General features: G+C 59.2%; 48 protein-coding genes, 2 tRNA genes and 1 pseudogene (1 of these 51 only partly in view). 29 read left to right on the top strand and 22 right to left on the bottom strand.

Annotation, left to right across the window (positions count from 1 at the left end; all coding sequences use genetic code 11):
* Positions 1-24 precede the first annotated feature (24 nt).
* Both E3W21_RS13225 and E3W21_RS13220 read right to left on the bottom strand, forming a co-directional pair.
* Positions 25-213: a protein DnrP gene (locus E3W21_RS13225; protein WP_134420402.1), complete on the bottom strand. Its 189-nt coding sequence runs from the start codon at positions 211-213 to the stop codon at positions 25-27.
* Positions 214-218: 5 nt separating this feature from the next.
* Positions 219-902: a Crp/Fnr family transcriptional regulator gene (locus tag E3W21_RS13220; RefSeq protein ID WP_134420262.1), complete on the bottom strand. Its 684-nt coding sequence runs from the start codon at positions 900-902 to the stop codon at positions 219-221.
* 564 nt (positions 903-1466) lie between these two features.
* Here E3W21_RS13220 and E3W21_RS13210 point away from each other — a divergent pair.
* Both E3W21_RS13210 and E3W21_RS13205 read left to right on the top strand, forming a co-directional pair.
* The gene (locus E3W21_RS13210; protein WP_134420258.1) at positions 1467-2657 is read left to right on the top strand and encodes an NnrS family protein; all 1191 of its coding nucleotides are present in this window, start codon (positions 1467-1469) and stop codon (positions 2655-2657) included.
* 25 nt (positions 2658-2682) lie between these two features.
* Positions 2683-3123 (top strand): CopD family copper resistance protein, encoded by a 441-nt coding sequence (locus tag E3W21_RS13205; RefSeq protein WP_134420256.1) that lies wholly within the window; start codon positions 2683-2685, stop codon positions 3121-3123.
* Positions 3124-3198: 75 nt separating this feature from the next.
* Here the strand turns inward: E3W21_RS13205 and ytfE are convergent, their stop codons facing one another.
* Positions 3199-3873, bottom strand: a complete 675-nt coding sequence (gene ytfE / locus E3W21_RS13200) for an iron-sulfur cluster repair protein YtfE (protein WP_134420254.1) — start codon at positions 3871-3873, stop codon at positions 3199-3201.
* 155 nt (positions 3874-4028) lie between these two features.
* Here ytfE and norR point away from each other — a divergent pair, with 155 nt between their 5' ends.
* The 7 genes from norR to E3W21_RS13165 all read left to right on the top strand — a co-directional run bounded on the left by norR (position 4029) and on the right by E3W21_RS13165 (position 10744).
* Complete coding sequence (gene norR, locus E3W21_RS13195; RefSeq protein ID WP_134420252.1) at positions 4029-5558, top strand: nitric oxide reductase transcriptional regulator NorR; 1530 nt, start codon at positions 4029-4031, stop codon at positions 5556-5558.
* An 88-nt stretch (positions 5559-5646) separates the two neighbouring features.
* On the top strand, positions 5647-6294 hold the full coding sequence (gene pdxH, locus E3W21_RS13190) for a pyridoxamine 5'-phosphate oxidase (RefSeq protein WP_134420250.1): 648 nt from the start codon (positions 5647-5649) through the stop codon (positions 6292-6294).
* Between the two features lie 226 nt (positions 6295-6520).
* Positions 6521-7075, top strand: coding sequence for a molybdenum cofactor biosynthesis protein B (gene moaB, locus E3W21_RS13185; RefSeq protein ID WP_134420248.1), 555 nt, complete (start codon positions 6521-6523; stop codon positions 7073-7075).
* Positions 7072-8307: a gephyrin-like molybdotransferase Glp gene (gene glp / locus E3W21_RS13180; protein ID WP_134420246.1), complete on the top strand. Its 1236-nt coding sequence runs from the start codon at positions 7072-7074 to the stop codon at positions 8305-8307. Before moaB ends, glp begins: the two co-directional genes overlap by 4 nt.
* A 76-nt stretch (positions 8308-8383) precedes the next feature.
* Positions 8384-9379 carry a peptidase U32 family protein gene (locus E3W21_RS13175; RefSeq protein ID WP_134420244.1) on the top strand — a complete coding sequence of 332 codons (996 nt, stop codon included), beginning with the start codon at positions 8384-8386 and terminating at the stop codon, positions 9377-9379.
* 10 nt (positions 9380-9389) lie between these two features.
* A complete protein-coding gene (locus tag E3W21_RS13170) occupies positions 9390-10280 on the top strand; it encodes a U32 family peptidase (RefSeq protein WP_095133606.1) in 891 nt (296 codons plus the stop codon).
* Positions 10274-10744 (top strand): SCP2 domain-containing protein, encoded by a 471-nt coding sequence (locus E3W21_RS13165; RefSeq protein WP_134420242.1) that lies wholly within the window; start codon positions 10274-10276, stop codon positions 10742-10744. Before E3W21_RS13170 ends, E3W21_RS13165 begins: the two co-directional genes overlap by 7 nt.
* Positions 10745-11223: 479 nt before the next feature.
* Here E3W21_RS13165 and E3W21_RS13160 read toward each other — a convergent pair whose 3' ends face one another.
* The 4 genes from E3W21_RS13160 to E3W21_RS13145 form a co-directional block, all read right to left on the bottom strand.
* Positions 11224-11622, bottom strand: a complete 399-nt coding sequence (locus E3W21_RS13160; protein WP_134420240.1) for a putative zinc-binding protein — start codon at positions 11620-11622, stop codon at positions 11224-11226.
* 74 nt (positions 11623-11696) lie between these two features.
* Positions 11697-12371 carry a Crp/Fnr family transcriptional regulator gene (locus E3W21_RS13155; protein WP_134420238.1) on the bottom strand — a complete coding sequence of 225 codons (675 nt, stop codon included), beginning with the start codon at positions 12369-12371 and terminating at the stop codon, positions 11697-11699.
* An 86-nt stretch (positions 12372-12457) separates the two neighbouring features.
* The gene (narL, locus tag E3W21_RS13150; protein ID WP_129444700.1) at positions 12458-13105 is read right to left on the bottom strand and encodes a two-component system response regulator NarL; all 648 of its coding nucleotides are present in this window, start codon (positions 13103-13105) and stop codon (positions 12458-12460) included.
* A complete protein-coding gene (locus tag E3W21_RS13145; protein WP_129444699.1) occupies positions 13102-14904 on the bottom strand; it encodes a HAMP domain-containing protein in 1803 nt (600 codons plus the stop codon). The genes narL and E3W21_RS13145 overlap by 4 nt, the downstream gene beginning before the upstream one ends.
* A 304-nt stretch (positions 14905-15208) precedes the next feature.
* Here E3W21_RS13145 and E3W21_RS13140 point away from each other — a divergent pair, with 304 nt between their 5' ends.
* The 12 genes and pseudogenes from E3W21_RS13140 to E3W21_RS13085 all read left to right on the top strand — a co-directional run.
* Positions 15209-16513: a nitrate/nitrite transporter gene (locus tag E3W21_RS13140; protein ID WP_134420236.1), complete on the top strand. Its 1305-nt coding sequence runs from the start codon at positions 15209-15211 to the stop codon at positions 16511-16513.
* Entirely contained in the window at positions 16491-17888 is a 1398-nt protein-coding gene (locus E3W21_RS13135) for a NarK family nitrate/nitrite MFS transporter (RefSeq protein WP_134420234.1), read from the top strand. The genes E3W21_RS13140 and E3W21_RS13135 overlap by 23 nt, the downstream gene beginning before the upstream one ends.
* A gap of 69 nt (positions 17889-17957) precedes the next feature.
* Positions 17958-21731, top strand: a complete 3774-nt coding sequence (locus E3W21_RS13130) for a nitrate reductase subunit alpha (protein ID WP_134420232.1) — start codon at positions 17958-17960, stop codon at positions 21729-21731.
* A gap of 1 nt (position 21732) precedes the next feature.
* Positions 21733-23271 (top strand): nitrate reductase subunit beta, encoded by a 1539-nt coding sequence (gene narH, locus E3W21_RS13125; RefSeq protein ID WP_134420230.1) that lies wholly within the window; start codon positions 21733-21735, stop codon positions 23269-23271.
* Between the two features lie 2 nt (positions 23272-23273).
* Positions 23274-24029, top strand: a complete 756-nt coding sequence (narJ, locus tag E3W21_RS13120) for a nitrate reductase molybdenum cofactor assembly chaperone (RefSeq protein ID WP_134420228.1) — start codon at positions 23274-23276, stop codon at positions 24027-24029.
* On the top strand, positions 24022-24702 hold the full coding sequence (gene narI, locus E3W21_RS13115) for a respiratory nitrate reductase subunit gamma (RefSeq protein ID WP_128871529.1): 681 nt from the start codon (positions 24022-24024) through the stop codon (positions 24700-24702). Before narJ ends, narI begins: the two co-directional genes overlap by 8 nt.
* Before the next feature lie 10 nt (positions 24703-24712).
* On the top strand, positions 24713-25672 hold the full coding sequence (locus tag E3W21_RS13110) for a peptidylprolyl isomerase (protein ID WP_134420226.1): 960 nt from the start codon (positions 24713-24715) through the stop codon (positions 25670-25672).
* Between the two features lie 24 nt (positions 25673-25696).
* Positions 25697-26689, top strand: a complete 993-nt coding sequence (gene moaA, locus E3W21_RS13105; RefSeq protein ID WP_134420224.1) for a GTP 3',8-cyclase MoaA — start codon at positions 25697-25699, stop codon at positions 26687-26689.
* A gap of 291 nt (positions 26690-26980) precedes the next feature.
* Positions 26981-28996, top strand: coding sequence for a ribonucleoside triphosphate reductase (locus E3W21_RS13100; protein WP_134420222.1), 2016 nt, complete (start codon positions 26981-26983; stop codon positions 28994-28996).
* Between the two features lie 32 nt (positions 28997-29028).
* On the top strand, positions 29029-29196 hold the full coding sequence (nrdD, locus tag E3W21_RS13095) for an anaerobic ribonucleoside-triphosphate reductase (protein WP_017338867.1): 168 nt from the start codon (positions 29029-29031) through the stop codon (positions 29194-29196).
* A complete protein-coding gene (locus E3W21_RS13090) occupies positions 29193-29888 on the top strand; it encodes an anaerobic ribonucleoside-triphosphate reductase activating protein (protein WP_046052648.1) in 696 nt (231 codons plus the stop codon). Before nrdD ends, E3W21_RS13090 begins: the two co-directional genes overlap by 4 nt.
* A gap of 93 nt (positions 29889-29981) precedes the next feature.
* Positions 29982-30884, top strand: a pseudogene (locus E3W21_RS13085) (MCP four helix bundle domain-containing protein); the annotation flags it as partial.
* Between the two features lie 51 nt (positions 30885-30935).
* On the opposite strand, the gene E3W21_RS13080 reads toward E3W21_RS13085, so the two are convergent.
* The 4 genes from E3W21_RS13080 to E3W21_RS13065 are packed head-to-tail and all read right to left on the bottom strand — an operon-like array spanning position 30936 to position 34043.
* On the bottom strand, positions 30936-32315 hold the full coding sequence (locus E3W21_RS13080; RefSeq protein WP_134420220.1) for a 4Fe-4S binding protein: 1380 nt from the start codon (positions 32313-32315) through the stop codon (positions 30936-30938).
* Positions 32303-33157: an FTR1 family protein gene (locus E3W21_RS13075; protein WP_134420218.1), complete on the bottom strand. Its 855-nt coding sequence runs from the start codon at positions 33155-33157 to the stop codon at positions 32303-32305. The genes E3W21_RS13080 and E3W21_RS13075 overlap by 13 nt, the downstream gene beginning before the upstream one ends.
* 22 nt (positions 33158-33179) lie before the next feature.
* Positions 33180-33512: a cupredoxin domain-containing protein gene (locus E3W21_RS13070; protein WP_129444687.1), complete on the bottom strand. Its 333-nt coding sequence runs from the start codon at positions 33510-33512 to the stop codon at positions 33180-33182.
* A complete protein-coding gene (locus E3W21_RS13065; protein WP_008153602.1) occupies positions 33513-34043 on the bottom strand; it encodes an iron transporter in 531 nt (176 codons plus the stop codon).
* Between the two features lie 185 nt (positions 34044-34228).
* Between E3W21_RS13065 and E3W21_RS13060 the strand changes: the two genes are divergently transcribed.
* From E3W21_RS13060 to E3W21_RS13050, 3 genes are all read left to right on the top strand, one after another.
* Positions 34229-34450 (top strand): DUF3079 domain-containing protein, encoded by a 222-nt coding sequence (locus tag E3W21_RS13060; RefSeq protein WP_129444685.1) that lies wholly within the window; start codon positions 34229-34231, stop codon positions 34448-34450.
* 204 nt (positions 34451-34654) lie between these two features.
* A tRNA-Cys gene (locus E3W21_RS13055) sits at positions 34655-34728 on the top strand.
* Positions 34729-34922: 194 nt separating this feature from the next.
* Positions 34923-35009: transfer RNA gene (locus E3W21_RS13050), tRNA-Leu, on the top strand.
* 82 nt (positions 35010-35091) lie between these two features.
* Here E3W21_RS13050 and xerC read toward each other — a convergent pair.
* Genes xerC through E3W21_RS13020 form a run of 6 tightly spaced genes read right to left on the bottom strand, consistent with a single transcriptional unit; the run spans position 35092 to position 37753 of the window.
* A complete protein-coding gene (gene xerC, locus E3W21_RS13045) occupies positions 35092-36123 on the bottom strand; it encodes a tyrosine recombinase XerC (protein WP_134420216.1) in 1032 nt (343 codons plus the stop codon).
* Position 36124: 1 nt separating this feature from the next.
* Entirely contained in the window at positions 36125-36331 is a 207-nt protein-coding gene (locus tag E3W21_RS13040; RefSeq protein WP_134420214.1) for a DUF4224 domain-containing protein, read from the bottom strand.
* A gap of 36 nt (positions 36332-36367) precedes the next feature.
* Positions 36368-36835: a hypothetical protein gene (locus E3W21_RS13035; RefSeq protein WP_134420212.1), complete on the bottom strand. Its 468-nt coding sequence runs from the start codon at positions 36833-36835 to the stop codon at positions 36368-36370.
* Between the two features lie 49 nt (positions 36836-36884).
* Entirely contained in the window at positions 36885-37112 is a 228-nt protein-coding gene (locus E3W21_RS13030) for a site-specific DNA-methyltransferase (protein ID WP_178084135.1), read from the bottom strand.
* Positions 37113-37158: 46 nt separating this feature from the next.
* Complete coding sequence (locus E3W21_RS13025; RefSeq protein ID WP_134420210.1) at positions 37159-37482, bottom strand: hypothetical protein; 324 nt, start codon at positions 37480-37482, stop codon at positions 37159-37161.
* 4 nt (positions 37483-37486) lie between these two features.
* Entirely contained in the window at positions 37487-37753 is a 267-nt protein-coding gene (locus E3W21_RS13020) for a hypothetical protein (protein ID WP_134420208.1), read from the bottom strand.
* A 117-nt stretch (positions 37754-37870) separates the two neighbouring features.
* Between E3W21_RS13020 and E3W21_RS13015 the strand changes: the two genes are divergently transcribed.
* A complete protein-coding gene (locus tag E3W21_RS13015) occupies positions 37871-38593 on the top strand; it encodes a hypothetical protein (RefSeq protein WP_134420206.1) in 723 nt (240 codons plus the stop codon).
* A gap of 44 nt (positions 38594-38637) precedes the next feature.
* Here E3W21_RS13015 and E3W21_RS13010 read toward each other — a convergent pair whose 3' ends face one another.
* Positions 38638-39069 (bottom strand): hypothetical protein, encoded by a 432-nt coding sequence (locus E3W21_RS13010; RefSeq protein WP_134420204.1) that lies wholly within the window; start codon positions 39067-39069, stop codon positions 38638-38640.
* Positions 39070-39158: 89 nt separating this feature from the next.
* On the opposite strand from E3W21_RS13010, the gene E3W21_RS13005 reads away from it, so the two are divergent.
* Complete coding sequence (locus E3W21_RS13005) at positions 39159-39758, top strand: hypothetical protein (RefSeq protein WP_134420202.1); 600 nt, start codon at positions 39159-39161, stop codon at positions 39756-39758.
* Between the two features lie 12 nt (positions 39759-39770).
* On the opposite strand, the gene E3W21_RS13000 is transcribed toward E3W21_RS13005, so the two are convergent.
* Positions 39771-40634: a hypothetical protein gene (locus E3W21_RS13000; RefSeq protein ID WP_134420200.1), complete on the bottom strand. Its 864-nt coding sequence runs from the start codon at positions 40632-40634 to the stop codon at positions 39771-39773.
* A 98-nt stretch (positions 40635-40732) separates the two neighbouring features.
* On the opposite strand from E3W21_RS13000, the gene E3W21_RS12995 reads away from it, so the two are divergent.
* The 3 genes from E3W21_RS12995 (at position 40733) to E3W21_RS12985 (ending at position 41664) form a co-directional block, all read left to right on the top strand.
* On the top strand, positions 40733-41002 hold the full coding sequence (locus tag E3W21_RS12995) for a hypothetical protein (RefSeq protein ID WP_134420198.1): 270 nt from the start codon (positions 40733-40735) through the stop codon (positions 41000-41002).
* A gap of 51 nt (positions 41003-41053) precedes the next feature.
* Positions 41054-41302, top strand: a complete 249-nt coding sequence (locus E3W21_RS12990) for a hypothetical protein (protein WP_134420196.1) — start codon at positions 41054-41056, stop codon at positions 41300-41302.
* Positions 41303-41409: 107 nt separating this feature from the next.
* Entirely contained in the window at positions 41410-41664 is a 255-nt protein-coding gene (locus E3W21_RS12985; protein WP_134420194.1) for a hypothetical protein, read from the top strand.
* A gap of 32 nt (positions 41665-41696) precedes the next feature.
* On the opposite strand, the gene E3W21_RS12980 is transcribed toward E3W21_RS12985, so the two are convergent.
* From E3W21_RS12980 to E3W21_RS12970, 3 genes are all read right to left on the bottom strand, one after another.
* Entirely contained in the window at positions 41697-42047 is a 351-nt protein-coding gene (locus tag E3W21_RS12980; protein ID WP_134420192.1) for a hypothetical protein, read from the bottom strand.
* A gap of 266 nt (positions 42048-42313) precedes the next feature.
* On the bottom strand, positions 42314-42655 hold the full coding sequence (locus E3W21_RS12975) for a hypothetical protein (protein ID WP_134420400.1): 342 nt from the start codon (positions 42653-42655) through the stop codon (positions 42314-42316).
* 75 nt (positions 42656-42730) lie between these two features.
* Positions 42731-42748, bottom strand: the final stretch of a protein-coding gene (locus E3W21_RS12970) for a hypothetical protein (RefSeq protein WP_134420190.1). It continues 444 nt past the right edge of the window; the window shows 18 of its 462 coding nt (coding positions 445-462); its start codon lies beyond the right edge, outside the window; it ends in the stop codon at positions 42731-42733.

Below are 42748 nucleotides of genomic sequence, written 5' to 3'. Positions count from 1 at the left end.
GCTGCTACAGGGGATGTGTGGGGATCAGGCGCTGCGTGGCAGCCAGAAAAACATCGTCACGCAGAAGAGTGTCAGGCCGATGCAGAACCACATGAATCGGCGCAGCCGACGTTGCGCCGCGTGTGCAGCCAATGCCGGCAGGGGCATGCCGCATTGGCGGCACTCGGTTTCTTGCGCAGGGTTTACGTGTTGGCAATACAAACAGACGGGCATGGCACTCACTCGAACTGTTCCAGGCGCAGACGATCGAGAATGGCGATCTGGCGGCCGTCCTGGGTGATGATGTTTTCATCGATCAGGCGACGGATGATCCGCGAAAAGGTTTCCGGCTGGATCGACAGATGCCCGGCAATCAGTTGCTTGGCCATCGGCAGTTCGAATTGGCTGTCAATGGTTTGCTGGCGCACCAGTTGCGTCAGCAAATAGCGCACGACCCGGTGGGTTGCGTTTTTCAGGGACAGGGTTTCGATTTCGTTGACCCGTTGATGCAGGCGAACGCAGAGCTTGCCGAGCAGCGCAAAGGTCAGTCGGCTATTGCTCTGCAGCAGGCGCATGTAGGTGTTGTTGGATAACCGGTAGAGCTGAGTCGGGCAGATCGCTTCGGCCGAGGCCACATAGTTCGGGGTGTCCATCAGCATCATCGCCTCGGCGAAGGTTTGCCGATCACCAATGACCTCAAACACTTTCTCCTGCCCATCCGGTGTCAGGCGGTAGATTTTTACCGCCCCGGCAATGATGAAATAAAACGAGTCTGCCGGCTCACCCTGACGGAACAGCGGTTCGCCTTTGTCGATGCTCAGCAAGTGGCTGGTACTCATCAATTCACCTAGCTGTTCTTCGTTCAACGGCTCGAACAAGTGATGACTGCGCAGAATCTGGTGATGGACGCGATGAAGCACCATAAGAATTCATCCTGAGGATTGAGGAGGGGATGGCGAACAAGTCAAACGAGGCCTAGCGAGACGCCGCTGGCCAACGCCAGAACCGAGGTCAACACCACAAACCAGGCCAGTGGCTGGATGACTTTTTTCATGACGACTCCTGGGGATCGAGAGGGATCAAGGTTGCTGAAAGCTTGAGCAAGACGCGGGCCATACCCGGAGGGCCTTGTTTATTGGGGTTGTCAGATAAGAGGGTAAAAACAACCATGAGGTTTAGGGTTTAAAAGACCATTAAAGGGTCATTTGTACCCTGAATCGATCACCCCTGTGGGAGCGAGCTTGCTCGCGATAGCGGCGGGTCAGCCGACATTGATGCTGAATGTACCGCTGTCATCGCGAGCAAGCTCGCTCCCACAAGGGCAAACTCCCTCGCCACTGGAAAACGAGAAAGCTGCGGGGCACGTCCCTTGCACACTTGATCTGCGACAAAGGCAATTGATCGTCAATACACGATCATTGCCCCCGGACTTACCTCGACGCCTGCGGGTTAGCGTCAGGTCAGCAGCAAGGTAAAGGAGTGGCTTTATGCAAGTGCTCGACCGCCGTAAAGCGATGGCCATCGCACCGCTGTTACGTTTGGCCTTTCGGCCATTTTTCCTCGCCGGCTGCCTGCTGGCCGTGCTGGTCATTCCACTCTGGCTGGCCGCCTTCAGTGGTGCGCTTTCCGGCTGGCAGCCGGCGGGTGGCTGGCTGGGCTGGCATCGACACGAATTGTTGTTCGGGTTCGGCTTGGCGATCATCGCGGGTTTTCTGCTGACGGCCGTGCAAACCTGGACCGGTCGTCCCGGCATCAGCGGGCGACCCCTGGCCGCGCTGGCATTGCTGTGGTTGTTGGCGCGCGTGGCCTGGCTGGTCAATGCTCCGTGGCCGGTGCTTGCGGTACTGGAATTGGCGTTCCCGCTGGCGGTGGCCGCGCTCATGGGTTTCACCCTGTGGAAGGTGCGGCAGACACGTAACTACCCGATTGCGGTGGTGCTGCTGCTGTTAGCGGCGGCCGACGGGTTGTCCCTGTACGGCCTGGTCGAAGGTCATGAAGGCTGGCAGCGTCAAGGCGTGCTGACCGGCCTCTGGCTGGTGGCGGCGATGATGGGCTTGATCGGCGGGCGGGTCATTCCGTTCTTCATCCAGCGCGGCCTCGGCAAGGTCGAGGGCGTTACCCCTTGGCCCTGGCTGGATTGGCTGCTGCTGATTGGCTCACCGCTGGTGGCGTTGTTATATGCCGCCGGACCTGCGCTTGACCCCAATCTAGGGGTGGGCCTGTTGTTCGCCGTGCTGGCCGCCGGGCATCTGGTGCGTCTGATTCGCTGGCATGATAGCGCCCTCTGGCGCGTGCCGTTGCTGTGGTCGTTGTACCTGGCGTATGGCTGGTTGGCGGTGGCTTGTCTCGCAATGGCGCTGTGGCATTTCGGCGTGCCGATCAATCCGAGTCTGGCGGTGCATTGCCTGACGATCGGCGCCATGGGCGGCCTGGTGTTGGCGATGATTGCGCGAGTCAGCCTGGGGCATACCGGCCGTGCGCTGGAGCCACCGTCGGGCATGACTTTGGCGTTCATTTTGCTCAACCTGGCGTGCTTGAGCCGGGTCGTGTTGATCCTGTTCTTTCCCCTGCCTGCGTTGTGGCTGGCCGGTCTGTGTTGGGCGCTGGCGTTTGCGCTGTACGCCTGGCGCTATGGGCCGATGCTGCTGCGGGCCCGGGTGGACGGTCATCCGGGCTAACCACGTGAACTGATGGAGGCTGCCGGTGTTATATCCCTTTTTGCTGGTCACCCACTTGCTGGCAGCGATTGCCTTCATCGGCACGCTGTTTTTCGAGGTGGTCATCTGGCACCGCGCCCGCCAGGAGTTGGCGGATACCGCGCAAACGACGGCGGATCAGGCAATTGCAGTGCGTTCGCGCAAGGTGCTGCATGGCGTGGTGTTGCTGTTGTATGGCGCCGGCATCAGCCTGGCGTGGCAACACCGTGGCGTATTGAGTCAGCCGCTGGCGAGCAGTTTTGGCACGTTGCTGAGCCTGAAAATCGTTCTGGCCCTGAGCATCATCGGCCATTACTTCCTGCTGGCGTATTGGCTGAAAAGCGCACGACTGACCGCGACCCGCGCCAGCTGGATTCGCCGCAGCATCCTCGGGCACATGGTGTTGATCGTGATCCTGGCCAAGGCCATGTTCTATTGGCACGGTTGATCGCCCGCCGTCCCTGACAGACAAAACCCGCGTCAACCGGTGGGCTGGCGCGGGTTGGGTGTGAGCGGCAATCGATCAGTGACGACGGTTCAAGGCGTTAACAAACAACACGTTGTTTTCCAGATGGATGTGTTGCATCAGGTCATCACGAAACTCCAGCAGCCCACGATAAAGGGCTCGCCAGGTGTTACAGGCATCGGGCGGCGGGGTGATGTTGTTGGTCAGCGCGAGCAGCTTTTCGAGGGCTTCGCCATGTTGATCATGTTCAAAGCGCAGCACCTGGATCGGCGGCGCGGCCTGAGGGCCGATGCCCTGTTGCAGCATCGGGAAGAGCACTTGTTCTTCCTTGAGCATGTGGCCTTCGAGTTCTTGTTGCATGTCGGTCAGCAGATCGGCCAGGCCGTTGGGGCAGCTGCTGCGCGGACCGTGGACCTGCTCAACGCGACGGGCCAGGCGGATCAGTTCCGGCAGTTGCTCGCGATGGCGAGCGTGGTAGCGCGCCAGAAGGTGGGCGATCAACAGCTCCGACGGTTCGTTGCGCCAGTCGTGTTGGGTTTCGCCGGTGTCTTGCAGCCGGTGCAGCGCATCGGCAATCAGGACCGGATCGAGGTCTTTGCCAGCGGCTGCTTCGCGCAGGCTTTTATGCCCGCCACAACAGAAGTCCAGTTTGAAGGTGTGAAAAATCCGCGTGGCGCCGGGAATGTCGCAAGCCAGTTGGCCGAGGCTTTGTTCCAGTAGGGTCAGGCTCATCAGGGGTTCCTTGTTTGGATTTCAACGGTTCCCCAGGCTCATTGCATCCGGCATGCCATATTTAACGTGTTGAAAAATAACGCTTATTTATTAGTTGTGGTGATAGGCACCCGGACGCTTTAGGGTGAATCCAACCATAGAGGGTAATAACTACCATGCTGCGTGAAAGCCTGGCGGCCGACCTGATTGTCGAGTTGCCCAATGCCGTGCGGTTGCAACGATTGGTCCAGACCCTGCGCGAGTTCTTCAACAGTGGCGCCGTGGGATTGCTGCGTCTGGATGACGACAGTCTGAGGCCGGTCGCGACGGTGGGGCTGGTGCATGAAGCGTTGGGACGTCGGTTTGTCATCGCCCAGCATCCGCGGCTGGCGGCGATCATGGCGTCGCGCGAACCCACCTGGTTCGAGCCCGACAGTCGCCTGCCGGACCCCTATGACGGCTTGCTCGACAATCACGCCGGCGAACCGATGCCAGTGCACGACTGCATGGGCGTGAGTCTGTATGTGGAGGGGCGGATCTGGGGCGCGATCACCCTCGATGCGCTGCACGCCGGGACCTTCGACAGCCGTGCGCGGGAAGAACTCAAGCGCTGTACCTTGCAGATCGAAGCTGCCGTGCGAGTCACCCGGCTTGAGCAGGAAAACCGCAGCCTGCGCCTGTCCCGCAGCGATATTCAAGACGTGCGGCGGCCGGCGGATGAAGGCGAAATCCTCGGGCAGAGTGAGGTGCTGCACCAGTTGCTCAATGAACTGGACGTACTCGCCGATTCCGAGCTGCCGGTGTTGCTGCTTGGCGAGACCGGCGTTGGCAAAGAGCTGTTCGCCCGGCGCTTGCATCGTCTGTCGCGCCGCAGTCATAAGCCTCTGGTGCAGGTCAACTGCGCTGCGTTGCCGGAGTCTCTGGCAGAGAGTGAATTGTTCGGCCATGTCAAAGGCGCGTTTTCCGGCGCCACCAGTGACCGGGCCGGACGATTCGACGCGGCCAACGGTGGCACGCTGTTTCTCGACGAAGTCGGTGAATTGCCATTGGCCGTGCAAGCGAAGCTGCTGCGCACCCTGCAGAACGGCGAGATCCAGCGCCTCGGCGCCGACAAGCCGTTGCATGTCGATGTGCGCATCATCGCCGCGACCAACCGGCACCTGCCGGACAGCATCCGCGACGGCTTGTTTCGGGCCGATCTGTATCACCGGCTGTCGGTGTACCCGGTGCCGATTCCTCCGCTGCGCGAGCGGGGTAACGATGTGTTGATGCTGGCCGGGCATTTTCTTGAACTCAATCGGACGCGGCTCGGTCTGCGCGGTTTGCGTCTGTCGCCGGCGGCCGAGCGAGCGCTGCTGACGTACAGCTGGCCGGGCAACGTGCGGGAGCTGGAACATGTGATCAGCCGAGCCGCATTGAAGCAGCTCAGTCGCGGCACGAGTCGCACCCTGATCATGACGCTGGAACCCGAGATTCTCGACCTCGACAGTGCCATGGGCGGGCAGGGCGCGGTCGTCGAAAGTCCCCTGGACGTTACGGCTGATGAGCCGTTCCAGCCCCTGGGTGAAGCGGTCGACGATTACCAGCGCAAGAAAATTCTCCAGGCCTTGAGCCTGTCCGGGCAGAACTGGGCCAGCGCCGCGCGGATTCTGGAAGTCGATCCCAGCAACCTGCACAAACTGGCTCGGCGTCTGCGCCTAAAATAAGGCTGGGCATGCTCAGTGTTGATGGTGGTCAAGGTGGTGTTGCGCAGTGTCTTGCACACTGGGCGGAACCATTTTGGAGATCACCGTCATGCCCCTTTCCCTGGCACAAATGCGCCGCAACTACACCCTTTTTGGCCTGCAAGACGAGTTGGCGCTGGACGACCCAATGGCGATGTTCCGGCAATGGCTGCAACTGGCCCGCGACACCGAGCGCGCGCCTGTCGAAGCTAACAGCATGGTGTTGGCGACGGTCGACAGTGAAGGGCGCCCGCACTGCCGGGTCCTGCTGCTCAAGGGCATTAGCGATGAAGGCTTCACATTTTTCGGCAATTACCAGAGTGACAAAGGCCAGCAACTGGCCGCCAACCCGCATGCTGCCATGACCTTTTTCTGGCCGGGGCTGGAGCGTCAGGTGCGTATCGAAGGCCAGGTCTCCAGGCTCGACCCGACGCTGTCGGATGCGTACTACGATTCCCGCTCACAGGACAGTCGCCTGGGCGCCTGGGCTTCACCGCAAAGCCGGCCGTTGGCCAATCGGGCCGAGCTTGAATCGCTGTTGATACAAACCACCCAACGTTTTGCCGGCAAGACCGTGCCGCGGCCCGAACATTGGGGCGGCTACTGCCTGCACCCTGAGCGTCTGGAGTTCTGGCAAGGCCGTGCCGACCGCTTGCATGACCGTCTCGATTACCGTTTGCGCGATGGTGTATGGCAACGCAATCGCCTGGCGCCTTGAGATCCACTGCGCAGGTCATGTAGCGACGCAGGTCAATGTGGGAGCGGGCTTGCTCGCAAAGGCGGTGTTTCAGTCACCATTGATGTTGCCTGACACACCGCCTTCGCGAGCAAGCCCGCTCCCACAAGTTATGTACCCTGTGGAGGTACCTCCTTGGAGGAATAGGCTCACTGCGAATTCCGGTTCAGGCTTTGTCCCATACCCTAATTCACGGGAAGGCTTGGATATGGCCCATCTGGCGCTACGCACGTTTGAACCGCTGAACATTGCCGTGCTGACCATCAGCGATACGCGCACCTTTGACACCGACACCTCGGGGCAGACCCTGACGGATTTGCTGCAAACGGCCGGGCATGTATTGATCGATCGTGGTCTGGTCAAAGACGACATTTATCAGATCCGCGCCAAGGTCGCCCACTGGATCGCCGACCCTCAGGTTCAAGTGATACTGATGACCGGCGGCACCGGTTTCACCGCGCGCGACAACACTCCGCAAGCGGTTTTGCCGTTGCTGGACAAACACGTGGAAGGCTTCGGTGAACTGTTCCGTCAGGTGTCCCTGGCGGAAATCGGCATGTCCAGTCTGCAGTCACGGGCACTGGCCGGGATGAGCAATGGCGTGCTGGTGTGCTGCGTCCCGGGCTCGCCGGGCGCGTGTCGAACCGCCTGGAACCAGATCCTGCTCGAACAATTGGACAGCCGCACCGGCCCGTGCAATTTCGCCCCGCATTTGAAGCCGCAAGGGCAACGGGTCATCGACGCCTGCGAGACACGCTCATGACCGGCCGGGTGTGTGACCTCGGCCATCTGATGCCGGTGGACGAGGCCATCATCCGTCTGCTGGAGCAGGCACCGCCGCCGCCCCTGGCGCAAAAGATCGGTCTGGATCAAGCCTCGGGGCGGGTGCTGGCGGCGGACATTCATTCCCCCGTCAACCTGCCGGCCTGGGACAACAGTGCCATGGACGGTTACGCCCTCAGGGCCGCTGACCTGCCACCGGACGGCGGCTGTTTGTCTATTGGCGGACGAATTGCAGCGGGAGATCCGGCATGTTCGCCCTTGCTCGCGCAGCAGGCAGTGCAGATATTTACCGGTGCGCCATTGCCGCCGGGTGCCGACACGGTGGTGCCGCAGGAGCGTTGCCGGATCGATGGCGAACGCGTCTGGTTCCCGCCCGTAAACGCGGGCGATCATGTGCGTAAGGAAGGTGAGGAGGTTCGCCGGGGAGATCTGTTGCTCCGGGCCGGTAAACGCCTGCGTGCGCAAGAAGTGGGGTTGTTGGCCGGTGCGGGCATCGCGCGGGTCGAGGTCTATCGACCGTTGCAGGTGTGCTTGCTCAGCAGCGGCAATGAACTGCGTGAGCCGGGCGATCCATTGGCGCCCGGGCAGATTTACAACAGCAATCGTTATTGCCTCGCGGCGTTGTTGAGTGGTTGGGGCGTCGAGGTCCACGACTATGGCGTCATGGCCGATGAGTTGGCGGGCAGTCGGAATGCCTTGAGCCTGGCGTCTTCGGAATGCGATCTGTTGTTGAGTTCCGGTGGCGTCTCGGTCGGTGAGGAAGATCACCTCAAACAGGCCATCGAGGAACTCGGCAGCCTGGATTTCTGGCGGCTGGCCATTCAGCCGGGTAAACCGCTGGCCTTCGGCGAAGTGGCCGGCAAACCCTGGATCGGCATGCCGGGCAATCCTTCGGCGGCGCTGATTACCGCGTTGGTGGTGGTGCGTCCGTTCCTGCTCAGGGCCCAGGGTGTGAAAGACGTGTTGCCGGTGCCATTGGCCGTGCCCGCCGGGTTCGACTGGTTACAGCGCAACAAACGTCGGCAGTACCTGCGGGCTCGGCTGACCCCGGGCGCTGACGGCCAGTTGAGCGTGGAGCTGCACCCTCAGCAAAGCTCGGCGATGTTGAGCGCCGCGTGTTGGGCCGACGGGTTGGCGGTGATCGAGTGCGAGCAGCAAGTGCTCAAGCACGACAACGTGATGTTCCTGTCCTTCGCCGACCTGATGCATTGATCGCAATTGATTGCCGTCAAGGCCGTGCCTGCCGGTCTCGCTAGACTGGCAGCGCGTTTTTCCATGAGGATTACCCATGCAACTGGTCTGCCCGGCAGGGAACCTGCCTGCGCTGAAAGCGGCGGTGCGCGAAGGCGCCGATGCCGTCTATGTCGGTTTTCGCGATGACACCAATGCCCGGCATTTCGCGGGGCTGAACATGGACGACAAACAGTTCGACGCGGCGGTCGCCCACATCCGCCAGCATCAACGCAAACTCTATGTCGCGGTCAACACCTACCCGCAACCCAAGGGTTGGGAACGCTGGCAGCGGGCGGTCGATCGCGCCGCCGATTTCGGCGTGGATGCGCTGATCGCCGCCGACCCCGGGGTGCTCAACTACGCCAGCCAGCGCCATCCGCAATTGGCGTTGCACCTGTCGGTCCAAGGCTCGGCGACCCATGCCGCGGCGCTGGAGTTTTATGCGCAACGCTACGGGATTCGTCGCGCGGTGCTGCCGCGGGTGTTGTCGCTAGCGCAAGTGCGCCAGGTCGCTGCGAGCAGCCCGGTGCCCATCGAAGTCTTTGGCTTCGGCAGCTTGTGCATCATGGCCGAAGGGCGCTGCCATCTGTCTTCCTACATCACCGGCGAATCGCCGAACCTGTGCGGCGTCTGTTCGCCGGCAAAAGCGGTGCGCTGGAGCGAAGACGCTGGAGGTTTGAGCGCACGGCTCAGTGAAGTGCTGATCGACCGTTACACCCCCAAAGAACCCGCCGGTTACCCGACCCTGTGCAAAGGCCGTTTCCTGGTCGGCGGCAAACGCTTTCATGCGCTGGAAGAACCTACCAGCCTCGACACCCTGGATTTGCTGCCGGAATTGACGGCCATCGGCGTCGAAGCGATCAAAATCGAGGGCCGGCAACGCAGTCCGGCCTATGTCGAACAAGTCACCCGCGTCTGGCGCGCGGCACTGGATGCCCATCGCGGCTCGCCGGGCAGTTTTCGGGTCAAGGAGGAATGGCGTCTGGTGCTGGCCGGTTTGTCCGAAGGCAGCCAGACCACCCTGGGTGCTTACCATCGATCATGGCAATGAGGGAGGCGACATGAAGCTCAGCCTTGGACCGGTTCTGTTTTATTGGGACAAAGAGCAACTCAGCAACTTTTACGCCGAGATGTCGGCCTTGCCCCTGGATGTGATTTATCTGGGGGAAACCGTGTGTTCGAAACGCCGGGCCTTTTCACTGGATCAATGGCTGGGGCTGGGTCGCGAGTTGCAAGAATGCAGCCAGGCACAGTTGGTGATCTCCAGCCTGACGCTGATCGAAGCGGCCTCCGAACTTTCCAGCCTGCGCCGTCTTTGCGACAACGGCCAATTGCTGGTGGAAGCCAACGACATGGGTGCGGTGCAGTTTCTGGCCGAGCGCAAGTTGCCGTTCGTGGGCGGTCCGGCGCTGAATTTGTACAACGGTCATACGCTCGCGCAACTGCTGGACTGCGGGATGACCCGTTGGGTGCCGCCGGTGGAGTGTTCGGCGGCGCTGATTGGCGATGTGCTCGATCAGGTGCGCGAACTGGGCCGTGAGGTGCCGGAAGTCGAGATCTTTGCCTATGGGCATTTGCCGTTGGCCTATTCCGCACGCTGCTTCACCGCTCGGGCGGAAAACCTGCCCAAGGACGACTGTCGGTTTTGCTGCCTCAACTACCCCGACGGCCTGCCGTTGACCAGTCAGGAAGGGCAGGCGCTGTTCACCATCAACGGTATTCAAACGATGTCGGCTGAGGTGACCAATCTGCTGGCGGATTACACCGGGCTGGTGGCCTGTGGCGCTGACTTGTTGCGTCTGAGCCCTCGCGCTCAGGGCATGGCCGAGGTCATTGCCGCCTATCAACGGGTTCGTTTGGGCGAGACACCGCCGCTGTTCGTCGACGGTTGCAACGGCTACTGGCATGGCCAGGCCGGTATGTTGCGCGTCGAGGAGGTCGGCCTGTGTTGAATCGGAAAAAGTGGCTGTTGAAAGGTGCCGACCGGTTGTTGCCGCTGGTGCGCCGGGTGCCTTTTGCGGTGCAGCGCCTGGCGTTGCAGCAGGCGCTCAATCGCTGCCTCGCCGAGCCGTTGCGCGATGGTGAATTCGAGGTGTTGCGCGGGCGTTGGATGTGCCTGCGGATTCCGGACCTGGGGTTGTCCTGGTTCCTGACGCTGAGCCGTGAAGGGTTGCGAATTGCTGAACGCGCCGACGCGCATGTGACCATCAGCGGTAACTGGCGTGAGTTTTTATTGCTGGCGAGTCGCCAGGAAGACCCGGATACGTTGTTCTTTCGCCGGCGTTTGGTGATCGAGGGTGATACGGAGCTGGGGTTGGCGTTGAAGAACCTGATCGACAGTCTTGATCCTGATGTATTGCCGGTGTGGTTGTGGCGCAATCTGGAGCGGGCGGGGAAGGGGTTGGCGGCCGGTTAGCGGACCTGTATTTTTGGTCGGGGTACATATCCGTTTCTGCGGTAACGGCTGCTATTGGTTCCGCTTTTACAGCGGGTCACTTGGAAAAGCGCCAAGTAACCAAACGCTCTTGCCCCTGACGTACGGTGCCTCGCGTAGGCTCGGCATGCCCTCGCTCCGGTCCTGCTCCGTGGGCCCGCCGCCATCGGCCATCCATGGCCGGGGGCGGCTTCCGCGGCATCCATGCCGCGGTGCCCACTGCGCAGAACCTGCGCTCGGCCTTCCGACGGGGCAGATCAAGATCAAGATCAAAATCAAAAGCGAGGCGGCCCACCGGCCGGCCCCAGTTCATCGGCGGCGTACACCCAACCCGCACCTGGCAAAAATCCAAATGTGGGAGCGGGCTTGCTCGCGAAGGCGGACTGGCATCCACCATTGATGTCGATTGACACGGCCCCTTCGCGAGCAAGCCCGCTCCCACATTGGATTTTCGTTGGCCGTCAGGCCAAAGTTTCCTGCTGGTTTACATGCTGCCGAGCATCACTGGCAATCAACTGCTTGATCCCTTCAAACAACTCATCCCCCTGCGCCTGCGTGCAGTCCTCGCCATAACGCTTGCGCAACCCGTAATGGCTAAGAATCAAATGCACATCCGCGTGCAAACCATGCTGCTTCAAGCAGTTTTCAACGCATTGCAACGGGCAACCATCCAGCGCAAAAATCCGCCGTCCCGAACTTGCCTTGTTGACCAGTGCCGCCACATGCCCGCCAACCCCGACGATGCAGGACATTTCAGCCAGGCCACTGCGATCAAGCCGCACGGCCAGGGTGTTGGCCAGTTGGGCGACGTTGGAGCAGCCTGAGCAAGAGTAAATCAGAGGCAAGGTTGAACGGGACATGAGCGCTCTCCATGGATGGACTTCTTCAGTGTGCAAGGCCGGTGGCGTTGCGCATTGACTGCGGTCAATTCCGTCTACTGGAAGGCCGCCAGATCCTCTTCGGCGAGGATGCTGATATTGCGTCGTTCCATGGCGATCAGGCCACTGTCCACCAGTCGGTGCAAGATCCGCGAAAAGGTTTCCGGCTGGATACCCAGCTTCGAGGCGACCAGGCGTTTGGACACCTGCAAGACAATCAAACCGCTGACCGGGTTGCGTTCCTGGAACAGAAAATTGATCACCCGACGGCTCGCACTGGCCATGGTCAAGGTGTCGATGTCGCGCAGACGCAGATGCAAATGCACGCTCATGCTCGCCAGGATCGCCAGGCAGACTTTCGGCTGGTCTTCGAGAGCGTTGCGGTAATGGTTGCCCTCGATACTCACCAGCACGCTGTCCTTCAGCGCCGTGGCGCTGACCGGGTAGAGACGGGCCTGGCTGAACAGCAAGGCTTCGGCAAAGGTCTGGCCGGGCTGAATGATCTCCACCAGGTTTTCCTGACCTTCGCCGGTAAGCCGGTACAACTTGATCTGGCCGCTGACCAGCATAAAAAAGCGCTTGGCCGGATCGCCTTGGTGCACGAGTGTGCTGTGACAGGCCAGGCGCTTGAGCATCGCCAAGCCGCAGACTTCCTCGAAGATTTTCTCCGGTAGCTGGCTGAACAGATGATGACGACGCAACGTTAAAACGATGGAAGGGTGGGTCAGCATGGCGTACCTCCGCTGACGCTCATAGTAGAGAGCGCCGGACGGATGACCTATGCCTCTGCCGGCCTACCTCCAAAGAGGCATGCCCGTCAGCCGGCATTGCGCAGATGCTCCATGGCCCACACCGCCGCCTCGACCCGCGAGCGCAAGCCGAGTTTGTGCAGCAGGTTTTTCACGTGAACCTTGACCGTGCCTTCGGTGATGCCCAGCTTGTGCCCGATGACTTTGTTGCTGAAGCCGCTGGCGATGGTTTTCAGCACCTGACGTTCACGCTCGGTCAGTTCCACCACGGTCTGACGCTGCGGTGAGCGCAGCGCCTGGGCCATGACTTGGGTCAGCCCCGGGCTGATCACCAATTCGCCGTTCAAGGCATTGCGGATGTACTGAATCAACAGTTCGGGCTCCATGTCCTTGAGCAGGTAGCCGTCGGCATCCAGACGCAGTGCGTCGCGAATATCGTCTTCGGCATCCGAGACCGTAAACAGCAGCACCTTGCCGGTGTAGTGCATCGCCCGTAATTGGCGCAGGGTTTCAATGCCATTCATCAGCGGCATGTTGTTGTCGAGCAACACCAGGTCCGGTTGCAGCGGCTCGATCAGTCCGAGCGCTTCTTCACCGTTGCTGGCTTCACCGACGATCAGGAAATCGTCTTCGAGTTCGAGCATCTGGCGGATGCCATGCCGCATCATCGGGTGGTCGTCGACCAGCAGGATGGTGTGTTGCAGGGACGGGTTCATGTGACGCTACCTTCTGTTTGCTGCCCGAGAAACTCCGGGTGGAATTCCAGTTGGACGAGGGTGCCTTGCGGCTCCCTGGAGCCTATTTCGAGTTGACCGCGCAAGCTGCGGGCCCGCTCATCCATGATTTTCAGGCCATGGTGTTCGCGTTGGTCGACGTTGCCGCTGAAGCCGCGCCCGTCGTCTTCGACGATGAGCCTCACGGTTTCACCGTCCTGACGCAGTTGCAGCCAGGCGTTTTGCGCATGGGCGTGGCGCAGGCAGTTGGAGAGCGCCTCGCGGGTGATCTGCAAGATGTGGATTTGCTCGCTGGCCGATAACTGAAAGGCCAGCGCGTCGACGTGCAGGTGCACCTGGAATTCCCCGCGTCGGGAGAACTCCTCGGCGGTGTCCTTGAGCTCCTGCACCAGTCCCGCATCGTGAATCTGCAAGCGAAAAGTGGTCAGCAACTCGCGTAACTGGCGGTAGGCATTGTTCAGCCCCTCGCGCAGTTCGGCGGTGACGTTTTCCAGGGTTTCGACCGGTTCGCCACGACGCATCAGGGTTTGCAGGCGGCTGACTTGCAGCTTCATGTAGGACAGGGCCTGGGCCAGTGAGTCGTGCAGTTCGCGGGCGATGATCGTGCGTTCGTCGAGCAGCAGCAGGCGATGATCCTGTTCCCGTTGACGCTTGAGCGAGAGCGAGGTGCCGATCAGGTTGGCCAAGGCCTGGATCAGTTGGGTTTCCCAGGCTTGCGTCGGGTGCCCGTCGACAAAATGCGCCTTGAGTTCACCCAGTTCGCTGCCCTGATTGCTGATGCTGAAGGTTTGCGGGCTGGCTTTATGGTGCTTCTGACACGTGGCGCAATCGCTGCTGGCGCAGACTTCCCGGATGTTCGCACCGTGGAGGGCGAGCAACTGCTGGGCCGGTGCCTGCAATTGCCCTTGCAGACACAGCGACAGGCGCAAGCCGGGCAAGCGCTGCTGGAAGCGTCGGATCAACTCATCCAGCCCTTCGGCATTGGCCAGGCGTGTGGCCAGGCTTCGACTGCTTTGGTACAGCAACTCTAGGGCGGCATTGGCTTGTTGCAGGTTCAGGGTTTTTTGCTGGACCTGACTCTCGAGGGTGCGATGCGAGTCTTCGATCGTCTCGGCCATGGCGTTGAAGCTCATGGCCAACTGGCCCAGTTCGTCCTGGGACTGATGGTTGACCCGCACCTTGAAATCGCCGCGACGAAAGCGCTGGGTCGCATCCACCAACTCTTTCAAGGGCATGACGACCCCGTACTGCAATTCGTAGAGCCCAATCAGCAGGACGAACAGGGTGGTGAACAGGGCCAGGCCCTGGATCACCTGTTGCCAGCCTTGCTTCTGTTCGCTTTGGCGCTGTAGCAGGTTGACGAACTGGTTCAGTTGTTCAATGAAGGGCAGGGCCTGGACCTGAAAATAGGCGGCATCACCGCGCTCCAGTGCCGGACGCAAATCCTCGTTCCAGTGTTGCTGGATTTGCCCATAGCTGATTTGCAGTGCGGCGGTCGGGCCATCCTCCAGCACAGCCTTGAGCGACTGGCTGGTGAGACGGGTTTGCAGGCTGTCGGTGATGGCGATGATTTCTTCGCCGGTTGCACCTGCGGCCAGTTTCCAGCTCAGGTGGTAAGTCTCCATGCGCACCGAGCCTGCGGTGTTGATGGCTGCAGCATCGCCCTGGCTGAACCAGGCGATCAGTCCGGCGCTCAACGAACTGGCGAGGGCGAGCACGGCGATCAGGATCACCGCCAGCCCGGCGCGAGCGGGCAGGGAGCTGCGCAACCAGCGGATCATCAGCGCAGGTCTCGGAGAAAGACAGGAAAACAGAGCATGTGCAGCTCCAGGGTGGGGTTTTGCCGCCGATCCCGGGCGCGCTACCTCTAAAGAGTTGTCGACTGATCCTTGTCAGCAAAAACCTTGGCAGGAAACCTTAAGACGCTGATAAACCGCCGGTTTTAGGGTTTCCCTGTACTACCTCCTTAGAGGTAGACCGCACAAGCATAGGCCTATGCCCCCTAGGGCTTCGTTGACATGGATCAAGTTTTTGCGGGGTTGGCCTCTCTAGTCTGCCGCCACGGCTAACTGACTGGAGAGCATTGTGAACCCACCGCGTGTACGACAAGGCTTGGTGCTGGGCATGAGCACACTGGCCTTCACTGTGTGTTTCATGGTCTGGATGATGTTTGCCGTGCTCGGGGTGCCGATCAAGGACCTGCTCCAGCTAAACGAAACCCAGTTCGGCCTGCTGGCCGCGACCCCGGTCCTGACCGGCTCGCTGGTGCGGTTGCCGCTGGGCCTGCTGACCGACCGTTTTGGCGGGCGCAGCGTGTTCTTCCTGCTGATGCTGGCCTGCGTGACGCCGCTGTACCTGATCAGTCACGCCACCGCTTACTGGCAGTTCCTGGTGCTGGGCTTGTTCGTCGGCCTGGCCGGCGGCTCGTTCTCGGTGGGGATTGCCTACGTCGCCAAATGGTTCGACAAGGAGAATCAGGGTTTTGCGATGGGCATCTTCGGCGCCGGTAACGCCGGGGCCGCGGTCACCAAGTTTCTCGCCCCGGCGCTGATCGCGGCCGGCAGCTGGCAGCTGGTGCCGAAAGTCTTCAGCGCGATCCTGTTTATTACTGCGTTGTTGTTCTGGTTCTTCAGCGCCGAAAACAAGGACCACCGCAGTGCCACCGGCGCCAGTTTGCGTGAGCAATTGAGCTCGCTGAAGGACCCGGCCGTGTGGCGCTACTGCCAGTACTACTCGATCGTCTTCGGTGGTTATGTCGCCCTCGCACTGTGGATGACCAAATACTACGTGCAGGAATACGGTTTCAGCCTGCAAAGCGCGGCGCTGCTGGCGGCCTGTTTTTCCCTGCCCGGTGGCGTGCTGCGTGCCGTCGGTGGCTGGATGTCGGATCGCTGGGGTGCGCAAAGCGTGACCTGGTGGGTGTTGTGGGTCAGCTGGATCTGCCTGTTCCTGCTCTCGTATCCGCAGACCCAACTGCAAGTGCAAACGATCAACGGCCCGGTGGACTTCCACATCGGCCTCAATCCCGCGCTGTTCACCGTGCTGCTGTTCGTCATGGGCATCGCCTTCGCGTTCGGCAAGGCCTCGGTCTTCAAGTACATCGCCAACGACTACCCGAAAAACATGGGCGCGGTGTCCGGCATCGTCGGCCTCGCAGGTGGCCTGGGCGGGTTCGTGTTGCCAATCCTGTTCGGCGCCCTGGTGGACCTCACCGGCGTGCGCTCTTCCTGCTTCATGTTGATGTACGGCGTGGTCTGGGTCTCCCTCACCTGGATGTACTTCAGCGAAATACGCAAAAGCGCGGTGCTGGGTAACGCGCCGCTGCTGACCCCGTCCCCGATTTCCAGCATTGCCCTAGGAGAAGAACATGTCCGTTCTGCAAAAGCCTGACAAAGGCCCGGTCATTCATGACTGGCGCCCCGAGGACCCAGCATTCTGGGGACGTAGCGGCAAACAGACCGCCACGCGCAACTTGTGGATTTCCATTCCTGCGCTGCTGCTGGCCTTTGCGGTGTGGATGGTCTGGAGCACGGTGATCGTGCGCTTGAACGCCATCGGTTTCACCTTCACCACCGACCAGCTGTTCTGGCTGGCGGCGTTGCCGGGGTTGTCCGGGGCGACCTTGCGCGTCTTCTATTCCTTTATGGTGCCGATCTTCGGTGGCCGTCGCTGGACGGCCCTGAGCACCGCGTCCCTGTTGTTGCCCTCGATCTGGATGGGCTTCGCCGTGCAGGACCCGAGCACCTCCTACAGCGTGTTCGTGTTGATTGCCTTGCTCTGCGGTTTCGGCGGCGGCAACTTTGCCTCAAGCATGTCCAACATCAGCTTCTTCTATCCCAAGTCGCAGCAGGGCACAGCCCTTGGCCTCAACGCCGGGCTGGGTAACCTGGGCGTCTCGGTGATGCAGTTCTGTGTGCCGCTGGTGATTACTTTCGGCGTATTCGGCTTCATGGGCGGCTCGCCGCAAGCATTACCGGATGGCGGTCAGTTGTGGTTGCAGAACGCCGGCTTCATCTGGGTGCCGTTTATTGTCCTGGTGACGGTGCTGGCCTGGTTCGGCATGAATGACTTGTCCAGTGCTCGCGCTTCTTTCAGCGAGCAGGCTGTCATCTTCAAGCGCAAACACAACTGGCTGATGTGCTGGTTGTACCTGGCGACCTTCGGTTCGTTCATCGGTTTCTCCGCCGCGTTTCCGTTGCTGATCAAAACCTCGTTCCCTGATGTCATCGCCTTGAAATTCGCGTTTCTCGGGCCGTTGGTTGGCGCTTTGGTCCGTCCTTTGGGCGGCTGGCTGGCGGACAAGCTCGGCGGCGCGAAAGTGACCTTGTGGAACTTCGTGGCGATGATCGTGATGGTCTTCGGCGTCATGCACTTCCTGCCGCAGAACGGTGAGCCCGGCAACTTCTACGGCTATCTCGGCATGTTCATGCTGCTGTTCATTACCACCGGCATCGGCAACGGCTCCACCTTCCGCATGATCCCGGTGATCTTCCGCACCCAGCACGAAAAAGCCTCGGCCGGCAAACCACCCGCCGTGCGTGAACAAGCGCTGAAAAATGCCGGCAAAGAGTCAGCCGCGGTCCTGGGCTTCAGTTCGGCGATGGGCGCCTTCGGTGCGTTCTTCATTCCCAAATCCTTCGGCACTTCGATGGCCCAGACCGGCGGCCCGGAGATGGCCTTCTACATGTTCGTCGGCTTTTACCTGAGCTGCATCGTGGTGACCTGGTGGTGGTACGCGCGCAAAGGCGCCGCGACACCCTGCTGAATCGAGCCGAATCCAACCATTGCGTGGGCGGGGCACAGACTCCGCGACAAAGCCTGAGAGGACTACACCGTGAGTCATTTACTGGATCAATTGCGGTTTTTCAATCGCAAGCAAAACGAGTTTTCCGACGGTCATGGCGAGACCCGCAAAGAGTCTCGCGACTGGGAGAACGTCTACCGTTCACGCTGGCAGTACGACAAGATCGTGCGGTCCACCCACGGGGTGAACTGCACCGGCTCCTGCTCGTGGAAAATCTACGTCAAGAACGGCCTGATCACCTGGGAAACCCAGCAGACCGACTACCCGCGTACCCGTAACGATCTGCCTAACCATGAGCCCCGTGGCTGCCCGCGTGGTGCCAGTTACAGCTGGTACATCTACAGCGCCAACCGGCTCAAGTACCCGAAAATCCGCAAGCCGTTGCTCAAGCTCTGGCGCGATGCGCGGCAGACCATGGCGCCGGTGGAAGCCTGGGCCAGCATCGTCGAGGACAAGGTCAAGGCCGACTCCTATAAAAGCAAGCGCGGCATGGGTGGCTTCATTCGCTCCAACTGGGAGGAAGTCAACGAGATCATCGCTGCCGCAAACGTCTATACGATCAAGCAGTACGGCCCTGACCGCATCGTCGGCTTCTCGCCGATCCCGGCCATGTCGATGGTCAGCTATGCCGCAGGCTCGCGTTACCTGTCGCTGATCGGTGGCGCCTGCCTGAGTTTCTATGACTGGTACTGCGACTTGCCACCGGCCTCGCCGATGGTCTGGGGCGAGCAGACCGACGTTCCGGAATCGGCCGACTGGTACAACTCCAACTACATCATTGCCTGGGGCTCCAACGTCCCGCAGACCCGCACCCCCGATGCGCACTTCTTCACCGAAGTCCGTTACAAGGGCACCAAGACGGTCGCGATCACTCCGGATTACTCGGAAGTCGCCAAGCTCACCGACCTGTGGCTGAACCCTAAACAAGGCACCGATGCGGCGCTGGCCCAGGCGTTCAACCATGTGATCTTCAAAGAATTCCACCTCGACAAACCGAGCGCCTATTTCACCGACTACGCCAAGCGCTTCACCGATTTGCCGGTGCTGGTTCTGCTCAAGCAAATGGTCGACAAGGCACCGGGCGCCGGTTACCAGCCGGACCGCTTCCTGCGCGCCAGTGACCTGACCGACAACCTCGGCCAGGAAAACAACCCGGAATGGAAAACCATCGCCCTGGATGTCAGCGGCGAACTGGTGTCCCCTCAGGGTTCCATCGGTTATCGCTGGGGCGAGAAGGGCAAGTGGAACATCCTTCCCCGTGAAGGCGGCGAAGGTCGTGAGATCGATCTGAAGCTGAGCCTGATCGGCGATGACGTCGCCGAAGTGGCGTTCCCGTATTTTGCCGGCGAGTCCCACGAGCACTTCCAGCACGTGGCCGGCGATGCCGTGCAATACCGCCGCGTGCCGGTACATAACGTGGTGCTGGCGGATGGCAGCGTGGCCAAAGTCGCCACCGTGTTCGACCTGTCGGCCGCCAACCTCGCCATCGATCGCGGCCTCGGCGGCGATAATGTGGCCAAGGATTACGACGACGCTTCCGTCCCCGGCACCCCGGCCTGGCAGGAGCAGATCACCGGCGTCAGCCGCGAGAAAGCTATCCAGATTGCCCGTGAGTTCGCCGATAACGCCGACAAGACCAAGGGTCGCTCGATGATCATCGTCGGCGCGGCGATGAACCACTGGTACCACATGGACATGAACTACCGCGGGCTGATCAACATGCTCATGCTCTGCGGGTGTGTCGGTCAGACCGGTGGCGGTTGGGCGCATTACGTCGGTCAGGAAAAACTCCGTCCGCAATGCGGCTGGCTGCCCCTGGCGTTCGGCCTGGACTGGAACCGTCCGCCTCGCCAAATGAACGGCACCAGCTTCTTCTACGCCCACAGTTCGCAATGGCGTCACGAGAAGATGAGCATGCACGACGTGCTCTCGCCGCTGGCCGATAAATCACAATTCCCTGAGCATGCGCTGGACTACAACATCCGCGCCGAACGCGCCGGCTGGCTGCCCAGCGCACCGCAACTCAACACTAACCCCTTGCACATTTGCCGCGACGCGGCTGCGGCCGGCATGGACCCGAAAGATTACGTGGTCAAGTCGCTGCAGGACGGTTCGCTGCGCTTCTCCTGCGAACAGCCGGACAGCCCGGTGAACTTCCCGCGCAACATGTTCATCTGGCGTTCCAACCTGCTGGGCTCCTCGGGCAAGGGCCACGAGTACATGCTCAAGTACCTGCTCGGCACCAAAAACGGGGTAATGAACGAAGACATCGGCCAGGTCGGTGACTGCAAACCCGAAGAAGCCGAATGGGTCGACGAGGGCGCCATCGGCAAGCTCGATCTGGTCACCACCCTAGACTTCCGCATGTCCTCGACCTGCGTCTATTCCGACATCGTGTTGCCGACCGCAACCTGGTACGAAAAAGACGACATGAACACCTCGGACATGCACCCGTTCATTCACCCGTTGTCAGCCGCGATCGACCCGGCGTGGGAATCGCGTTCCGACTGGGAAATCTACAAAGGCATCGCCAAGGCGTTTTCCAGCATGTCCGAAGGGCACCTGGGCGTTGAAAAGGACCTGGTAACCATCCCGTTGATGCACGACAGCGTCGGCGAACTGGCCCAACCGTTTGGCGGCACCGACTGGAAAAGCGCCGGCGTGGCTCCGGTGCCGGGCAAGAACGCACCGAACCTGCACGTGGTCGAGCGTGACTACCCGAACATCTACAAACAGTTCTCGTCCCTCGGGCCATTGCTGGAGAAACACGGCAACGGCGGCAAGGGCATCAACTGGAACACCGAAGACGAAGTGAAATTCCTCGGTGAACTCAATCACAAAGAAGGCGATGCCGGTATCAGTCACGGCCGTCCGAAAATCGACACGGCCATCGACGCCGCTGAAGTGATTCTGTCCCTGGCGCCGGAAACCAACGGCCAGGTTGCCGTGAAGGCCTGGGCTGCATTGTCGGAATTCACCGGTATCGACCACAGCCACCTGGCGCTGTCCAAGGCCCACGAGGCCATCCGTTTCCGCGACATTCAGGCTCAGCCGCGCAAGATCATTTCCAGCCCGACCTGGTCAGGTCTCGAAGACGATCACGTCAGCTACAACGCCGGTTACACCAACGTTCACGAAGGGATTCCATGGCGCACCATCACCGGTCGCCAGCAGTTCTACCAGGATCACCCGTGGATGCAGGCGTTCGGCGAGCAACTGATGAGTTATCGGCCGCCGGTCAACACCCGCACCATCGAAGGGGTGAAAGGCAAGCGCAGCAATGGCGAGATCGAAATCGTCCTGAACTGGATCACCCCGCACCAGAAATGGGGCATCCACAGCACCTACAGCGACAACTTGCTGATGCTGACCCTCAGCCGTGGCGGGCCGATTGTCTGGCTCTCGGAGAACGACGCGAAACGTGCCGGTATCGAGGACAACGACTGGATCGAGTGCTTCAACATCAATGGTGCACTGACCGCCCGTGCGGTGGTCAGCCAACGGGTCAAGGACGGCATGGTGATGATGTACCACGCCCAGGAACGGATCGTGAACGTGCCCGGTTCGGAAACCACCAAGACCCGTGGCGGCCACCACAACTCGGTCACCCGGGTAGTGCTCAAGCCGACCCACATGATCGGCGGCTATGCCCAGCAGGCCTACGGTTTCAACTATTACGGCACCGTCGGTTGCAACCGTGACGAATTCGTCGTGGTGCGCAAAATGTCCAAAGTCGACTGGCTCGATGGCTCAAGTGGCGATGACCTGCCGCGTCCACTGCCGACCGATATTGAGGAGAACTGAGATGAAGATTCGCTCACAAATCGGCATGGTTCTGAACCTGGACAAATGCATCGGTTGCCACACCTGTTCGATCACCTGCAAAAACGTCTGGACCAGCCGCGAAGGCATGGAATACGCCTGGTTCAACAACGTCGAATCGAAACCCGGGATCGGCTACCCGAAAGAATGGGAAAACCAGGACAAGTGGAAGGGCGGCTGGATCCGCAATGCCAACGGCACGATCAACCCGCGCATCGGCGGTAAATTCCGCGTGTTGGCGAACATTTTCGCCAACCCGGATCTGCCGAGCCTCGACGACTACTACGAACCGTTCGACTTCGATTACCAGCACCTGCACACCGCGCCGCTGGGCGAGCATCAACCCACCGCGCGTCCGCGTTCGCTGATCTCCGGCAAGCGCATGGAGAAAATCGAGTGGGGCCCGAACTGGGAGGAAATCCTCGGCACCGAATTCGCCAAACGTCGCAAGGACAAGAACTTCGACAAGATCCAGGCGGACATTTACGGCGAGTACGAAAACACCTTCATGATGTATTTGCCGCGCCTGTGCGAGCACTGCCTCAACCCGACGTGCGCCGCGTCGTGCCCGAGCGGTGCGATCTACAAGCGTGAAGAAGATGGCATCGTCCTGATTGACCAGGAGAAATGCCGTGGCTGGCGGATGTGCATCAGCGGCTGTCCGTACAAGAAGATCTATTTCAACTGGAAGAGCGGCAAGTCCGAGAAATGCATCTTCTGCTACCCGCGTATCGAAGCCGGGATGCCGACTGTTTGCGCGGAAACTTGCGTCGGGCGCATCCGCTACCTCGGTGTGTTGCTGTATGACGCCGACCGCATCAGCGAAGTGGCGAGCACCGCCAATGAGCAGGATCTGTATGAGAAACAACTGGAGATCTTCCTCGATCCGAATGACCCGGCGGTGATTCGTCAGGCCCTGGAAGACGGTGTACCGCAGTCGGTGATCGATTCCGCGCAACGTTCGCCGGTCTACAAAATGGCCGTGGACTGGAAACTCGCACTGCCGCTGCACCCGGAATACCGCACCTTGCCGATGGTTTGGTACGTACCGCCACTGTCGCCGATCCAGAACGCTGCCACTGCCGGCACCGTCGGTATGAACGGGGTGATCCCGGACGTCGACAGCCTGCGTATTCCAATGAAGTACCTGGCGAACCTGCTGACGGCGGGCGATGAAAAACCGGTCAAGCGTGCGCTTAAACGCTTGCTGGCGATGCGCGCCTACAAACGTTCCGAGCAAGTCGATGGTGTTCAGGATCTGCAAGTGCTGGCGGATGTCGGCCTCAGCGTGGCTCAGGTCGAGGAGATGTATCGCTACCTGGCGATCGCCAACTACGAAGACCGTTTCGTGGTGCCGAGCGCGCACCGTGAAGACGCCATGAGCGACGCTTTTGCCGAGCGCTCCGGGTGCGGCTTCAGTTTCGGCAGCGGTTGCAGCGGCAGCTCCGACACCAACATGTTCGGGGCCAAGAAGGCCAACCGCCGCGACATCCTGAAAACCGTCCAGTTGTGGGAGGAATGAGCATGCAAATTCTCAAAGTGATTTCGCTGCTGCTCGATTACCCGACCGAGACGCTGATTGGCGGTCGCGACGAACTGGAGCAAGCGATCATCCAGTCACGGGAAATCAGCCCGACGCAGCGCGGTGCGTTGTTCGAATTGCTCGAGCTGATCTGCGCCAATGACCTGATGGACGGGCAGGAGCACTACGGTGCGCTGTTCGGTCGGGGGCGCTCGTTGTCGCTGCTGTTGTTCGAACATGTGCACGGTGAGTCCCGCGACCGTGGCCAGGCCATGGTCGACATGATGGCGCAATACGAAGAAGCCGGTTTTGCCATCGGCGTCAAAGAGCTGCCCGACTACATCCCGCTGTACCTGGAGTTCCTCTCCACCCGCGAAGACATCGAGGCCCGCGAGGGCCTGGCGGATGTTTCGCACTTGCTGGCCTTGCTCGCGGCACGTCTGGAAGAGCGCGAAAGCGCCTATGCCAGTTGCTTCCGGGCGCTGCTGCAAATTGCCGGGGCCGAGCCGCATCAGGCGGTCGCCGACCTGCGGGCGCAGGTCGCGGCGGAACCTCGCGACGACTCCCTCGAAGCCCTCGACAAGATCTGGGAAGAGGAGGCCGTGGACTTTCTCCAGGCTGAACAGCAGGACCGCTGCAGTGGACTGCCAAGCGCACCGGGCAAGGCCCGTGAGGAAAGCGCGGTGCCGTTGCACTGGGTGGATTTTCAGCATGAAGGGCTGGCCGCTGTGCCAGCCAAGGAGGTAGGCAATGTCTAAATGGAATCTGTTGTTGTTCGGGGTCTATCCCTACGTCGCCCTGGCGATTTGCCTGATTGGCAGCTGGGCGCGCTTCGATCTGTCGCAATACACCTGGAAGGCGGGCTCCAGCCAGATGCTCAATCAGCGCGGCATGCGCGTGGCGAGCAACTTCTTCCACATCGGTGTGTTGTTCGTGCTGGCCGGACACTTCGTCGGCCTGCTGACCCCAGCGTCGATTTATCACCATGTGATCAGCACTGAGAACAAGCAGTTGCTGGCAATGGTCTCGGGCGGGTTCTTCGGCCTGCTGTGCCTGATCGGCCTGCTGATGCTGGTTAACCGGCGGCTCAGCGACCCGCGGGTTCGCGCGACTTCCAGCCCTTCGGACATCCTGATTCTGCTGGTGCTGCTCGCGCAATTGCTGCTCGGCCTGCTGACCATCGTCGCGTCCACCGGGCACATGGACGGCTCGGTAATGGTGATGCTCGCCGATTGGGCGCAGAACACCGTGCTGTTGCGTCCGGTAGAAGCAGCGGCTGCCATCGCGCCGGTCGGGCTGATCTACAAGCTGCATGTGTTTCTCGGTTTGACCCTGTTTGTGCTGTTCCCCTTCACCCGTCTCGTACACATGATCAGCGCACCGATCTGGTACCTGGGGCGTCGTTATCAAATCGTTCGTCAGAAGTACTGAGGAGACAATCATGTCAGGTGGATGTGGATGTGGTGGCGGTAACGGGGGCAGCGGTGGCTGCGGTTCTTCAAAAAAAGCCGAGGTCGTTCTCGACATCGCGCCGGTCGCACAGGCGCAGTTTGAAGCGCTGCCGGTTGAGCCCGCAGGGGCCGATGACGCCCCGGCGCAGTTGATCGCCAGCAGTGAACAGGAGTGGCCGATCATCAGCGTCAACGAGGTGTCGATCACCTCGGAAGCGATGGCCCAGGAGCTGCAATATCACCCGGCCGAAAGCCGTGAAGAGGCGGTCTACCTGGCCGCCAGGGCGCTGGTGATCCGTGAGTTGTTGCAGCAGCGCATCACCGAGCTTGGTGTGTCGTTGGAGATCGGCGCCGGTGAGAACGAAGAAGAAGCGGCCACGCGCTTGCTGCTCGAACGTGAGGTGAAAGTGCCGCAGTGCGACGAGGAGTCCAGTCTTCGCTACTACGAAAACAATCGCGGACGCTTCCACAGCGCGCCGTTGCTGGCGGTGAGGCACATCCTGCTCGAATGTGCGCCGGACGATGTCGAGGCCCGCGAGCTGGCGCATGGTCAGGCGGAAGTCCTGCTGCAGCAACTGGATGAGTTTCCCGGCAGTTTCGCCGAGCTCGCCGTGAAATATTCGGCCTGCCCGTCGAAGGCTCAGGGTGGTTCTCTGGGGCAGATCAGCAAGGGCCAGACCGTGCCCGAACTGGAGCGTCAGCTGTTCACCCTGGCTCCGGGCCTTGCCAGCAAACCGCTGGAAAGTCGCTACGGCTGGCATGTGGTCAGTGTCGATCAGCGGATCGAAGGCATGCCGTTGCCCTACGAAGTGGTGTCGACGGCGATCCGCACGCAGTTGCAGCAAGGCGTCTGGCAGAAAGCGCTGGTGCAATACCTGCAAACCCTGATCGGTGCAGCCGATATTCGTGGCATCCACTTGCAGGGCGCCGACTCACCGCTGGTGCAGTGAGCATTGGGCAAACCGGGAGAAGTGATGAACGCTGTGATGCAGGATGGTTTTGGGCGGCAGATCGATTATCTGCGTATGTCGGTGACGGACCGCTGTGATTTTCGCTGTGTGTATTGCATGGCGAAAAACATGACGTTCCTGCCGCGTCAGCAAGTGCTCACGCTGGAGGAATTGCAGCGTTTGGCGACTCTGTTCGTCGGCCTGGGTGTGCGCAAAATCCGTCTGACTGGCGGCGAGCCGCTGATCCGTCCCGGCATTGTCGGACTGTGCCGCAACATCGCAGCCTTGCCCGGTTTGCGCGAACTGGTGATGACCAGCAACGGCTCGCAGCTGGGCCGTCTGGCCCGGCCGTTGGTCGACGCCGGGGTCAAGCGGATGAACATCAGCCTCGATAGCCTGGACGGGCAGAAGTTTCGGGCGATCACCCGTAACGGTGATCTCCACCAAGTGCTCAACGGCATTGAAGCGGCGCGGGACGCGGGGTTCGAGCGGATCAAGCTCAACTGTGTGGTGATGAAGGGACGCAACTTCGATGAAGTCCCGGCGCTGGTGCAATACGCCATCGACCAGCGCATCGACATCAGTTTCATCGAAGAAATGCCCTTGGGCGACGTCGGTCGTTCCCGGGGCGAATCGTTCTGTTCCAGCGACGAAGTGCGCACGCTGATCGCCAGCCAGCATCGGTTGCTCGACAGCACCGAGAACAGCGGCGGACCGGCGCGCTATGTGCGTCTGGAACGCCATCCTGAGACACGCATTGGTTTCATTTCGCCCAATAGCCATAACTTTTGTGGCAGCTGTAATCGGGTGCGGATGACTGTTGAAGGGAAGTTGTTGCTGTGTCTGGGGCAGGACGATGCCCTGGATTTGCGTGGATTGCTGCGGCGTTATCCGTTGGATGATCAACCGGTGATCAATGCGGTGCAGAAGGCCTTGCGCGGTAAGCCGTTACGCCACGATTTCAGCCCCGACGGGGAGGTACAGATTGTACGGTTCATGAACATGAGTGGTGGTTGAACTGTCCTTCACGGTTCATAAGAACACAGATGATCTAATGTGGGAGCGGGCTTGCTCGCGAAAGCGGTCTATCAGTCAACAATGATGTTGAATGTGATGGCCTCTTCGCGAGCAAGCCCGCTCCCACATTAGATCCTCACTTGCCACAGGATCTCTGCCGCCTTAGGGCGGTTTTTTTTCACCGGCAAATCTTGATATCGATCAATTGCAGATCAGCACTTTGTCCGTAGCCTTCACTGCATGTTGTGGTTTTAAGTTTGATTAAGTCTATATGTAGTGTCTGGAGGCCAAATGCAGAGCACGCTGATCGCAGTAGGATGTAACCGCTTGCACAAACGCGATGGCAGTCAGGTCGCCTTCGATGCCGACAAAATCCGTCAGGCATTGATCGCCGCCGGCAAGGCGACGGGGGAGTACGGCGAGGTTGAGGTTGAAGGCTTGCTTCAGGCGGTATTGGCCAGGCTCGAAGGGTTGCCGAGGCTGCACGTCGAGCAAATCCAGGACCGTGTTGAACGGGTGTTGATGGACGCGGGTTTTTTCCTCGCCATGCGGGCCTACATCGTCTACCGCGAACAGCACGGGCGCTTGCGCCGGGACCGTCGGACCATGGTCGAAGTGGCGACCTCGATGAACGAATACCTGGACCGTGAAGACTGGCGGGTCCAGGCCAACGCCAATCAGGGGTATTCCCTGGGCGGTCTGGTGTTGAACGTGTCGGGCAAGGTCACCGCCAACTACTGGCTGGACGAGGTGTACAGCGAGGCCATCGGCCAGGGTCACCGCGAGGCGGATTTGCATGTGCATGACCTGGACATGCTCGCCGGTTACTGCGCGGGCTGGTCGCTGCGCACCCTGTTGCACGAAGGGCTCAACGGTGTGCCGGGGCGAGTCGAAGCCGGTCCGCCGAAGCACTTGAGCAGTGCCCTGGGGCAGATGGTGAATTTCCTCGGCACCCTGCAAAACGAATGGGCCGGCGCCCAGGCGTTCAGCTCGTTCGACACCTACCTGGCGCCCTATGTGCGCAAGGACCAACTGAGTTTTCAAGAGGTGCGCCAGGCGATCCAGGAGTTCATCTACAACCTCAACGTCCCCTCGCGCTGGGGCACTCAGACGCCTTTCACCAACCTGACCTTCGACTGGGTGTGCCCGCAGGATTTGCGTGAGCAGATACCCGTCATCGGCGGTGAGGAAATGCCGTTTGCCTATGGCGACCTGCAAGTTGAAATGGACCTGCTGAACCGTGCCTACATCGAGGTGATGCAGGCCGGCGATGCGAAAGGGCGGGTGTTCACCTTTCCGATCCCGACCTACAACATCACCCACGACTTTCCATGGGACAGTGAAAACGCCGACCGCCTGTTCGAGATGACAGCGCGTTACGGCCTGCCGTATTTCCAGAACTTCCTCAATTCGGACTTGCAACCCAATCAGGTGCGCTCGATGTGCTGCCGCTTGCAGCTGGATGTTCGCGAGTTGCTCAAACGGGGTGGTGGCTTGTTTGGCTCGGCGGAGCAGACCGGTTCACTCGGCGTCGTCACCATCAACTGCGCGCGGCTCGGCTATGTGTTCAAGGGTGATACCAGCGGTTTGCTGCAGCGTCTGGACACGCTGATGGAGCTGGCGATGGAAAGCCTGGAGGTCAAGCGCAAGGTGATTCAGCATCACATGGATGCCGGTTTGTACCCGTACACCAAGCGATACCTGGGCACCTTGCGTAACCACTTCTCGACCATCGGCCTCAACGGTATGCATGAAATGCTGCGCAATTTCACCGGCGGCGAGGAGGGCATGCACACCGAGCACGGCCGGCAGTTTGCCCTGAAGATGCTCGATCATGTGCGTGCCACGTTGCTGCGTTTCCAGGAAGAAACCGGCCACATGTACAACCTGGAAGCGACGCCGGCCGAGGGCACGACCTACCGCTTCGCCAAGGAAGACCTCAAGCGCTACCCCGACATTCTCCAGGCCGGCAGCGCGCAAGCGCCGTATTACACCAACTCCTCGCAACTGCCCGTGGGCTACACCGAAGACCCCTTCGAGGCGCTGGAACTTCAAGACGAGCTGCAATGCAAATACACCGGCGGCACGGTCTTGCACCTGTACATGGCCGAGCGGATTTCTTCGACCGAGGCCTGCAAGCAACTGGTGCGCAAAGCCCTTGGGCGCTTCCGCCTGCCGTACCTGACCGTGACCCCGACGTTTTCCATCTGCCCGGTGCACGGCTACCTCGATGGCGAGCATGAGTTCTGCCCCAAGTGCGACGAAGCACTGCTGCTGCAAGAACAGAAGCTCGGCACCGTTCATTGAATTCGATCCACTCTACTGCAAGGAGCTTCACCATGACTGCATCGCAAACATTGCCCCAGGCTCAACGTCAACGCTGCGAAGTCTGGACCCGGGTAATGGGCTATCACCGCCCTGTGTCGGCGTTCAATCCGGGTAAACAGTCGGAGCATCGCGAGCGGGTGCACTTCACTGAAAGCGCGGCGCTGGCCGGGCGCCAATGAGTCGAACGCTTCGGGTCGGGGGCATGGTGCCCCTGACCACTATCGACTATCCGGGACAGCTCGCCTGCGTGCTGTTTTGCCAGGGTTGCGCCTGGCGTTGTCGTTACTGCCATAACCCGCAGTTGATCCCGCCTCGTGGCACAGACGAAGTGGATTGGCGGCGGGTGCTGGCGTTTCTGCAACGGCGTCAGGACCTGCTCGATGCGGTGGTGTTCAGTGGCGGAGAGCCCACCTTGCAGGATGGTTTGCTCGGCGCCATGGATGAGGTGCGGGCGATGGGATTTCGCATCGGCTTGCACAGCGCGGGCATCAAACCCGCCGCGTTCGCCAAGGCACTGACCGGGGCCGATTGGGTCGGTTTCGATGTCAAGGCGTTGCCCGAGGATTGCCAGGCGATCACCCGGGTCGAGGGCAGCGGAACCGCCAACTGGCGCAGCCTTGAGCATCTGCTGGCCAGCGGTGTCGATTACGAATGTCGCACCACGGTGCATTGGCATCTGTTCGAACCGGCGCGTCTGCTGATCCTCGCCAAACGCTTGAGTGAACTCGGCGTCAAACGCTTCGCCGTGCAGTTGGTCCGCACCGAGCGGATGTTCGATCCGCTGCTGCCAAGTGTTTCGGCACAAGCCTTGCTGCCTGAGCTGTGGGAGGCCATGCGCGAGTTGTTTCCAGCCTTCGTGTTACGGGGGTAACCGAGGCTGAGGTTTTACGTTTAGCGGTGAGATCCACCATTAGATTTTCAAATGCGCTGCCAATCAGCAGGTATCAAACGGGGAGCATTTGATATGGCCAAATTAACTACGGCACAACGTATCGTCATCGGTTTTGCAATCGCGCCGCTGGCATTGATGGGCATGGCGTTTTACGCGTTGCACGATCTGGCAACGCTCAAGGAACAGGCGGTCGTCATCGTCAAACAGGACTGGCCGAAGATCGATCCGATCATGGTCATTGCCACCGGCGTGCGCGGTAACGCCAGGAACACCCGGGATTTACTGATCGATAAAGACAATCAACAAGTGCAGCAGTCGATCGACGCCACCAAGAAACGGATCACTCAGGCGCTCGAAACGCTTGAACCGTTGTTCTATTTGCCAGAGGGCAAAACCGCGTATGCCGCGCTGAAAAAGAATCGCGAAGCCTACGTTGCGGCGATCACTCAAGTGCAGGTGCTGATCCGGCAAGGGGCCTTCGATGACGCCATGGCACAGCTGAAACAAAAGGTCGTGCCGGCCGAGCGCGAGGTTTATAGCCTGGATCAGTTAATGGCGCTGCAAGGCAAAATATTCGCCGACCGAGAACAGTCGGTGCAGGCACTGTACAGCGATGCCCGGCGCAATATGCTCGCGTTGTTTGTGTTCTGTGTGGCGCTGATCATCGCCGCCGCGGTGATCGTCACGCGCAGTGTGACCCGGCCACTGGGTGGCGAGCCGGATGATGCCGCACGGTTTTTGAGTCAGATCGCTCAGGGCGACCTGACGATTCAGGTGCCCGTGAACTCTAGTGCCGGCGGTAGCGTGATGATGAACATGCATCAGATGCAGCAAAGTCTGAATGCCATGGTCAGGCACATCGCGACCTCGGTTGACCAAGTGGCCAGTTCCTCCGAAGAACTGAGCGCCGTCAGCAGCCAGACCAGCAGCAACCTGCAAATGCAGGGGCTGGAGATCGAGCAGGCGGCCACCGCTGCGCGTTTTAAGGTCTAGGTAATTCGGGGTGGTGGTTGTGGATGAGGGCGCTCAGGACCAGCCCCAGAACTGCAACCACCAGCCGAACCCTACCAAGCCGTTGGCGAGTAACAGGCAAGTGCTGCCAGCGCAGCGACGATCCTGGGAAAGGCCTTCGCGGTCCAGCCGTTTCCATCCCATCAGCAGGCTCCATCCCATCGCGGCCATTAACAGACAGGCCCTGGCCGGTTGTACCCATTCCAGCAGCAGAGCTTCGTAGCGCAGCAATTTCACCGTCGTGGCCGACAGCCCGAGAAACAATCCCGCACCACCCAAGGGCGTGAGTGTCAGCGCCAGGGGCCAATAGAGTGCAGGATCTTGCGCCAGTCGAGCCGTCAGGCGCAGAAGGATCATCAGCGCCGTGCCCAACACCATCGAGCTCAAACCCAGATAAATGACGATGCTGAAACCGTCGAGCCAACTGAAGCTGTCGTTGAGCTGCGGGTAATGGGTGAGCAGCCACCAGGGCGCGTTGTCCTCCATGGCCCAGAGTTGGTCGTGCTCGACCAGCCATTGGGCGAGGGTTTGTTTGAGGGCGATGAACCATGGGCTGACCGTCCACTGAAACGCGCCCATGGCCAGACCGATCACGCCGAACAGCAGTAAGCGCGCGTCCCACGGTGAAAGCGTCTGCGCCGTCGCGTGAAGAATCTCTTGGTTGCTGGAACGGGCGATCAGCTGAACGGCGCCGCGTTGTCCGCTGCAGCGTCCGCAGGCGTGGCAGTCACTGGCGCCTCGCATACGACGGATATCGAGCAAGGGCGCGCAGTTGGGCGGCGGCAGGCGCTGCGCGGCATTGTCCATCCAGCGTTGTTCGTCGACCTGAAAATGCACGGGAGCCAGGCGGGCGAGCAGGGCGAAGACGCCACTGACCGGGCACAGGTATCGGCACCAGACCCGCTTGCCCCGGGCGAACAGCAACCCGACGACGACCGCGGCGACGGTCGAGCCGCCCAGAATCAACAGCGCCGCCTGGGCGTAGTCATAGACGCTGATCAACTGGCCGTAGAGGGTCGTCAGGCAGAACGCCAGGGTTGGCCAGCCGCCCCAGCGCAACCATCGCGGCACACCCAAACCTTTGCCGTAATGGCTGGCCCATTCGCTGAGTGAACCTTCTGGGCATAAAACGCCGCACCAGAGTCGGCCGAATAGCACGATCGACAGCAACACGAACGGCCACCAAATGCCCCAGAACAAAAACTGCGCGAACAGGGTCAGGTTATCGAGCAGCCGTGCCTGGCTGTCCGGCAGCGGCAACACCGCCGGTACCACCAACAGCATCGCGTAGAACAGTACAACGGCCCACTGCATGCCACGAATGACGGGCGCGTGACGACGCATGCCATCGCCCAGGCGCTGCAGCCATTGATTGCGGCGACTCAGCTCAGGCATGGGACTTTTTCCGCAGCCCGTTGACGCAGCCAACCGCCGACGGTCAGCCAATAACCGGCCAGCACCAGTAACGTCATGCCGCTGGGCGTCGCACGATAACCGCCAAAGCCCGCGAGAAAACCACCCAATCCATGGCTGTCGCTGAGCAATGCGCTGCTGTCCCAAAGTGCAGCACCGACGAGGCTGTACATCACCTCCGGTAAATCCAGGGCGAGTAATTGACCGCCGATTCGCTCGGTGCCGCTGACCAGCAATGCCGCGCCGAGTACCAGCAAAACAGCTTCGCTGATGGCAAAGAATCGCTGCCACGAAATGAACCGGCGACTGCTGTGCAGTAGGGCAATGGTCAGCGCCGACAGCACCAATCCCATTGCGCCGCCGATGGCAAACAAACCGAGCTGCGGACCTCGTAACTGAGCGCCTGCACCATAGAGAAAGACCACCGTTTCACTGCCTTCGCGGCTGACGGCGAGCATGGCCAGCAGTAACAGACCTGCGCCACCTTGCCGGGCCAGGTGGCTATCGGCGTGTCGTTGCAAATCGTGCTTGAGCGTGCGCCCGTGGCGGTGCATCCAGCCGACCATTTGCACGATCAGCAGGCTGGCCACCAGCGCGAGTGCGGCCTGGAACCATTCACTGGCTGAGCCGCTCATGGCCTCACCGGCAAACAGAATCAACGCCGCCAGCAGGCCCGAAAGCATCAACCCCAGCACCACACCTGCCCACAAGTACTTCGCCAGTCGATCACCCTGATGCTGCTGGCTGACCCAGGCCTGGAGAATGCCGATTACCAGCAGCGCCTCGACGCTTTCGCGCCAGACGATGAACATTGATTGATTCATGGGAACTCCGTGTTTGAACGGGTTATTTCGCGAGGATGCCGCCCTCGGGCAATTGCGGATTGAACTCGTCGAAGAAGGGGTAGTGGCCAGGCCTGAGCGGGTGAATGACCACAAAAGTAGTCACTCCCGGCGACAGTACTTTTTCAACTCGCAATGGCGTGCTCTCGAATTCGGCTGGGCCTTCACCGATATTTTTCAGGATGATCTTGAAGCGCTGTCCGGCCGGAACCTCCAGCAAGACAGGGGAGAAGTGGCCATCGCGCAGGCTCAGCTCGTAGCTGGGTAACTCGGCATATGCCGTCAATGGCGCCACTGCTCCGGCCAGCACCAGCCAGGCTATGTGCAGGCGCTTCATTCAATAGCCGCCTTTTTTACCGATGCCGGCGTAGATGAATTCGTAGTGCAATTCGCAGCGTTCAAACCAGGGAGCCACACCGGTTTCCTTATCGGTATGGCGGCCAAGGGACCCATGACCGCCGGGTGGCAGGACGGTGAAGGTCAGCTGATATTTGCCTGGACCGAGCAGCTTTACATTGTCGCCATAATGCGGACCGTCATTGGCGACCATGGCGTGGAAATCACCTTTGAGTTCGTTCTCGTTGCCCTGTTTTTTCAGGTTGAACGAGACATTGAGGTAAGGCACAAAACTGCCTTCCTGAAAGCCCTGTCGATTGTCCGCCGTGGCGCGAATGTCGGCTTCCAGGTGCACATCGGAATCCGCAGTGGCCCGCATCATTCCGGCAGGCGCCATCTCGATCGGTTGCAAATACACCGCCCCGACTTCCAGCCCTGGGCATAACTGGGGTTCCCCGATCGGGTATTCCTTGGCCTGAGCCAAGGGTGTGAGCAAGAGCAGGGCGAGTGACAGCGAAAAGGTCGTACGCATGATGTCTTCCTGGGCACTGACGAGTAAGAGCCCGAGTGTAGGAAGCTTTCCTGCGAATAATAATGATTGTTATCAAGTTTGGAGTGATTAAGACATTTGATTTCAGTCCTTGATCCGTATCAAGGGCGTTCTTGCGCAGGCGATGTAGGTTGGAGGCACATCCTAGAGGCGAACCGGGGATCGACATGGCCAAGAACTTTCCCATCAGCCCCAAACATCCCGAGCGCATTTGCTGGGGCTGCGATAGATACTGTCCAGCCAATTCCCTGGCGTGCGGCAATGGCTCCGACAGGACAATGCATCCGGCCGAAATGATCGGAGACGATTGGTATCTGCATGGCGACTGGGGCATTGAACCGTTGATCGCGGTAGAAGACGTAACGGACGATCTCGGCCGGAAGGGCTGAGCAACCCCCTTGAAACATAGAAACCACCTGACGGAATTTTTTTTGAAATCAAGGGGTTGCCAGCCTCGGGAAATCAGTACATAATTCACGCCATCGAAAGCACTGACCGCTGAAAAAGCTCAATGTTTTCAAGGAGTTAGATCACGAATCTTACTCCAAGTTTGTACGCGTTTGATGTTGTGCTACATGACATCAGATGTTTGAGGCCGAGTAGCAAAATGGTTATGCAGTGGATTGCAAATCCACCTACGCCGGTTCGATTCCGACCTCGGCCTCCACTTTAAACGAGCTCCGTAGATCTATGATTTACGGAGCTTTTTTATTTGCACTGCCCTGCAAGATTTAGTCTTGAAAAGGTCAGTCGCAAACTTGCTTCGCCGGAGCGGGATGTATATATTTCCCCTCTGCTGCACAGGCGTCAGAACTGCCAGATCGTTATTTGACAGTCTTCAGACTGCTTCACCGCGCTACCGCCCGAATGGCGAAACTGGTAGACGCATGGGACTTAAAATCCCCCGCTCGTAAGGGCGTGCCGGTTCGATTCCGGCTTCGGGCACCATCTAAAATCAAGGGTTTGCGGGCGAAAGCTGATGCAGACCCTTTTTTGTTTCTGGGTCGCAATAATGGATGTGGGTCGCAATTCACTTGGTTGGCGAGACTTTTTTGCCTTTGCGATTGCGGATGTATTGCTCTGTCATAACAACCGTCGTATGCCCAAGTTGATCTCTGGCTTGCATAATGTCGCCGCTCGATTCGGCCTTGTCCGTACCCGCTTTGGCGCGCAAATCCCGCATTTGAAACTCGGACTTCGCAACACCTGCCGCCTCCCTGGCCAGGTCAAACCTTCCCCGTAACATTGACACCGTCATCGGTGTGCCATCCTCTGAAACGATCAACCGCGTCGAGCGGACCTTATGTTCTTTCTTCCTGGACATGATTCGATCAATCAAAACCTTCAACTCTCCTGTTATTTCAATCCGACGTTTTGCATTTGTCTTGCCTTGCAGGACCCAGATCTGGCCGTCGCGAACATCCCGTTCGTCTAATAGCCGCGTGTCAGTCACGCGCTGACCGGTCAGATAGGCCAGGTCCATGGCATCTTTTAACCCAGCATCTGCTTTCTCATACACGCGCTTGAACAGTGCGTCCTCGATGTAGATATCACGCCCGGTCTCCTTGTTGCCCTTGATGCCGGCGCATGGGTTGGCCAAGGCCGTGTAGCCGACATCCCTGGCATAGTTCCAGATAGCGCTGAGCAAAGCCTTTTCACGGTTTGCTCGAACTGGTGCTGCCTTGCGCCAGGTCAGATACTGCCGGACGTGCAACGGCTGGATTGTCTCCAACGGCGCAGGCGGGTCATCGAAAAATGACATCAGGTTTTTCAACTCCCTGACATTGTCCTTCTGCGTGGCGGGCTTCTTCGCGGGAACAACGTCGATCATGTATTTCTCGGCGACGTACCGGAACGTGATCACTTTGGTGGCCAATTCTGTAGCTGTGCGATCGCGCTCCAGCTTGGCGTACTCCATGATTGCCAGGCCGTAGTCGCTGCCCAGGGCGATTTCTTTGCGGGCTTTGCCACCTACTTCGTAGTAGTAGAAAATCCGGCCGCTGGCTTTCTTGCGTTCGCGCAGCCGGGCAATTGAGCCGGGTTTACTTGGTCGTCGTCCCATGTCAGCTAGCCTTGCGTGGTGTCCATACGGGTTTTTCAGCTTCAAACATACCGACTGCGGTCACGGCCATGGCGGTAACACTTGGCCAGCCGTTCACTTTGATGGTGTGCCTGACGCCGTTCTTCTTCAGGTTGAGGATTTGACCTGCCTTGGTCCGCGCGCCGGTCAGCTCGCAAACCTCCTCATGGGATAGAAACTGGATGCTCATGAGCTGTTCCATGCCGCGCGTGGCGGCAGAAGGTGGTTATTGGGTGGATTTGGCGATAGCGGCGTCGACGAGCTTCATCGCTTTCATGGCGTTGCTGTTCCCGGGCGGCAGGTAGTCGCCCCAGAGATCGCGAGCGGCCTGAAGTGCAGCCAGCAACTCTTCCGCGAGAGCTCGCTCTTCCCGGCCGATATCCCAGAACCGTTGGCCCCAGTGTCCGGCCGGCGGCGCGTTCCGGTTTTGGACGCCGAACGCCATCGCCCCTACGATCGAATCGAGCAAGTCGCTCTTGTAGGCGTTGTCTCCGTCGATGCTCAGGCCTTGGCGGCGCAGCGCATCCAGAGCGTTATTCAGGTTCGCCTCGGGCGACGGCAGCACCAGGTCGAAGTCTTTCTTGCCGGGACGGCAGGCCACGACCAGCAGCTCGCAATCAAGCGGAAGATGTTGCGCCATATCCGAGATCGCTTCGATCGCGGCCTCCCGGAATTCTTCTCTTTGTTCTGGCATGCGAATTCCTCGCCCGCCGTTCGCCGGCAGGCTGGTAGTTGAAGAGGGGTTAGGCTGTTGCGAATAAATCGATTTGCGGTACCGGTGTATCGCGGGTGGTGATGGCGTCAGCGATCCGTAGGTATTCCCCCCAGAGTGGCTCGAGCGGGATGATGGCGTCCCAGGCACATTGGGTAGTGCCGTAGGGCAAATCGGCCAACACCATGTCGACGCTGGCGTCTGGCAAGTGCTTCATCACCTCCAAACAGTCGCCGAGATAGAGTTCGTATTCACTCATCGCCTCGGCCCCGTGTAGATGAGCCAGGCCATGTAGGCGAGGGCGATTATTGGCATGTGGCGGACCTCTCTGGTTTTCCGTACCGGTCGTACTCTGGCCGTTCCGGTGGGTATGCCTCAGCTGTGCAGGCTTGGTCGATGGCTGCGCGCAGGTTCTCGTTGTAGTTCTCGCCCAGCACGCGCTCCCAGGGCTTGCCCATGTAGTGACCGATGATCTCGATGTTGATGCTGCCGTCATCGCCGCCCGGGGTAGGGCAATCGATGAACCGGACATCCCAGCACCCAGACTCCAGGGCATCAATGCGGACCTTGTCTTGGCGCAGCGCCTCAAGCTCTGCTTGGTCGACGAGGACGAAGTGTTTTTGCTTCATGGCGTCACTCCGTCCCGGCAAGCCAGGTTGGTTCGGTTGCGGCGGCCAGCCATTCGCGAAGGTTGCCGACGATCTTGGTGCGGTCATCTTCATCGCACCAAGGCCTGTCGAGACCCGCGCCATGGACCAGCTCAACATCCCAGTCCGCGTAGTTCTCAACTTCATCGCCGTTCACTGCTGCCAGAACGGCGCGGGCTTCGTCTCCATCGCGAGCGGCGACATAGTCGCAGTCACCGACCGAGTAACAGGCGAGTAAATTTTCTTCAGGCATGACTGTTCCTTTGCCGCTATAGCGGCTGACGTTGAAGGGGAGGGAGTTCCGCCGCGAGGGCAGCTCTTTAATCGAGTTTTTGCTAAAGTCCTTCCACAATTTTTAAGGAATCACGCATTGAATCGCTTACAGAACTACTGGGTTGAACAGGCAAAATGGTGGACTAGCCGCAGCTTAGAGTGGTGGGCTGTGCATCTCACCGCAGTCTACATAGGCGGCGCCATTACAATCATGGGTGCAAAATTTGATGAGCTAATATTGCTAAAGCTAAATGAGATTGGTGATCTCTCGGCTGGTATTTTTGGCCCAGTCGCATTCCTGTGGTTAGTTTTAGGTTATGTACAGCAAGGGCGAGAGCTAAAGTTAAGTTCAGAGGCATTACAGTTACAGGCTAAGGAGCTAAAGCATTCTGTTGATCAGCAAAAAGAAATGGTAGGTATTGCAGGGAGGCAGTTACAGGTCGAACTAGATAAAATTCTATTTGAGAGGGAGCAGAGGCATAGTGCATTACTTCCAAAATTTAAACTTTCAGCAGTAGTACCATCCGCTAGTAGTAATCTGAACGTCTCAATGACCTTGAAAAATCTAGGAGGGCTCCCGGAAGATGTTGAGGTTTTACTTGTAGGTCAGGTAGTGAATAAATATTTAGCTATGGAAGATGGTAGCTCGAATCTTGTAAAGTTCGGCCTTCCCAGAAGTGATGGGGTCTATGAATTTTGCATTAAGTACAAATATGGTGAGGGTGCGGCACGAGCGGATAACTATAGCATGAAGGTAAATGTTTCCACTTCTGCGGGGGCTATAGCGCAAATTGCCTTTATTCCAAGTAATGAGCCTTAATTTACTTCAGCGTTTCCAAATGCAGCGCATCACTGTGATGCTGTTTATCTTGATTCAGCATCTGGTTGACGGAAGACGGAGAGAGCTCCGGCTCGCTCGCGCACAGCCTTCATGCCGGCCTCGTCGTAACCCCAAATGTTGCTGTCGTCGAACCGCTCAGGTCCGAGAAAACCAGGGTGTAACGGCTCACCGGTGCAGATGTAATCCCGGAACGCCTTGACCATATCTTTCAGCGTGCCGCCGTGAGTGAACCCGCGCCACCGGCCACCCCACACCGTTTCATGCGTGAAGACGCGCTTCCCGCTGTAGTCGTCGATGAACCAGACCTTGCCACGGGCATCGACTTCCATTCTGGCGTAGCGGTTCACGGCCTGGCTGTAGAAGAACCGGCGGCCATGGTCGGCGATGATCCGGATTGCCTGGTTGACGTGCTCGGCGCGCTGGCGCTTCAGGTCGAGTTTGTTTTCTGTGGGCATGGTGGCGTCCTATGCCGGGTCATTCCCGGGCGGTGGAGGGTGGTGAGGGGGTCAGCTACAGTGTGTGAAAATTAGGATAGGGGGCTGCTGTGGATACTGTTATATGGGGTTTATCAAAGGAAAAATGGGAAGTCATTGGCACTCTCGCCAACTGGATCGCGGCAATCGGTACCCTAGCGGCTGTGTTTTTATCCCTGCATCTTGCCCGCAGCGGCGCTACGCCGAGGGCCAAATTGTCGGCCGCAGTTACCACAATTTTTGAACTCGAAACCGTTACGCAAAACAACTTTGTGACGATTCAGTTGGTCAACACCGGTGATAGGGAAATCAGAATCACCGGAATAGGGTGGCAATATGGATCAAAGAAGCGCAGACGATATTTCGTTCAGCAGTTCGCCCCCAATGAAAGCAGCCCAATGCCAATTAAACTTGCTCACGGTGACACTGGTTTCTGGCGTTTCCCTATCACCGGCCAGGATAGCTGGTACGTGAGGTTTTCTAACCATTTCGAAGAAAGTTGGCGAGCGGACTTGCTCAGTCTTCGCTGCGTAGCTGTCAGCTCGGTAGGTCAGGAATTCAAATGCAGGCCTGATATGAAAATCCTGTCATCAATCGAGGACGAGTTGATAAAAAGACACGGTGTACAGACCATTCTCGAGAGTATTAGAAGGTCGTTTCACATTCGCTGATACTGCAAATGATCAGTCGCCGCAGAAGCAGTCGACGTCTTCGGAGTGGCCGAATGCGTCCATCTGGCCTTTGTAGTTCTCTGCGTACCAGGCCAGGTGCGAATACTTCGGTCGATCCATTCGGAACACTTGGTTGAAGCGTTCCTCGGCACCAGACCAGAAAATCACCCGATCCGGTTCGGCCTGGATAGCCTTGAAGAGTTTGTCCTCTCCTTTTTTCCAGCAGAGGTCGCAGTTGCCAAGGTCGGAATCCATACCCAGGTCAAAGTCTTGCGTCTTCCAGAATGCCGCCACATCTTCCTTCGTGACGCCTGCTGTGTAAGAAGGGCAGACATTGTCCCAGCGGGTACCTCCCTTAGCGTTTGCCGCCATCATGCGGTGATAGCGACCGGGTTCGTCTTTTCGGATGCCTATCACGCAATCCCACTCGTTGTAGCCCAGCGCTCGCATGTGCTTCTCGCCGATCTTGATCTTCAGGTAGGCGGTGCACATGTTGTTTGAAAAGTTCGGCAGCACCGGTGCCATGTTCTTTTCGGCTTTGCGGTATGCGGCGTAATACTCAAGCATCATCGTGAACGGTTCGCCGTTGCGGCTGGCGGTATCGAAATCCACCAACCGGTACCAAGGCGCATCTTCTGGCTGGCCGTACACGCGACACCATTCCATCCAGACGATGTTCACATTCCAACGCTTGGCCATCTGGTCAATGAAAATCAGCGTTTCCTCGCGCTCCTTGCCAGTGTTCTGGAAGAACAAGTGCGCATCCGCTGGCAACGTTCCGTTGTGGGCTTCGATGGTTTTGTAAAGCATGTGCCCGCTGGTTCGGCCACCACTGACACCGAGTTGGGCCGGCCCAGTTAGCAGGTAAGGATTCATGTTTGCTCCAGACAGCCGAGTACTTCGCCGGCTGGCGTGATTCGTTGAAGTGGGCTATTGCTTGATGGCCCGGCATGGAGCCGGATCAAGGAGCGGATATGTCGAACAAATATTGGCAGTCAGAGCTTTGGGGCGAAGATCCTTCGGATGTATGCCAGAAGCACGATGCGGAGCGTGGCTTTGTCATCACGGTTAGGGTCAGACGTCAGAGCAGGCATGAAGGCATAATGTTGACCCAGCTGTTTCATCCCAGCGGAACGAAACACTCGGAGCATGTTTTCGATATCTCGGACGATTCTGACTATCAGGCGATCCAGCAAGGTATCGGTCATGGTGAATGGCTAGCTCGCGGAACCCGGCCGAAATAAGCGTCAAGCTCAGCGCAATAGGTGAGGGTGGGCTATAGGTCAATCATGGTCATGAACACCGAACAAAAAAAAGCTACTGGAGAGCTGCTAGCCATCGTTGGGGCCGTGCTGCTTTTTCTGTGTGCAGTTCCTGTCGCTTACATGCTTGTCGTGTCTCTCGTCTCACGTGCGTACTCGTTAGGTACCTTCTTTAGCGTTTTCCTTCAGATGCCACAAATGCTGCTCTGGTGGATTGGTCTGATCGCTGGCGTGATGTGCTTCCACGTCAGGAGGGTTGTACTGGGCAGCAGCAAGTCCTGACGTCTCCATTGCATGCGCCGCCCTCCGTTACCGGATGCGGTGGCGTGATTCGTTGAAGTGGGGTATTTGTGTTCGGCCCGGCATGGAGCCGGATCAAGGAGATCGAAATGGTGTTAGCGGATAGGTCGTATCCAGTTGTCTATGAGCATCGAGGCGTTAAAGCGAAGATTGATTTCGAATGGGAGAGCGACAGTGATTCTGTGCCAACAGGGCTTAGAATCGCTGTTGAGATCGAAGAAAGGCAGGTTGAAGCAATCCGTGAAAATGCCAAGTACAACAGCTTCAATGAAGCGTTAGCCCGCGGTAAAGCATTGGCGAGGCTAGACATCGATTTGACTCTTGGGCCCGATCTTTCGGCTTGAAAACAGTACTCAGCGCAATAGGTGAGGGTGGGTCAGTCGTGCAGGTGCTCACGCTTTCCGGTCTGCCGATAATGCAGGTCTTGAATCGCCAGCTGCTGGTCGATGGTGAACATCGGGTTGCAGGTGGTGCAGTGCCCAGCGATTCTGATGGCTTGGTACGAAAGTGAAACCGAGGCATAGTCTCGGTAGCACGAAGGACATTTGATTGCGTCCACACCGCAGCAGGTAAGCGCTTTGTCTTCGTCGTTGTGGTTCGCTTTACAGACCGGACATTCGTACAGCTCGATGATGTCCGGCCGGCAGCAATCCATGGCCTCGTCTTCATCGTCGTGAATTTCGCGGCACGCTCCACATTGGTAAAGCGTCTTGATTTTCAGATCCATGGTGTTCTCCAATGCAGGCGCCGCCCTCCGTGACCGGATGCGACAAAGTAAATTGATGTGATGGCTAAATGCGATTACGATGCCGACCCTTCACAAGGGAGTTACACGATGTTTCCAAGGTATTTCCGCTGGATCGCAGTATTGGGGGTTCTTGCCGCGGTAGTGGTGTTCGTAATATCTGGCCTGCAGGTATTCTCAGGACAAGCTCAAGCAACGGACCTAATCCGACCGATTATTGGCGTAGTCGCCTTTGGTTGGGCGTTTACTCAGTCGACCAAGGTCTGAGGTGGCTCGAAAATCTCGTCGCCCGGATCGCGCTTCAGCTCTGCCAAGCTCACATTCCGAAACATCCGCGCCACGTTTTCGCTTATTTGCACTTTGTGGCGCGGACTTTCCATCGCTTGGTATGAAAGAGTCGGCCCGAGAGCATGAGCGTTCAGGATCAGGTTCTGCACCGCCTCGTTGATTTCCTCGATGCCGTTCCAGGCCATCAGCTCATCAAGCTTCTGCCGGGTACCGAGCCTGAGCCGGTGCCGCAGCTCCTTCTCGTCGTACTGGATTCGCTTCTCGGCGGCCTTCGCCGATCGCTCTTTTCCAGTCTTGGCGATGGCCAACCTCTTCTATGCCACTGGCCGGCAGCGCCAGCCAGGTTTGTCGTTTGCGTTGCTGAACGCGGAACCGTCTCACGCTGCGACCTTGAC

This window comes from Pseudomonas sp. F01002, from assembly GCF_004402115.1.
GTDB classification, from domain to species: domain Bacteria; phylum Pseudomonadota; class Gammaproteobacteria; order Pseudomonadales; family Pseudomonadaceae; genus Aquipseudomonas; species Aquipseudomonas frigoris.
This window is presented reverse-complemented; position numbering and strand designations above follow the sequence as displayed.

Bases quoted from the DNA above. Each gene is read 5' to 3' on its own strand.
- E3W21_RS13210 (WP_134420258.1), top strand. From the start codon at position 1,467: ATGCAAGTGCTCGACCGCCGTAAAGCGATGGCCATCGCACCGCTGTTA.
- E3W21_RS13220 (WP_134420262.1), bottom strand. From the start codon at position 902: ATGGTGCTTCATCGCGTCCATCACCAGATTCTGCGCAGTCATCACTTG.
- narJ (WP_134420228.1), top strand. From the start codon at position 23,274: ATGCAAATTCTCAAAGTGATTTCGCTGCTGCTCGATTACCCGACCGAG.
- norR (WP_134420252.1), top strand. From the start codon at position 4,029: ATGCTGCGTGAAAGCCTGGCGGCCGACCTGATTGTCGAGTTGCCCAAT.
- moaB (WP_134420248.1), top strand. From the start codon at position 6,521: ATGGCCCATCTGGCGCTACGCACGTTTGAACCGCTGAACATTGCCGTG.
- E3W21_RS13225 (WP_134420402.1), bottom strand. From the start codon at position 213: ATGCCCGTCTGTTTGTATTGCCAACACGTAAACCCTGCGCAAGAAACC.
- E3W21_RS13020 (WP_134420208.1), bottom strand. From the start codon at position 37,753: ATGCCTGAAGAAAATTTACTCGCCTGTTACTCGGTCGGTGACTGCGAC.
- E3W21_RS13065 (WP_008153602.1), bottom strand. From the start codon at position 34,043: ATGCGTACGACCTTTTCGCTGTCACTCGCCCTGCTCTTGCTCACACCC.
- E3W21_RS13100 (WP_134420222.1), top strand. From the start codon at position 26,981: ATGCAGAGCACGCTGATCGCAGTAGGATGTAACCGCTTGCACAAACGC.
- E3W21_RS12985 (WP_134420194.1), top strand. From the start codon at position 41,410: ATGGTGTTAGCGGATAGGTCGTATCCAGTTGTCTATGAGCATCGAGGC.
- E3W21_RS12995 (WP_134420198.1), top strand. From the start codon at position 40,733: ATGTCGAACAAATATTGGCAGTCAGAGCTTTGGGGCGAAGATCCTTCG.
- E3W21_RS13075 (WP_134420218.1), bottom strand. From the start codon at position 33,157: ATGAATCAATCAATGTTCATCGTCTGGCGCGAAAGCGTCGAGGCGCTG.
- E3W21_RS13170 (WP_095133606.1), top strand. From the start codon at position 9,390: ATGAAGCTCAGCCTTGGACCGGTTCTGTTTTATTGGGACAAAGAGCAA.
- E3W21_RS13070 (WP_129444687.1), bottom strand. From the start codon at position 33,512: ATGAAGCGCCTGCACATAGCCTGGCTGGTGCTGGCCGGAGCAGTGGCG.
- E3W21_RS13030 (WP_178084135.1), bottom strand. From the start codon at position 37,112: ATGAGTGAATACGAACTCTATCTCGGCGACTGTTTGGAGGTGATGAAG.
- narH (WP_134420230.1), top strand. From the start codon at position 21,733: ATGAAGATTCGCTCACAAATCGGCATGGTTCTGAACCTGGACAAATGC.
- E3W21_RS13145 (WP_129444699.1), bottom strand. From the start codon at position 14,904: ATGATCCGCTGGTTGCGCAGCTCCCTGCCCGCTCGCGCCGGGCTGGCG.
- narI (WP_128871529.1), top strand. From the start codon at position 24,022: ATGTCTAAATGGAATCTGTTGTTGTTCGGGGTCTATCCCTACGTCGCC.
- glp (WP_134420246.1), top strand. From the start codon at position 7,072: ATGACCGGCCGGGTGTGTGACCTCGGCCATCTGATGCCGGTGGACGAG.
- E3W21_RS13035 (WP_134420212.1), bottom strand. From the start codon at position 36,835: ATGCCAGAACAAAGAGAAGAATTCCGGGAGGCCGCGATCGAAGCGATC.
- moaA (WP_134420224.1), top strand. From the start codon at position 25,697: ATGAACGCTGTGATGCAGGATGGTTTTGGGCGGCAGATCGATTATCTG.
- E3W21_RS12990 (WP_134420196.1), top strand. From the start codon at position 41,054: ATGAACACCGAACAAAAAAAAGCTACTGGAGAGCTGCTAGCCATCGTT.
- narL (WP_129444700.1), bottom strand. From the start codon at position 13,105: ATGAACCCGTCCCTGCAACACACCATCCTGCTGGTCGACGACCACCCG.
- E3W21_RS13025 (WP_134420210.1), bottom strand. From the start codon at position 37,482: ATGAAGCAAAAACACTTCGTCCTCGTCGACCAAGCAGAGCTTGAGGCG.
- E3W21_RS13135 (WP_134420234.1), top strand. From the start codon at position 16,491: ATGTCCGTTCTGCAAAAGCCTGACAAAGGCCCGGTCATTCATGACTGG.
- E3W21_RS13090 (WP_046052648.1), top strand. From the start codon at position 29,193: ATGAGTCGAACGCTTCGGGTCGGGGGCATGGTGCCCCTGACCACTATC.
- E3W21_RS12980 (WP_134420192.1), bottom strand. From the start codon at position 42,047: ATGGATCTGAAAATCAAGACGCTTTACCAATGTGGAGCGTGCCGCGAA.
- E3W21_RS13155 (WP_134420238.1), bottom strand. From the start codon at position 12,371: ATGCTGACCCACCCTTCCATCGTTTTAACGTTGCGTCGTCATCATCTG.
- pdxH (WP_134420250.1), top strand. From the start codon at position 5,647: ATGCCCCTTTCCCTGGCACAAATGCGCCGCAACTACACCCTTTTTGGC.
- xerC (WP_134420216.1), bottom strand. From the start codon at position 36,123: ATGGGACGACGACCAAGTAAACCCGGCTCAATTGCCCGGCTGCGCGAA.
- E3W21_RS13175 (WP_134420244.1), top strand. From the start codon at position 8,384: ATGCAACTGGTCTGCCCGGCAGGGAACCTGCCTGCGCTGAAAGCGGCG.
- E3W21_RS13080 (WP_134420220.1), bottom strand. From the start codon at position 32,315: ATGCCTGAGCTGAGTCGCCGCAATCAATGGCTGCAGCGCCTGGGCGAT.
- E3W21_RS13010 (WP_134420204.1), bottom strand. From the start codon at position 39,069: ATGCCCACAGAAAACAAACTCGACCTGAAGCGCCAGCGCGCCGAGCAC.
- nrdD (WP_017338867.1), top strand. From the start codon at position 29,029: ATGACTGCATCGCAAACATTGCCCCAGGCTCAACGTCAACGCTGCGAA.
- E3W21_RS13000 (WP_134420200.1), bottom strand. From the start codon at position 40,634: ATGAATCCTTACCTGCTAACTGGGCCGGCCCAACTCGGTGTCAGTGGT.
- E3W21_RS13060 (WP_129444685.1), top strand. From the start codon at position 34,229: ATGGCCAAGAACTTTCCCATCAGCCCCAAACATCCCGAGCGCATTTGC.
- E3W21_RS13040 (WP_134420214.1), bottom strand. From the start codon at position 36,331: ATGAGCATCCAGTTTCTATCCCATGAGGAGGTTTGCGAGCTGACCGGC.
- ytfE (WP_134420254.1), bottom strand. From the start codon at position 3,873: ATGAGCCTGACCCTACTGGAACAAAGCCTCGGCCAACTGGCTTGCGAC.
- E3W21_RS13110 (WP_134420226.1), top strand. From the start codon at position 24,713: ATGTCAGGTGGATGTGGATGTGGTGGCGGTAACGGGGGCAGCGGTGGC.
- E3W21_RS13160 (WP_134420240.1), bottom strand. From the start codon at position 11,622: ATGTCCCGTTCAACCTTGCCTCTGATTTACTCTTGCTCAGGCTGCTCC.